Raw genomic sequence first — 48,670 nt, forward strand, 5'->3', positions numbered from 1 at the left:
AGACCGAATCAAGGACGGAACCCAGGCCCTTGGGGGGCTTGCCGGTCCGCTCCATCCATCCAGGGCGCGGGCGCCCCGGGGGATCACTTCTCGACGGTGACCTTCTCGATCACGACGTCCTCGAGGGGACGATCGCGCATGTCGGTCTTGACCGCGGCGATCTCGTCGACGACCTTCTTGGAGTCCTCGTCGGCGACGACGCCGAACACGGTGTGCTTGCCCTGCAGGTGCGGGGTCGGGCCCACGGTGATGAAGAACTGCGAGCCGTTGGTGCCGGCCGGGCGGCCGGTGATCGCGTTCATGCGCTTGCCCGCGTTGGCCATGGCCAGCACGTAGGGCTCGCGGAAGTTCTTCTCCGAGATCTCGTCGTCGAAGGTGTAGCCGGGGCCGCCGGTGCCGGTGCCCAGCGGGTCACCGCCCTGGATCATGAAGCCGGAGATGATGCGGTGGAAGACGACGCCGTCGTAGAAGGGGCGGGTCACCTTCTCGCCGGTCTCGGCGTCGGAGAACTCGCGGGTGCCCTCGGCGAGGCCCACGAAGTTCTCGACGGTCTTGGGAGCGTGATCGGGGAACAGCTCGAGACGAATGTCCCCGTGGTTGGTGTGCAGAGTTGCGAACATGCGGCAATCCTCGCACAGCACCCACCCGGGATCCTCCTGGGAGCATCGTCACCCGTTAGCGTTAGAGTTGGGGCGATCAGGTCCGGGCGTCCTGCAGGGCGCCGGGGCCCGAGGACCATCGTCGGCCCCTAGCCGGCGGACACGACCGAGAGGGGAACCCCATGGCGCACACCAAGCGGGCGGCCAAGAAGGCCGCGAAGCAGGCGACCGCGGCGCAGGACGCCGTCGGCACCACCGCACAGAAGGCGGAGAAGGCCGTCGAGGAGCTGCAGAAGCTGGCCTCGACCATCGGCCCCGTGGTGTCCGAGGGCGCCCGCGAGGCCGCGCACAAGGCCTCCGAGCTGGCCACCGACCTCAAGGGCCAGTACGGCCCCGAGGTCGAGAAGCAGTTGCGCAAGCAGGGCGAGAAGCTGTCCGAGCTGTCCGGCAACCTCGGCCCCCGCGCCGAGAAGTTCCGCCACGACGTGGAGGACGACTACCTGCCCCGCGCCCGCAAGACCGCCACTGCGACCGGTGACGTGCTCAAGGCCGCGGTCGACGCCGCGCGCGGCGAGCTGCTCAAGGGCCAGGGCGACATCAAGGCCGCCCTCGCCCCCGCCCCCGTGGTCAAGAAGAACCGCGCCGGGAAGGTCCTGCTGATCCTGGGCCTCGCCGCGGCCGGAGCCGCCGCCGGATACGTGGTGTGGCAGAAGACCCGCCCCGTCGAGGACCCCTGGGCCCCGCCGGCGGACTTCGCCCGCGCCCACTACCCCGCCTCCGCCGCGAGCGACTCCGACTCCGACACCGTCTCCGACACCGTCGGCTCGGCCGATGCCGGTGACGTGGCGCAGTCCCTCAAGGGTGACTCCCACGGTGCGGACACCACGCCCAAGGAGGTCAAGGTGGAGTCCGACGAGTCCGCCTCGGCGGGCGAGGAGAAGCGCGGCACCCACCGCGGTGACGCCTGACCCTCCGCTGAGCTCCGCTCCCGGAGCCCGCGTGCACGGCGCGGCGGTCCCGTCCTCGGACGGTGATCGCCGCGCCGTGCGTCTGTCCACGCCCCGGCTGCGCCTCGCCCCGGTCGCGGAGGAGGACCTGGAGGAGCTGTTCGCACTCCACACCGACCCCGCCGCCTTCCGGGGCGACACGACCCCGCCGCTCGCGGATCGGGTGCAGATGCGCTGGGTGCTCGGCCAGTGGCGCGCGGTGTGGGCGCGGGAGGGTCGCGGGTATCTGACGGTGCGGGCGGCCGACGGGCGCGGCGGTCTGCCGCCCGGCCTGCTCGGCGTCGTCGGCCTCTCTCCGCTCGAGACCGACAGCGGCCCGGTGCTGAGCGCCTACTGGCGGATCGCCCCCGCGGTGCAGGGCCGGGGCGTGGCCACCGAGGCGATGGGGGCGGTGCTCGCCGATCCCCGCCTGCGTCCGCGCGGGGTCGAGGTGGTCGCGGTGACCGCGCGCGGCAACGACGCCTCCCGCGCCCTCGCCGACCGTCTCGGCTTCCGCCCCGCCGTAGCGACGCGGGACGTCCCCGGCGGCCGGGACGGCGATCTCCTGCTCGTGCTCCCCGCGGAGGACGCTCCGTAGACTGCGGAACCATGACCTCCACCGCCGTCGGAGCAGGCCGCTACGCCCCCTCCCCGAGCGGCGATCTGCACCTGGGGAACCTCCGCACCGCGCTCCTCGCCTGGGCGCTGGCCCGCCGCACCGACCGTGCATTCCACCTCCGCCTCGAGGATCTCGACCGGGTCCAGGAGGGGGCCGCCGCGCGGCAGCTCGAGGACCTCGCCGCCCTGGGCTTGGACTGGGATGGAGAGGTGGTGCACCAGAGCGAACGGGGCGAGGCCCACGAGGCCGCGATCGCGCGCCTGGTCGCGGACGGCCGGACCTTCGAGTGCTACTGCACGCGGCGCGAGATCCTCGAGGCGCCGTCGGCCCCGCACGCCCCGCCCGGTGCCTACCCCGGGACCTGCCGGGATCTCTCCCCCGCCGAGCGCGAGGCCGGAAGGGAGCGGATGCGCCTCCTGCGCCGGGAGCCCGCGCTGCGGCTGCGCGCAGAGGTCGACTCGTGGGAGGTCGAGGACCTGTGGGCGGGGACGGTAACCGGGGCCGTCGACGACCTGGTGCTGCGTCGAGGTGACGGCGTCGTCGCCTACAACCTGGCGGTGGTCGTCGACGACGCCGCGCTCGGGGTGGACCAGGTGACCCGGGGCGATGACCTGCTGAGCTCCGCGCCGCGCCAGGCGCACCTCGCACATCTGCTCGGGCTGCCCAAGCCCGGCTACGCCCACGTGCCGCTCGCGCTCGGTCCCTCGGGGGCGCGCCTCGCCAAGCGGGACGGGGCGGTGACCCTGCGGGATCGGCTCGCGCGCGGCGAGTCGGCGGCGGACGTCCTCGAGCGCCTCGCGGCCTCGATTGGTCTGCCCGCCTGCCGCAGCGCGGCCGAGGTGCTCGCGGCCTGGGACCCGGCCACGCTCCCGCGGCGTCCGTGGGTCGTGGACCTGGCTGCCTGAAACGCGCCCGGGCGGGACGGCGGGCCTCGTGCGCGCCGCTGTCTACCTCCTCACTCCGCGCTGCATACACTCGCGTATTCGATACATTGCTGTATCGTCGCTTTCCGTGATGGATTCTCCCCGTGTCCCGCGCACCCCCTCGTCCGCCACCCCGACCCCGACGCGCTCCGCCCGAGCCCGCGCCGCGGCGCTCCTGCCCGCCGAGTGGAAGAAGCCGATCGCCGCCCTCTTCGTGGCGGGCCTCGCGCTCGTGCCGCTCATTTACTCCGGCGCGATGACCTGGTCCTTCCATGACCCCTCCGGGCGTCTCAGCGGGATCACCGCGGCCGTCGTGAATCTCGACGAGGGTGCGGACTCCACCTCCCCCGACGGCACCACGACGCATCTCGACGTCGGCGCCGAGTTCACGGAGGAGCTCGTCACGCGGGAGGAGTCCGGGACCGTCTACCGCTTCGTCGAGACCACCCCCGCCCAGGCCCGGGCGGGCCTGGCCAACGGGACCTACGGCGCGACGATCGAGGTCCCCGCGGACTTCTCCCGCCAGGTCGCCTCCCTCGGCGGCGACGCGGCCGACGCCGCCCCCGCGATGCTCACCGTCACCACCAACGACTCCGTCAACTACGTGGGCGGCAACTTCACCAAGTCGATCGGCACCGCCCTGACCGCGTCCCTGCGCGACAGCGTGCTCGAGGAGTACCTCGACCAGGTGTACGTGGGGTTCACGAGCGTCCATGACGGCCTCGAGGACGCCGCCTCCGGCTCCGGCGACCTCGCGGACGGCAGCACCGAGCTGCACGAGGGCACCGGGGATCTGGTCACCGGCACCGCGGACCTCGAGGACGGCACCGGCCAGCTCGCGAGCGGCGCCGACGACCTCGCCGCCGGGGCCTCCGACCTGCACGCGGGATCCCTCGACCTGGTCGCCGGACTCGACGAGCTGGCCTCCGGCGCGATCACCCTCCAGGACGGCACCGCGACCCTCGCAGCGGGCGCCCAGCAGCTCGACGGCGGGCTCGCCGAGCTCGACGCCCAGGGCACCCCGCTCCGCGACGGTGCGCAGCAGCTCGCCGACGGGACCGCGCAGATCGACGCGGGCGCCGGCTCCCTCGCCGACGGCAGCCGGCAGGTCGCCGACGGCACCGCCGCCCTCGACGAGACCGTCTCCGCGGCGGAGCAGTCCCTCGCCGACCTCGGCGTCACCGAGGAGTCCGTGCAGGCCACGAGCGACGACCTGGTCGCCGCGATCGATGCGCTCGAGAACCTCGCCGACTCCCTCGCCACCCCGGCCTCCGACGCCGGCACCCTCGCCGAGGACGCGACCGCCCTCGACACCGCCGCGGGCGAGGCCGACACCGCCGCGCAGGATCTCGCCACGTCGGCCGCGGACCGCTCCGCCGACGCCGCCACCGTTCGCGACGGCGCGCGGGACATCGCGGCCGACGCCGGCACCCTCGACACCGCCGTCCAGGACGCGGCGACCTCCGCGACGACCGCCCGCAGCAGCGCCGACACCGCCTCAGAGACCGTCGCCGGCTACGCCGACGGGGTGGACGACCTCGCCGCCCGCTGTGCCGACTCGGGCGCCGACGAGCAGTTCTGCGCGGACCTCACCGCCCTCTCCGAGGACTCCCCCGCGACCCGCGAGGCCGCCGCGACCGCCGCCGCCGATGCGAGCACCGCCGAGACCGACGCGACCGACGCCGCCTCACAGTCCACCGAGCTCTCCGAGACCGCCACCTCGATCGACGCCGCCGCGGACCGCGTCGCGACCGACCTCGAGTCCCGCGCGACCACGACCGAGCAGCTCGCCTCCGACATCGGCACCCTGCGCGAGGACGTCTCCGCGCTCGCCACCGCGGCGGGCACCCTCGACACCTCGCTCGCCGAGGTGCTGGCTGGGGCCCCGTCGGCCGAGGCCCCCACCGCCTCGAGCCTCGCCGACGAGCTGGCCTCGCAGGCGCGCACCGCGGCACAGGCCGCGCCGGAGGCGTACGCGGCGCTGCAGCAGGGCGCGGAGGACGTGCACCGCCTGGACGACGGCGCCCAGCAGGTCGCGAGCGGCGCCGAGCAGCTCCGCGCCGCGACCGGCACCGCCTCCTCTGGCGCGACGGACCTCTCCACGGGCGTCATCCGCTACACCGACGGCGTCGGCACCGCCGCCGACGGCGCGGACGAGCTCGCCGCGGGGTCGACCACCCTCGCGAACGGGTCGGAGCAGCTCGCCGACGGAGCGACCACCGCCGCGGACGGGGCCGACGCCCTCGCCTCCGGCGCGGGGACCCTCGCGGACGGAGCGGGCGACCTCGCGGACGGGGCGGACCAGGTCGACGACGGCGCGACCCGCCTCGCCGAGGGCGCGACCTCCCTCGACGACGGCGCCTCCCAGCTCGAGGACGGCGCGGAGGAGCTGCACGAGGGCCTCGAGGGCTCGGTCGACGACGTCCCGACCTACACCGACGGCGAGCGCGAGCACCTCTCCGCGACCGCCGCGGACCCCGTGCAGATGACCTTCGAGCGCCTCCACGAGCTGACCCGCTTCGGGGAGGGCCTGGCCCCGCTGTTCCTGTGCATCGGCCTGTGGGTCGGCGGCATGGCGATCTTCCTGATGATGTCGCCCTTCTCGGCGGAGGCGGCGGCCGCGGGGGCGTCCCCGCTGCGTCTCCTCGCCGGGGGCCTGCTGCCGGCGCTCGGCCTCGGCGCGCTGCAGGCGCTCATCGCCGTCGGCGTCCTCCACTGGGGCATCGGCGTCGAGGTCGACCACCTGGGCCTGATGGTCGGGATCGCCCTGCTCACCGGGGCGGTGTTCGTGACGCTGAACCACGGCTTCGGGGCGCTGCTGGGGCCGGTCGGCAAGTTCGTCGCCCTGGTGCTCATCGCGCTGCAGGTCTCCGGCGCGGGCGGCACCTATCCCGTCCCGACCCTGCCCCGCTTCTTCCAGGTCCTGCACCCGTACCTGCCGATGAGCCATGCGGTCGACGCGCTGCGCGGCGCGATCGGCGGCGGCTGGATCGATCCGCGCGGAGACCTGCTGTGGCTCTCGGGCTGGCTCCTCCTGGGGCTCGTCCTCGGCCTCGCGGGCGCGGTCCTGCAGGGCCGACGCGCGATGCGCGATGGGCTCTCCCCCGCCACGGCCGCGGCGGGGGCGGTCAGCGGCGGGTGAGGTCTGGGGCTGGCTGGCTCGGTGGCCCAGCCCAGCCCAGCCCAGCCCAGCCCAGCCCAGCCCAGCCCAGCCCAGCCCAGCCCAGCCCAGCCCAGCCCAGCCCAGGGGATGGTCAGTGACCGGCGCGTAGCGTTGCAGTACACATATATCGCCGTACTGCGACGCTACGCGCCAGTAACCAACCTCCCTCTCCCCCACACCGTGCCGAAGCACGCCCAGGGAATGGCACGAGGGAGGGCAGCATTCAGGACTCGAGGCACCTTTCCTCCCCATGAGCGCCCCGTCCACACTGCCCGGCACGACACCCCCACCCCCCGAACCTTGCGTCTGTACTGGCCGCCATGAAGATTCCCGGCATCGTCCACCGATCGGACCTGAGCACGTACGGAATCGATGAGGCCGCTCGCCGACGTCTGCTCCGCCTCGGGCTCATGGTCCGGGTCGGGACCTGGTATGTCCGCGACACCGCCCCGCCCGAGGTCGTCGGACTGCTCGCGCAGGGACTGCGACCCACCTGCGTGACCGCGGCTCCGCACCACGGCCTGTGGACTCCTCTCCACGACGGGGCGCATGTGTACCGCCCTCGCGGCCTGGCTGCGGGCGGTAAGCCAGCCGAGCTCGTGATGCACGGCAGCGACCTGAGGAGTTGGCCCGACCGGGATCCTGTCGCGAGCCTCGAGATGACACTCGATCATGCTGGCCGGTGCCTTCCGGTCCGGGACGCTGCGATCCTGCTCGAGTCCGCCCTGAACCGGCGTCTGCTGTCGGAGCATGCGGCGCAGCAGCTCGTCGCCGCCCTGCCTTCCTCGCGCCGGCAGCAGCTGTCCCGCATCTCTCCGCTCGCCGAGTCCGGGACCGAGACCGCGGTGCGCTGGTGGCTCGAGTCCCTCCACGTCCCGGTCACACCGCAGGTGAGGATCCCGGGGGTGGGGAGGGTGGACCTGCAGCTGGGCGAGCGATGGATCATCGAGTGCGACAGCGTGCGCTATCACGACAATCCCCAGCAGTACCACCTGGACCGGGCCCGCGACCTGCAGCTCCAGGCACTCCGCTACTCCGTGACGCGACTGACCTGGGAGCAGGTGTTCCTCGACTGGGAGCGCACCTCCGCACACCTCTGCTCACGATCCTCCGCCGCCGGGAGCATCGACTCCGCCTCGCCTCGTGAGGGGGTGCCGCGGTCGGCAGGGCATCTCGGCCGAGATCGTCCGTTCAGCGCCGACGAGTACGGGCGTGTGGCGTACCAGTACGGCTATATAGCCGTACTGAGACGCTACGCGCCGGTAACTGACCAGCGCCTCCGGGTGGGGCGGGCGGGACGGGGTGGGCGGGGCGCGGCGGGCCCAGACCAGGTGCGCCCGCCCGCCCAGATCAGGCGTGCGCGGGCAGGCGCGCGGGCTCGAGCTCGGGCTCTGCAGCCGCCGCCCCTCCAGCCCCGGGCCGTGCCGTGCCGCGGCCGAGGGCCCGCACGTCCCAGCCCGCGGCGCGCCAGGCGGGCAGGTCCAGCACGGTGCGGCCGTCGATGATCCGCGGCTCCGCGACCAGCTGCGCGGCCTCGGACGGGTCGAGGTCGCGGTACTCGCGCCACTCGGTCAGGAGCAGCACCAGCTCGGCACCGCGCAGGGCCTGGGCGGTGTCGGGCTCGGCGATCAGGCCCTCGACGCGGCGGGTCGCGTTCGCGAGCGCCTCCGGGTCGGTGATCGTGACCTGCGCCCCGGCGGCGAGGAGGCGGGAGGCGACCTCGAGGGCGGGCGAGTCGCGCACGTCGTCGCTGTCGGGCTTGAAGGCCGCGCCGAGAACGGTGATGCGTCGGCCCGCGAGGGAGCCGAGCATCTCGCGGGCGATCTCCACCATGCGCACCCGTCGGCGCTGGTTCACGGCGTCGACCTCGCGCAGGAAGCCGAGCGCCGGGCCGACGCCGAGGTCCTCGGCGGAGGCGATGAAGGCGCGGATGTCCTTGGGCAGGCAGCCGCCGCCGAAGCCCACCCCGGCGCGCAGGAACTTGGGCCCGATGCGGTCGTCGAGGCCGATCGCCCGCGCCACGTCGGTGACGTCCGCACCGGTCGCCTCGCACAGCTCGGCGATCGCGTTGATGAAGGAGATCTTGGTGGCGAGGAAGGCGTTCGCGGACACCTTCACCAGTTCCGCGGCCTCGTAGCCCATCACCAGGCGCGGCATGCCGGCGGCGAGGATCGGCGCGTAGACGGCGTCGAGCAGCGCCACCTCGGCGGCGGCCGCGTCGGTGCCGGGGTCGGCGACGCCGTAGACCAGTCGGTCCGGGGCGAGGGTGTCCTGCACAGCGAAGCCCTCCCGCAGGAACTCGGGATTCCACAGCAGCGACACCCCGGGGAGCGCGCTCAGGCGGGTGGCGAGGTCTCGCGCGGTGCCGGCGGGGACGGTGGACTTGCCGACCACCAGGGTGGGGGCGCCGTCGCGGGCGGGGAGCACGGCGGCGAGGGCGTCGACGGCGGCGTGCACGGCGGTGAGGTCGGCGCCGAAGCCGTCGGCCCGCTGCGGGGTGCCGAGCCCGAGGAAGTGCACGTCGACCTCGGCGAGCTCCGCGTAGTCGGTGGTGAAGCGGAGGCGGCCGCTGTCGAGGCCGCGGCGCAGCAGCTCGGGGAAGCCGGGCTCGTGGAACGGCGCGTCACCGGCGGCGAGGGCCGCGATGCGGGCGGCGTCGATGTCGAGGCCGATCACCTCGTGCCCGATTTCGGCCATGCTCGCGGCATGCACCGCTCCGAGGTAGCCCACTCCGAGGACGGAGATCTTCACGGCGGGACCCGCTTTCTCGCGCGGCCCCGGGGGTCACCGGTGGTGCCGACGGACCCGCTGGGGCTCTGGGACAGTCCCTCCACTGTGGGCCGTGGAGGTGACGTCCGGGTGTCGGCGCGGTGGAGCGCAGTCGAGGGTCCCCCGTCGATCCGGCGACGTGCTCAGCGCACGTCCTCGTCGCGGGCGCGCAGCCAGGTGGCGACGCGTCCTGACGGGTCCGTCTCGAGGGCGGCGGGAGAGCCGTCCTCGAGCACCTCGCCGTCCTCGAGCCACAGCACCCGGTCCGCGGCGCGCACCGCCTCGGCCTCGCGGCTGATCACGAGGGCGGTGCGGCCCGCCGTGAGGGTGCGGAGGGCGGCGAGGACGCTCTCGCGCTCGGTCGCGGCGAGCTCGGCGTCGGCCCCGTCGAGCACCACCACGGGGGCGTCACGCAGCAGGGCGCGGGCGATCGCGATGCGGCGCCGCTGCCCGTCGGTGACGGGATGTCCGTCGCGCCCCAGCACCGTGTCGACGCCGTACGGGAGGGTCGCGGCGAGCTCGTCGAGCCCCACGCGGGCGGCGGCCTCGGCGACCTCGCGGTCGGTCGCCCCGGGCAGACCGATGCGGATGTTCTCGCGCATCGTGTCGGTGAAGAGGACGGGCTCGCGCTGGACCACCGCGATCTGGCGGCGCAGGTCGACGAGGGAGACGGCACGGGTGTCGTAGCGGTCCAGCAGCACCCGCCCGGTGTCCGGCTCCTCGAAGCGGAGCAGGTAGGCGAGCAGTGCCGCGGACTCCTCCCCCGCCTCGTCGAGCAGGGCGAGGTGCTGCCCGGCGGGGACCACGAGGGAGACCGCGTCGAACAGTCGCGCAGGGTCGTGGCCGGGGGCGGGACGGGCATGGGTGGTGATCGCGGAGTAGACGATCTCGCCGCGCACCTGCTCGAGCCGCTGGATGCGCTCCGGCTCGGCGATCCCGGTGGGGCGGGCGAGCAGGGCGCCGATCCGGGCGGCGGCCGTGCGGGCGGCGCGGAGCGCGGGCAGGGCCCGCGCCGTCGGACCCACCGCGAGGACCAGCACGAGCAGCTCGCCGAGCAGCAGCACCAGCTCCCCGGGGGTGACGGCGCCGCTCGCGAGCTGCGGGGCGAGGACCGCCAGCAGGCCCGAGGCGCCGGCGACCGCGGCGAGCAGCTGCAGGGCGCGGTCCAGGGCGACGCTCCGACGGGCACGGGTGAGGGCCCGGCCGGCCCGCAGTCCCGCCTCGGCGAGGCCCCGCTCCGAGCGGGTCTCGAGGCCGTAGGACTGCACCGTGGTCGCGGCGGTGGCCAGCTCTTCCGCGGTCGCGGCGAGCAGCTCCTGCTCGAGGGCGGCCGCCCGCTCGGCGGCGACCGTGCGGCGCGCGGTGAGCACGGAGAGCAGGGCGGCGAGCACCGCGGTGCCGAGCAGGACGAGCGCGGCGGACGGCGCGAAGATCGCCGTGACTCCGAGGACGGGGACCACCGTGAGCAGCCCGCCGACGAGCCGCGGGCCCGCATGGGTGACCAGGTCGCGCAGCGCGTCGGCGTCGCGGGTGAGGGGGCCGACGTCCTCCGCGGCGGAGCGGGCGTCGCGAGTGCGGCTCGGGGTCAGGGCGTGCAGGTGGCGCAGCAGGCGCGAGCGCAGTGCGGTCGCGGTCCCGGCGCCGGCCCGGCCGAGGGCGGCGGACGCGACGAGACGGGCGGCGACGGCCAGGACCACGAGCCCGCCGAACAAGGCGAGAGGGAGGCCGATGCCGTCCGACCCGGTTCCCCGCGCCGCATCGACCGCCGAGCCGAGCGGCACGGGCAGGGCGACCACGAGGCCCACGCCGAGGACGAGCGAGATCCAGCCGGTCAGCACCGCACGACGGCGGACGGTGAGGTGCGGGGCGAGCAGGTCGAGGGCGGCCCGCAGGGTGCCGGGGGCCGACGGGGCGACGGGCGCCGGGGCCGACGCCGGGGCCGACGGGCCGGGAGTAGCGGTGGCCGACGGGCGGACGGGCGCCGACGGAGCCCGCTCCGGATCGCCCGGCAGAGTCGGGGCAGGTCCGACGGAAGTCTCCGCGGCCTCGACGGGAGCGCGCTCGCGCTCCGCGGCGACCGCGTCGGTGTCCTCCGCCTCGGTGCCGGTGCCTTCCGGGGCCTCGGCGGCGGTCGGCGCGGTCGGCACGAGCTCTGGGGCGTCGGCCGCGACGGTCCGGGCCTCATCACGGGCGAGCGGCTGGGTGACGGCGTCTGCCGCCGCGTCGTCCGACTCCGCGACCACGCTCCAGCGGGCACCGGACTCGGGGTCGTCCGCGGCGAAGGGCCCGGGGACGGGGGCCGGGGCGAGTTCGGCGGCCGGTTCCGGGGCGGGGGCAGGCGCGAGCGCAGAGTCCGGGGCAACGGCAGTCCCGGCGGCGGGCGCGCTCTGCTCGATCAGCTCGGGCTCTTCAGGGGCCGCGTCCTGCAGCCAGTCGGCGGCGGTGGACGACGTCACCGGGGAGGCCTCCGCGAGACGGGCCACGCGCTGCGCCGGCAGACGGAACGGAGCGGGGTTGTGGGCCACCTGCGGGCGGCGCCTCGGCCGCACCCCGCGCAGCACCCGGGCGGTCCGCCCGGCACCGTCAACCGGGCCGCCACCGGCCCGCTCGTCGCCGCCGGGCTGATCGCCGCCATCGGCCGTCGCCTCCGCACCCGAACCGGACGAGGCGCTCCAGAGGTCGGCCTGCGCCTCGGGGCTCCAGGCCGGGGGCATCCGACGGGAGGTGGGCACGGGGAGCGGCGGAGTCATGGCGGTCCTTGGTCGAGAGCGGGGCAGCACGAGTCTGTCACCTCCGGGGCGCACCCCGCCCCGTCGGCCGTCCCAGCATCCGCCGGTCCGGTGAACGGAGGGTGAGGACAGGATGAGGAGTCCCTCAGCACACCCCGCCGCACCGGCCTCCGTACTACACTTTTCAAATACCTGCCGGGGGCCTCCGCTCCCCTGACGCCGCACCCCGACCCCGAGGGAGGCCCCCGTGACCGCAAGCCCCCAGCCCGCCACCGAACCCCTGATCACCGTGGACGTCTGGACCGACGTGGTCTGCCCCTGGTGCTACATCGGCGAGTCCCGCCTGCACGACGCGATCGCCGCCGAGGGCCTCGAGGGCCAGGTGCGGCTGCGCGCCCACTCCTTCGAGCTCGACCCCACCTCCCCCGTCGACTCGGATCGGACCAACATCGAGCACCTCACCGCAGCGAAGGGCATCCCCGCAACCCAGGTGCGCGAGATGGAGGAGAACATCCGCACCATGGCCGAGGAGCTGGGTCGCGAGTACGTCACCGAGCGCCCCATGGCCAACACCCGCGGCGTGCACCGCGTGATGCAGGCGATCTCCGCCGCGCACGGCGCCGACGCCGCGACCTCGTACTTCATGGACCTCCAGCGGGACTACTTCACCGGTGCGGGCGACCCCTTCGACGCCGACGCCGTGGTGCGCCGCGCCGTCACCGCCGGCCTCGCGGAGGACGTCGCCCGCGACGCCCTCGAGGGGCGCAGCCACGACGACGCGGTCGAGGCGGAGGTGCGCGAGGCCGTCTCGATGGGCGCTCGCGGCGTGCCGTTCTTCCTGTTCAACGACAAGTACACGGCGCCGGGCGCGCTGCCGCTGGACGCCTTCCGCCAGGCGCTGCGGCAGATCGCCGAGGAGGCCCGGGGCGAGCGGTCGGCGGATCAGGCATGAGCACCGCTCCCGAGGCGCCGGAGGTCACGTCGGCCGGGACCACCGCGGCGACCCGGCCTGCGAAGCCGGCCCCGTCGGCCGACGGCAGCGCGTCCGGGACCCCGACCGAGCGGACCATCGCGCCGCTCTCCTCCCTCAGCTCCCTGCTGGGCGGGGACATCGCCGGCGGGCAGGCCTGCGCCGCCGACGGCACCTGCGACTGACCCGGGCGAAGACCCCCGGACACGACGAGCGGGGCGGGCCGAGGATCACTCCTCGACCCGCCCCGCTCCCGTCGTGCCCGCGGTGCGCGTGCCTACGGCGCGGCGCCGGCTCAGCGGGTGAGCAGCTCCTCGGTGCTGGTGCCCGGCAGGCTCAGCGTGACCGGCGTGCCCCACGGATCCTGGACCGCGACGGAGCGGCCGGAGTCCGCGTAGGAGATGCCCGCGGCGGAGAGCCGGGCGGTGAGGGCGTCGAGGTCCTCGCGGGCGGGGAGGGTGATCGCGACGTCGGCGAGGCCCAGGGTCGCGGCCCGCGGACCGGCGCCGCGGCTGTTCCAGGTGTTCATGGCGACGTGGTGATGATAGCCGCCGGCCGCCGCGAAGAGGGCGCCCGGATGGGAGCCGACGGTGGTCTCGAACCCCAGGGTGTCGACGTAGAAGCGGTGGGCGGCATCGACATCGCCGACCTGCAGGTGCACGTGGCCGACGATCCCGGGGCGCATGCCGGGGTCGGTCGAGGCGTCCTCGGTGAGGTGCTCGGTGAGGTACGCGTTGGGGTCGATGTAGAGGGTGTCCATCGCGACCTGGCCGTTGCTCCACGTCCAGGTGTCGCGCGGGCGGTCCCAGTACAGCTCGATGCCGTTGCCCTCGGGGTCGGTGAAGTAGAAGGCCTCGGAGACGAGGTGGTCGCCGGTGCCGGCGAAGCGGGAGCGGGGATCCTGCGCGGCGCGCAGCACGGTTCCGGCGAGGGAGGCCTGGTCCTCGAAGAGGAAGGCGGTGTGGAACAGGCCGGCCTGAGCGCGGTCGACACCCGGGAGGCCCGGGGTCGCGACGAGGCGCACGAAGGGCACGTCCCCGCGGCCGAGCACGCGGTGCACCTCACCGCCGACGCGGGCCTGCTCCTCGAGCGGGGTCAGAGCGAGGGCGTTCTCGTAGTACGAGCTCATCAGCTCGAGGTCGCCGACGCGGAGGGTGACGGCGTCCATGGCGAGGTCGGCCGAGAGGTGGCGCTCGTCGACAGGGCGGGAGGCGGTGGAGGGCTGGGCGGGCGACGAGGTCATGGCGTCGATCCTTCCGATCGAGGGGAACGGTGCCATCATGCCCCGATTTGATCCAACATTCAACCACTTGGAGAAGTGCGGTGGCGCGCGGCACAGCGGGGGATGGCGGGACGGGGACGGCGGCCGGGGCGAGGGCGGCCAGGGAGCGGCCGGGGCACTCCGGGCGAGGAGCGGTAGCCGGGGCGCGAGGGGCGCGCGGCCGGGGAACTCCGGGCGAGGTCGACAGTGTCGGCTGGCGAGCCATTTCTGGGGTGGATCTGGCTCGTGAGCCGACACTGTCGACCCGACGTCACTGCGCGGTGGGGTCTGGGCCGGGACGGCTCCCGGAACCCCCACAGACTTGGGGGAATTCGGCGCGGATAAGCCCAAGTGTGCGGGGGTTTCCGGGGGCCGCGCGGGCACAGGGGGCGGCCGGGGCGCGAGGCGGGGGCGCAGGGCCGGTGCGGGACGAACGGGCGCGCAGACCGACGCGGAGAAAAGCGTGCCCGGACAGGACTCAGGGCGGTGAGCTGTGCTCACCGCCCTGTCCGCCGCGGGTCCGCTCTCCCCTGCCGACCCGGGGTCCTGAATCGCTCCGCCCGAGAAGGCCCTCGTCGGTGGAGCGATGAGTTAAGGCTAGGAGCCCCGGACGACCCCTGGCCGGGACCTGGGTCCCGCGTCGCCCAGGCCGCAGCTCGGCGTCACCCCGCCCCCGGCCGCAGCCGGCCCGGCGCCAGTCACCGGCCGCAGCCAGCCTCGCGCCAGTCCCCGGCCGCAGATCGGCGCCGCCCGCCCCGGCAGCACGCGCCGGATCACTCCCCGACCGGAGCCTCGTCGCCCGCACCTACTCCGGCAGGGGCCGCGAGCTCCGCCGCTCGGGCCAGCACCGCCTCGCGCGCCCTGGGATCCGCGGCGACGTCCCGGATCACCCAGGCCATCGCGACCGCGGCATCGTCCATCAGGCGCAAGCCCTCGGCGGAGAGCGCGTGCTCGGCGAACTCGCGGGTGTGCAGCGCCCCGCCCGCCCCGGTGATGCCCACGAAGGGGTGGATGCTCGGCACTCGCTGGGAGACGTTGCCCATGTCCGTCGACGCGCGCATGACGCCGAGCGACCCGGCGAGCGGTCGCCCGAGGCGCTCCATCGCCGCGTTCCAGTGCCGGCCCAGCACCTCGTCCTGCAGCAGCGGCTCGTAGACGGGCTCGGTCTCCTCGATGGTGAGGCCGCAGCCCGTCGCGAGGGCACCCGCCTCGATGCAGGCCACCAGGGAGCGCTGCAGCTGCTCGAACTCGTCCATCGCCAACGCCCGGCACTCGAAGTCCACGATCGCGAGCTCCGGCACCACGTTCGTCACCCCGGACTGCTGGGGCACGAGGGAGAGCCTCTGGCCGTCCCGCAGCCGCTGCCGCAGCAGACCCGCCGCGACCTGGGCGATCACCGCGGCGTCGTTCGCGTTGATGCCGTCCGACGGGTTCGCCGCCGCGTGCGTCGCCCGGCCCGTGTAGGTCGCGCGCCACCGGCCGACGGCCTGGCTGGTCGAGCCGAGCACGTCGTAGGTGTCGGTGTGCGGCACGGCGTGGGTCATCAGCGACAGGTGCACCCCCTCGAAGACCCCGCGGTCGATGAGCAGCTGCTTGCCGCCGCCGTGCTCCTCGGCGGGGGTGCCGATGACCTGCAGGGTCACGTCGAGATCGGCGAGCTGTTCGGCGAGCGCGAGGGCAGCCCCGATCGAGGAGCCGGCGATGATGTTGTGCCCGCAGCCGTGGCCGATCTCCGGGAGGGCGTCGTACTCGACGCACAGGGAGGCCACGAGGGAGCCGGTCCCGCGCGTCGCCCGGAAGGCGGTCGGCAGCTCGGCGACGCCGCGCTCGAGGGTGAAGCCGTGGGTCTCGAGCAGGTCGGCGCAGCGGTCGTGGGCGCGGTGCTCGGCGAAGGCCAGCTCGGGGTCGGCGTGGATCGCGCGGGAGAGGGCGTGGACCTCGTCGCGGGCGGCGGCGTAGGCGGCGGCGATCGCGGTGCGGGCGGCGGCGCCGGCGGGGTCCGCGGACGGGGCGGAGGCAGGGTCGGTCATGTCCCCGATCGTGCCACGCCCCGCGACCCCGTCGGCCTCAGTTCCCGGAGCGGAGCAGCGGCGGGTTGAGCGAGGCGCCGGTGCCCGCGCGGTAGAGCCGGGCGGGGCGGCCGCCGGTCGGCGCCGCGTGCCGGTCGAGCTCGACGAGGAAGCCGTCGGTGCGGGTGGCCTTGCGGTGGAAGTTGCCGGCGTCGAGGGTGGTCCCCCAGACGCTCTCGTACACCCCGCGCAGCTGGGTGATCGTGAACTCCTCGGGCAGGAAGGTGACGGCGAGGGTCGTGTACTCGAGCTTGGAGCGGGCGCGCTCGACGGCGCTGGCGAGCACCTCGGCGTGGTCGAAGGCGAGGGCGATGTCGGCGAGCTCGTCGACAGCCCACCAGCGGGCGTCGGCGACGTCCTCGCCGCGGCGCGGATCGGGCAGGTCGGCGCCGAGGGCCATGAAGGCGATCGAGACGACGCGGCCGCGGGGGTCGCGGCCGGGGGCGCCGAAGGTGCGGACCTGCTCGAGGTGCACGGCGCTGCTGCCCAGCGAGGCCTCGTCGGCGAGGACCCGGTAGGCGGCCTCCTCGAGGTCCTCCTCGAGGTGCACGAACCCGCCGGGCAGGGCCCAGGCGCCGCGGTGCGGCTCGTCCTCGCGCTGGATCAGCAGCACGCTGAGACGGCCGGCTCGGAGGGTCAGGATGATCAGGTCGACAGCGACACGGAGCACGGGAGCGGGAGACGCCATGGGCCCAGGCTATGCCGCTTCTCGTCATCGTGACGCCAGGTGCCGCCGTTTTCCCCGTCGGCGCGCCGCGGGCGGACCCGCCCGACGGGGTGCCCTCGGTCCCGCCTCAGCCGTTCAGCCAGCGGGCCCACTTCTCGGCGCGGTGCTCGGCGCGGACGATGCGGACCGTCCCCGAGGTGGAGCGCATCACGATCGACTCGGTGACGATGCGGTCGGCCCGGTAGCGGACGCCCTGGAGCAGGTCGCCGTCGGTGATGCCGGTCGCCGCGAAGTAGCAGTTGTCGGAGGTGACGAGATCATCCGTGGTCAGGACGCGATCGAGGTCGTGGCCGGCGTCGATCGCGCGCTGCCGCTCGTCGTCGTCGGTCGGGGCGAGGCGACCCTGGATCATACCGCCGGTGGCCTTCACGGCGCAGGCGGCGATGATCCCCTCGGGGGTGCCGCCGGTGCCCAGCAGCATGTCCACGCCCGCGCCGCGGGCGGCGGCGATCGCTCCGGCCACGTCGCCGTCCATGATGAACTTGACGCGCGCCCCGGCCTCCCGGATCTCCCGCACGAGCGCCTCGTGGCGGGGCCGCTCGAGGACGCACACGGTCACCTGGCTGACGGGCTTGCCGAGCGCCTTCGCGACCAGCGCGACGTTCTGCCTGACCGGCAGGCGGAGGTCCACGAACTCCGCGGCCTCCGGGCCCACGACCATCTTCTCCATGTAGAACACGGCCGACGGGTCGTACATGCTCCCCTGCTCGGCGACGGCGAAGACGGCGAGCGCGTTGTTGTAGCCCAGCGCGGTCAGGCGCGTGCCGTCGATCGGGTCGACGGCGACGTCGACGGTCGGTCCGCTGCCGTCGCCGACCCGCTCGCCGTTGAACAGCATCGGCGCCTCGTCCTTCTCCCCCTCGCCGATCACGACGGTGCCGTCCATCCGCACGGTGTCCATGAAGGAGCGCATGGCGTCGACGGCCGCGCCGTCGGCCCGGTTCTTGTCCCCGGCGCCCACCCAGCGCGCCCCGGCGATGGCGGCGGCCTCAGTGACGCGCACCAGCTCGAGGGCGAGGTTGCGGTCGGGCGCGGTGGTCTGGTTCTCGGTCATGGGTCCTCCGTCGTCGTTGTCGAAGTCCTGGCACGGTGCTGGTCAGCGGCGGGAACCGCGAGCAGCCGGGCGGCAGGCGCCCGTGCTAGGGAGCCTACCGTCCCGGCTGCGGGGCGCGGGGCGCTGCGGCGGGGTCCGCGCGGGGTGTTGCGGCGAGGTCCGCGCGGGGCGCGGGGCCCCCGCCCGATCAGCGGCCGACGGGGGCGGGGCCGGAGGGGTCGACGGCGGCGGGGGCGGGCGCGGTGGCCGTCACGGCACCGCCGCGGGCGGCCAGGTGCTCCCGAACCCCAGCACGGAGGGCGACGAACAGCGCCACGAGGCCGACGGTGAGGATCATGTGCCCGAGACCCGCGATGCCGGGGATCGCCGCGCTGGTGGTCGCGGGGTCCTGGCCGTCGAGGGTGAGAATGCCGCGCACGGCCTGCATCGCGACGGTCAGCAGCAGGCCGACGTTGTAGGTCCAGAAGAAGACGGAGAAGGAGCGGCGGCCGCTGAGCGACAGCAGCGCGTCGAGGGCGAGCACCACCAGGAACACGATCATGCCCAGGACCAGCAGGTGGGTGTGGAGGGTGGAGATCTGGGTGTCGACGCCGAGGGAGTCGGTCGCCTTGGTGTATTCGCGGTAGAAGAGGCCCGAGGCGAGCCCGAGGACGAGGTGGACGAGGGCGGTGTTCAGCAGTCGCATCATGTCCTCGACCCTAGGAACGCGCACAGGGGGTCGGATCAACCGAAGGATGGAGCGCGCTGGTGACGCGGGCCACGGCGGGCATAGGCTCGTCCCCGGCATCGACGCCCAACGGGCGCGACCGGGCCGGCTCCGCCGCGGAGCCCGGCCGTCCGGCTCTCTTCCGCGATCCGAGGATCCCCATGAAGCACTTCACCCTGCCCCACACCGACATCAGCGCGCCGAACGTCGTGCTCGGCCTGATGCGCATCGCCGAGAAGTCCGACGACGAGATCCGCACCCTGGTGCGCACGGCCCGCGACGCCGGCATCGACTTCCTCGACCACGCCGACATCTACGGCGGGCAGAAGCACCGCTGCGAGGAGCGCTTCGCGGAGGCGCTCGCGCTCACCCCGTCCGAGCGGGACCAGATGACGATCCAGACCAAGGCCGGGATCGTCACCGACGGCCCGTACTTCGACTACAGCTACGAGCATCTCGTGGAGTCCGTCGAGGGGTCCCTCGCGGCGCTGCGCACCGACCGCATCGACATCCTGCTGCTCCACCGCCCCGACGCCCTCGTCGAGCCGGAGGAGGTGGCCCGCGCCTTCGATCACCTGCACTCGAGCGGCAAGGTCCGCCACTTCGGCGTCTCCAACCACACCCCGCGCCAGATCGACCTGCTGCGCAAGCACGTCGACCAGCCGATCGTCGCCAACCAGCTGCAGCTGTCGATCACTCACTCGACGTTCATCGCGCAGGGCGTCGCCGCGAACATGCAGGGCACCGACCAGGCGATCGTCCGCGACGGCGGCGGGATCCTCGACTACTGCCGTCTGCACGACATCACCGTGCAGGCCTGGTCGCCCTTCCAGGCGGGTTTCTTCGACGGCGTGTTCCTCGGGCACCCCGAGCACGCGGAGCTCAACGCCGTCATCGACCGCCTCGCCGCGAAGTACGACGTGACCCCGGAGGGCATCGCGACCGCGTGGATCACCCGGCATCCGGCGCAGATGCAGGTCGTCCTCGGCACCACCACCCCGCAGCGGGTCGCCGACTCCGCGGCCGGCTCCGAGGTGCCGCTGACCCGCGCCGAGTGGTACGAGCTGTTCCGCGCCGCCGGGTGGATCGTGCCCTGATCCGGCAGGGCGCGCCAGTCGGCCCCTGCACCGTGCCCGCCCCGTCGGCCGGGCATCCCGCGGCAACCCGTGCAGGTCCGCCGCCGGATCGACCAGAATGGGTCGGATCTCATTCCCCGGAGGAGCCGCAGTGGAGCGGCGAGGAGGCACAGCCCATGGCGCAGCGACGGATCGGCCTGGTCGGATACGGCGACGTCTCCGTGGTGCACGTCGGAGCGATCGAGGCGGTTGAGGGGCTGGAGCTCGTCGGCATCGCGGATCTCGACCCCGCCGCCCGTGAGCGCGCCACCGCTGAGACGGGGGTGCCCGCCTTCGCGACCGTCGAGGAGCTGATCGACGCCCTGGGCCCGGACGCGATCCACGTGACCACGCCGCACGATCAGCACGTCGGCCCGTCCCTCGCGGCGCTCGAGCGGGGCGTGCACGTGCTCCAGGAGAAGCCCCTCGCGCACACGCTCGCCGAGGGCGAGCGGCTGGTCGCGGCACTCGGCGAGGCCTCCCGGGTTCCCGCCCCACGGGCCGACGGGGGCACCGGCGTGCCGAAGATCGGCATCTGCTTCCAGAACCGCTACAACCGGGCGAGCCAGGAGCTGCACCGCCTGCTGACCTCCGGCGAGCTGGGCGCGGTCCGCGGCGCCTACGCCTCCGTGGTGTGGACCCGCACCCCCGAGTACTACGCGGCGAAGCCATGGCGCGGCCGCTGGCAGAACGCGGGCGGCGGGCTGCTGATCAACCAGGCGATCCACACCCTCGACCTCGTGCAGTGGCTGCTCGGGCCGGTCGAGCGCACCGACGGCCTGGTCTCGCAGCGCAAGTTCGCGGGGATCACGGAGGTCGAGGACACCGCGGAGCTGCTGCTGCACCACGCCGACGGCGTGACCACGAGCTTCTACGCGACGCTCACCGCGCCGATCGCCCGGCCCGTCGAGCTCGAGGTCGAGACCGATCTCGCCTACGCCGAGGTGCGCTCGGGGACCGGCGGCGGGCTGACCGTCCACTGGAAGGACGGCCGCGTGGACAGCTTCTCGGAGCGCGTCGCGACTGCGGGCGGCCGCTCCTACTGGGGCGTGTCGCATGAAGAGCTGATCCGCGACTTCTACGCCTCGCTCGACGACCCCGCGCCGTTCTGGATCGGGCCTGCGGAGGCGATGGCCTCGCTGCGGATCCTCAAGGACGCCTACCGCATCAGCGGCGTCGGGAACTGACCCGGCGGCCGCCGACAGCACGACGGAGGGCCCACCACTCCAGCTCGGGGTGGCGGGCCCTCCGGCATGGGTGCCGGTCAGATGATCGGGCGGCCCTCCCGGCGCGCCTCGGCGGCATCCTTCGCGAAGCCGCGGGCGATCGCGATGAGGACGCCGAGCACGAGCACGGGCCACATGAGGACGTAGGCGGTCAGCAGGACGGTCATGGTCTCTCCTGGGGTCGGGGCGGGCCGGGCGGTCCGCCGGGGACTGGTCGATCGGGGTGGGGCGGCCGGGGTGGTCAGCGGCCGCCGACGGGGTCGGCGTCGAGGTCGCGGTCCCCGTCGGCCGTCGCACCGGAGGCGGCGCCGCGGCCGTCGGCCCCGTCGGCCTCCGAGCTGGGGGTCTCGTCGTCGAAGTCGCCCGTGACCTTCTGGATCACCGCGAAGTCGAAGTCCTTGCCGGAGCGGACGCTCATCAGCGTGCACACCAGGAACGAGACCGAGTACGCGACGAGCGAGCCGGAGAGCGTCTCGTAGTCGCGCAGGAAGTCCAGGCCGAACGGCAACGTCACCAGGGTCGCGAGCACGCCGATCACGATCGCGGCGCGCAGCCCGAAGAAGCCGAAGGCCATGATCGCGAGGACCACGCCCACGCCGAGGATCGCGAGGAGCTCGACCGCGAGCGCCCACGCCCCCTCGAGCGGGATCCACTGGAAGCGGACCGGCAGGAACACGGCGAGCGCCGCGACGACGGACACGGTGAACGCCGCGTTGGTGATCTTCGTCCAGTAGAAGGAGGCGATGACCGGGAACACCAGGCAGCCCCACAGGGCGCCGACGAACACCAGCAGGTCCAGGATGTTGAAGCGCGCGGTCGCGAAGTAGAGGGCGGCCGCGGTCGCGACCACCATCGTGAGGCGGCCGATCAGCAGCATCGTGCGCGGGTTCGCCTTCTTCCGGCCGACGGACTGGCCGTAGATGTCGGTCATCACGATCGAGCTGAGGGCGGCGAGGTCGGAGTCCGCGGTCGAGGACAGCGAGCCGATGATCATGATGAACGCGAGGGCGACCAGGCCCACCGGCAGGTAGGTGCCGATCATCTGCGGCATGAGGTTGTTGACGTCGCCGTCCGTCGGCTGGATGCCCAGGTAGAGGGCCATCACACCGAGCATGCCGATGCCGATCACCGTCGCGCCGTAGCCGATGGTCGCGGTGATGAAGGTGGGCTTGATGAGGTCCTCGCGCACCGCGAAGAGGCGCTGGGCGATGGTCTGGTTGCCGATCGCGTAGGCGAGCACCGCGGCGATGTACGGGGCGCCCTGGTTCATGAAGGCGTCGGAGGAGAAGAAGCTCTCCTGCTGCGGGGTGACGTTCCCGGCCGCGACACCTTCGGCGAAGATCTGCGGCCCGCCGACCACGAAGAAGACGGCCGGGATGATCACGACCGCGGCGCCGAGCATCGCCATGACCTGCGCGAAGTCGGTGAGCACGGAGGCGCGGAAGCCCGACCACAGGGTGTACAGCAGCACGCCGCCCGCGATGATCACGATGCCTTGCCCGAAGCTGAGCGGGGAGAGCATCGCGATCAGGGCGCCGCCGGCGATGAAGTTCGAGGTCAGCGAGATGACGGAGCCGAGCACGTTGGAGCCGGCGAGCATGAGCTGCGAAGAGCGGCCGTGCCGGGCGTACATGACCTCGGCGAGGGTGTGAGCCTTGGGGGCGACCTTCCGGATCCGCTTCCCGAAGGGATAGATGAACAGGATCATCAGCGCGCCCCACAAGCCGTAGTGGATCGGGCCGGAGACGCCGTAGGTGTAGCCCGCGGTGACCGAGGCGTACATCGAGGACGCCCAGATCCAGGTGGCGGTCATCGACGCGGCGGAGACGCCGAAGCCGATCCGGTTGCCGGCGGTCATGTAGTCGTCGGCGTTCTCGGAGCGGCGGGAGATGGCGATGGACATCCACATCGTGCCGCCGTAGAAGAGGATCAGCAGGAGGACGACTCCGATGATCCCGAGCTGGGAGATCTCCCCCGGGGGTGTGGGCGGCACAGCATTTCCTTCCGTCGCGTACGGGCCGTCGAGGGCCTCCTCGGTCCACCGGTCCGTCGCGGGCAGGGCCTCGCGGTGATGCATCGACCGGCGCAGCCCTCGGGGACGGGAGCAGCGCGGGCAGGCGCGTCTCGAGAGGGATCCGCGGGGGCGGACCCGCAGGGGCGGGAGGGCCTGGCCTGCTCACCGTCAACTCCTGCAGGGCCGCATAGATTCTCGCACGCGGATTCTCTGATGGCCAGCTGGAAGGTCACCGAGAGGTTACGAACCGCAGGTCAGAGCGATGAAGTCTGTTTGTCGGACATGCTGATCGGGAGGTCGTCACGATCCTGACGCATGGACATGCAGTCGAGTGAGGGAGTCGAGGTGGCGGGGGTGCCTTCCGGGCGGGCGGGCCGGCGGACCGACGGCGGAGGGGGCCGACGTGCGGGCGAGACCCGTGGACGGAGGTGCGTGTCGCCCGATTAGGGTCGCGCCCATGCCTCGCATCGCCATCGTCACCACGCACCCCGAGTTCTTCACCGCGGCAGATCCGGACCGCGACTGCGCGCCGCTGGTCGCCGCCCTGCGCGCGCGAGGCGTCGAAGCCGAATCGGTGGCCTGGCGGGACGAGTCGGCGGACTGGACCGCCTTCGATCTCGCGGTGATCCGCAGCCCCTGGGACTACGTCCTGCACGCGGACGAGTTCGCGGCCTGGCTCTTCCGCACTGGCGCCCGGACCCGGATCCTCAACGAGCCCGAACTGGTGCGCTGGAACATGGACAAGCGGTATCTGCAGGAGCTCGAGGCCGCCGGGGTGGCGGTCGTGCCGACCACCTGGCACACGGACGAGGCGTCACTGCGCGCGGCGCTCGCGGAGCACGCCGACGGGGCGCACGTGGTCGTCAAGCCCGCCGTCGGCGCCGGCTCCCAGGACACCGGGCTGTTCGCCCACGACGACGCCGGGGCGATCGAGCTCGGCCGACGGATCCTCGACGGCGGCGGCACGGTGATGCTGCAGCCCGAGATCCCCGAGCTCTCCGCCGGGCGGGAGAAGGCGCTGTACACGATCGACGGCCGCCTCACCCACGCGGTCGCCAAGGGCGCCCTGCTCGCCCGCGGCGGAGGACTGCGCGGCGGCGTGTACCAGGAGGATCCGCAGGTCGTGGGGGTGAGCGCGGCAGACGCGGCGTTCGCCGAGCAGGTGCTCGCGGCGGTCGCCGAGGTGACCGGGATCGGCACGCCGCTCTACGGCCGGATCGACGTCGTCGACTCCGCCGAGCACGGCCTGGTGCTGCTCGAGGCGGAGCTCTTCGAGCCGACGTACAACCTGCACCTCGTGCCCGATGTCGTCGAGGTCTTCGCGGAGGCGATCCTCGCGCGGGTGTGACGGGTCGGCCCCCGTGCCGCGGTCACCACTCCGCCGTGCGGTCCTTCAGCGCACGGTAGGCCTCGAGCACCTCGGGCGTCGCGCCGGCCGAAACCGTCCGCGAGCCGCTGATCTCCCAGACCGGCGGCTCGTCGGTCCCGGCGAGCACCCAGGCGGCCTGGCGGGCGGCGCCGAGCGCGACGTACTCCCCGTCGGGCGCGATGGTGACCTCGCGGCCGAAGACCGCGGGCGCCAGCTCCTGCACGGCGCGCGACCGGGCGCCGCCGCCGATCAGGGTGATGCGCTGCGGGGCGGTGCCGGTGCGCTCCTCGAGGGCGGCGATGCCGTCGGCGAGCGAGCAGAGCAGACCCTCGACATAGGCGCGGGCCATGTCCTCGCGGGTGGTGGAGGTGCTCATGCCGGTGAGGGTCGCGCGGGCGCCCGGCCGGTTGGGGGTGCGCTCCCCGTCGAAATAGGGCAGCAGAGTCACGCCGTGCGCACCGGGCACCGAGGCGAGGGCGAGCTCCGACAGCTCCTCGTGGCTCACGCCGAGCAGGGCGCGGCCGGCCTCGAGGATGCGGGAGGCGTTGATCGTGGTGGTCATCGGCAGGAAGCGGCCGGTCGCGTCGGCGAAGCCGGTCACGGTGCCGCTCGCGTCGCCGGGTCGCGTGTCGCTGACCATCGCGCACACCCCGGAGGTGCCGATCGACACGGACACGTCGCCGGGGCCGAGGGAGAGGCCCAGCGCAGCGCCCATGTTGTCGCCGGTGCCGGCCGCGATCGCGGCGCCGCCCGCGGTGCGCGCCATGATCTCCTGCGGGACCGACGGGAGGCGCGGCAGCTCGACCGCCCGACCCAGCGCCGCCTCGGCGAGCGCCGGCGCCCACGCCTCCTCGCGGGTGGAGTAGTAGCCGGTGCCGGAGGCGTCGCCGCGGTCGGTGAAGGGCTCCGTGCTGGCCTCGGCGAGGTGGAGGGAGACGTAGTCGTGCGGGAGCATCACGGACGCGGCACGGGCGGCGTTCTCGGGCTCCGCGTCGCGGACCCAGCGCAGCTTGCTCGCGGTGAAGGAGGCGACCATCAGGCTGCCGATCTCCTCGACGCTCGCCTCCGCCCCGCCCATCTCTTCGATCAGCGCGGTCGCGGCGCCGGCGGAGCGGGTGTCGTTCCACAGCAGCGCGTCGCGCACCACCTCACCGGCGTCGTCGAGCAGCACCATGCCGTGCTGCTGGCCGCCGACGGCCACGGCCTCGGCCCGCTCGAGCAGGGGGCCTGCCGCCTCGTCGACCGCGGCGAGCCAGGAGCGAGGGTCGACCTCGGTGCCATCGGGGTGGGAAGCGCGACGCTCCTCGAGGACCCGGCCGGTCTCGGCGTCGACGAGCAGCGCCTTGGTGGACTGGGTGGAGGAGTCGATGCCGAGGACGAGCGGAGCCATCGTGGGTCCTTTCGGGGGGCGGGGTTTTCGGGGGGCGGGAGTTTCGGAAGGCGGGGGTGGAGTGGCGGATGGTGCACGGGGTGCTGTCCACGAAAGGGACGTCAGCGGCACGAGACCTGCATATAACAGGCCACGTGCCGCTGAGAGCCCGTTGGTGGACAGCGGCCGACGGGACGATCCGTGCCGTGACCGAGATGGGGCGGGCGACCCGCCCACCCCGGGTGGGGCGGGCGACGGGCCGGCCGCAGCCAGACCCGGGACCGCCCGCCCCGGTCCGGGACGGGCGACCCGCCCCGGACCTCAGGCGCGGAAGCCCAGCAGGTGCTGCATGGCCAGCTGCTGCAGGCGCACGAAGCCGTAGTTGCGCTCCCCGGCCTTGTCCGCGTCGAACTCCTCGAAGGTGGAGCGGTCCGCGAGCAGGTCGGCGAGGGTCTCGCCCTCGGCGAGGGTGGGCTGGGCGAGCTCGTCGATGCCGGAGTACGCGAGCGCCTCCTGCACCTCGGAGTCCTGGCGGAACGCGACCGCGCGCTCCTTGAGCATCAGGTACATCTCCATGTTCGCGGCCGCGGAGTCGTACTGACCCTGCTCGTGCTCGGTGCGGGAGGGCTTGAAGTCGAAGTGGCGGGCGCCCTCGTAAGCGCCGGGCTTCGACGGGAAGCCGTTCTCGAGCAGGTCAACGGTGAAGAACGCACTGATCAAGTCGCCGTGGCCGAACACGAGGTCCTGGTCGTACATCGGGCCGTGCTGGCCGTTGAGGTCGATGTGGAACAGCTTGTCGCTCCACAGCGCCTGGGCGAGGCCGTGGGTGTAGTTCAGGGTCGCCATCTGCTCGTGGCCGGTCTCGGGGTTGATGCCGACGATGTCGCCGTGCTCGAGCTGCTCGATGAAGGCCAGGGCGTGACCGACGGTGGGCAGGAAGATGTTGCCGCGGGGCTCGTTGGGCTTGGGCTCGAGGCCGATCCGCAGGTCGTAGCCCTTGTCCTTGATGTAGCCGGCGACGGTGTCGAGGCCCTCGCGGTAGCGCTCGAGCGCGGCATGGAGGTCCTTGGAGCCGTCGTACTCGGAGCCCTCGCGGCCGCCCCACATGACGAAGGTGGTGGCGCCGAGCTCGGCGGCGAGGTCCACGTTGGCGAGCACCTTGCGCAGGCCGAAGCGGCGCACAGAGCGGTCGTTCGAGGTGAAGGCGCCGTCCTTGAAGACGGGGTGGGCGAAGGTGTCGGTGGTGACCATCTCGATGACCAGGCCGGTCTCGTCGGTGACGGCCTTGAGCTGGTCGATGATCCGCTGGCGCTCCTCGGGGGTGGCGTCGAAGGGGATCACGTCGTTGTCGTGGAAGGTGAAGCCCCAGGCGCCGAGCTCGGCGAGCTTGCGGATGTGGGCGGACAGCTCGAGCGGCGGGCGGGTGGCGAGCCCGAACTGGTCGCGGGCCTCCCAGCCGGTGGTCCACAGACCGAAGGAGAACTTGTCGTCGCGGGTGGGCACGGGGGCGGTCATGGCAGCTCCTGAAGGATGGCCGACGGCGGCGTCGGCGGGTGGCAGGGATGTCGTCGCGAGAACGCCTTCCCTTAGTAAGTTTCCGTAACTAATCTACTCATGGGAAGCTGATCCGCACAAGCGGGAGATCGGTCGGATCCGCCGTCCGGCCCACCCGGCACCGTCGCCGACGAGAGGAAGGCGCCCATGCAGTCCGCCCATCTGCGCGAGCACAACCTCTCGGCCGTGCTCGGCGCCCTGCAGTCCGCCCCCTCCCCCACCTCGCGCGCGGGCCTCGCCGCCCTCACCCGCCTGACCAAGCCCACCGTCTCCAAGCTCGTCGAGGAGCTGGTCGGCGCGGGACTCGTCGAGGAGGGAGCCCCCGTCTCCGCGGGCGCGGGCCGGCCGATGGTGCCGCTGCGCCCCGCCGCCGGGACCCTGCTCGCGATCGGCCTCGAGATCGCCGCCGATCACCTCTCCTGCCTCGGGATCGACCTCACCGGCGAGGAGCTGGCCCGCCGCACCGTCTACCGCCGCATCGCCGACGGCACCGCCGAGGACACCCTCGCCCTCGCCGCCCGACTGGTCCGCGAGGTGCGCGCGGAGGTGCCGGAGCTGCCCGTCGTCGGCGTCGTCGCCGCGGTGCCCGGCCGGATCGCGCCGGACGACGGGCGGATCCTCTCCGCCCCGGGCCTGGACTGGGCGGACGTCCCCGTCGGCGCCCGCCTGCACGAGCTGCTCGCGCCCGCGGACTGGCCCGTCGGCGCCCAGAACGACAACCGCCTCTCGGTCCTCACCGAGATCGACCGCCGCCCCGGCGAGTCCTTCCTCTACGTGCGCGGCTCGACCGGCGTGGGCGGCGCGGTGGTGCTCGAGGGGAGCGTGCTCGAGGGCGTCCACGGCTGGGCCGGCGAGTTCGGGCACACGGTCGTCGTGCCCGACGGGCTCGAGTGCCGCTGCGGCCGCCGCGGTTGCCTCGAGGCCTACATCTCCTACCTCTCGCTCGCGCGGCAGGCGGGGCTGAGCGAGGACGTCCGCCTCGAGGACCTCGTCGAGGAGCTCGCCCGCAGCTCGAGCCGCGCCGAGGTGATCGGCGTGATCGGCCGCTCCCTCGGCCTCGCGATCGCCAACGCCCTGAACGTGCTGGACCTGTCCACCGTGGTGCTCTCGGGCTATCTCGCGCCGATCGCGGAGGAGATCACCCCGATCGTGCGCGAGACCGTCGAGCGCCACGCCCTCGCCGCCGAGGCGGGGCCGCTCGCGATCGAGCGCTCCGACCATCTCGCGGACCCGGCCCTCCACGGCGCGGCCCGTGCCGCCCTGCAGCCCGTGTTCGACCACCCCGTCACCTGGATCGAGAGGACCCGATGATGACCGTCCTTGCCCGCGAGACCCCTGCCGCCGACTGGCTCGACGCCCTGCCGCTCGGCAACGGTCGCCTCGGCGCCATGGCCTGGGGTGATCCGGCCCGCGCCCGCTTCGGGCTGAACGAGTCGACCCTGTGGTCGGGCATGCCGGGAGTCGACGTCCCGCATCGCACGGACGCGCAGACCGCCCAGGCCGCCCGCAGCGAGGCCCTGACCCTGTTCCGCGCGGGCCGCGAGAAGGAGGCCGAGCGGGCGCTCGGGGCGCTCGGCGCGAGCTGGAGCCAGGCGTTCCAGCCCGTCGGCGACCTGGTCGTCGAGGTGCCGGGCGCGCAGGCGGGGCCGCGCGAGCTGGACCTCGCCGCCGCGCTGCACCGGGTGCGCACGCCCGCCGGCGAGCATGTCTCGGTCGTCTCCGCGGCCGACGAGGTGCTCGTCCACGCCGTGCCGCTCGCCGCGGACGCGGCCCTGCGCATCGTGGTCGAGACCCCGCAGGTGGAGGAGCATCACGCCGAGCGGCCCGACGGGCTGGATCTGCTCCTGCGCGTCCCGTCGGACTCCCCGCCCGGCCACGCCCCCGGGAAGCCGCCCGTGCGCTGGGACGACGAGGCCTCGCGGGTCGCCGTCGTCGTGCGCTGGCGGCACGAGACCGGCGCGGACGGCACCGAGCGCGCCCTGCTCGTCGCCGCCGTCGTCACGAGCTGGACGGGCCTCGGTCAGCGCCCCGATCGCCCGGCCGCCGAGATCCTCGCCGAGGCGACGGAGCAGGCCGAGTCGGCCCTCGCGCGCGGCGAGGCGGAACTGCTCGCCCGTCACGCCGGAGCTCCCCTGCCCGGCACCGCGGACATGGCGATCGACCTGCCGCGGACCGGGCAGGCGGCCCTGCTCGCGGACGTCCTCGCCTACGGCCGCTACCTGCTCGCCGCATCGTCCCGGCCCGGGCTGCCGCCCGCGAACCTGCAGGGCCTGTGGAACGACCTGCCGCGACCGCCCTGGTCCTCGAACTTCACGACCAACATCAACGTGGAGATGAACCACTGGCCCGCGGCGACCGCGCACGTCCCGGACGCGACGGCGGCGCTCGAGGCGTGGGTCGACCTGCTGCGGGAGACCGGGCGGGAGACGGCGCGGCGGCTCTACGACTCAGACGGCTGGGTGCTGCACCACAACTCCGACGCGTGGGGCTACACCGACCCCGTCGACGGCGACGCGTCGTGGGCGATCTGGCCGATGGGCGGGCTGTGGCTCGAGCTGCAGCTCGAGGACCTCTCCCGCTTCACCGGCGAGGAGCCCGTCGCCCGCGCCGCCCGCCGCTTGCCCGCCCTGCGGGAGACCGCGGCCTTCGCCCTCGACCTGCTGCGCGAGGACCAGGCGGGCGAGCACCTGGTCACCTTCCCCTCCACCTCGCCCGAGAACCGCTGGCGCACCACGGACGGCCAGGTCCTCGCGCTCACCGAGGGCTCCGGCATGGACCGCTGGCTCGTGCGCGGCGTGCTCTCGGCGCTGCTCGAGGCGGCGGAGCTGACCGGCGCCGCGGAGGATCCGCTGCTCGAGCGGGCGCGGGCGGCGCTGCCCCGCGTGCAGGGTTCGCGGGTGGGTGCCGACGGGCGCCTCCTCGAGTGGCACGACGAGCTGGACGAGGCCGAGCCGGCCCACCGTCACGTCTCCCACCTCGCGACCGTCTTCCCCGGCACCGAGCGGCTCACCGAGGAGATCGAGGCGGCCGCGATCGCCTCCCTCGAGGCGCGCGGCGACGAGGCGACCGGCTGGTCGCTCGCCTGGAAGACGGCGCTGTGGGCGCGGCTGCACCGCCCCGAGAAGGTCCAGGACCTGCTCGAGCTGTTCCTGCGGGACGCCCGCACCGAGGACGGCGAGCGCAGCGGCCTCTATCCGAACCTGTTCTCCGCGCACCCGCCGTTCCAGATGGATGCGAACTTCGGGATCGTCGCCGCGGTCGCGGAGTGCCTCGTGCAGTCCCACCGCGGGGAGATCGAGCTGCTGCCGGCGCTCGCGCCGCTGCTCGCCACCGGCTCGGTGCGGGGTCTGCGCGCCCGGCCCGGGGTGGTCGTGGATCTCGCGTGGGAGGAGGGGCGGCCGACGTCGGTCCGCCTCGCGGCGCTCGGTCCCGGCGCGGCCGGGGAGCGCACGGTCCGGCTCGGCGCGGCGCAGGTCGTGGTCGATCTTCCGGCCGACGGCACGGCGGTCGAGCTGGGCGAGGACGAGCTGCGGGCGCTGGCCGGAGCACACTAGTCCCATGGCCACGATGACCGACATCGCCCGGGAGGCGGGCGTCTCGCTGAGCACCGTCAGCTACGCGCTCAGCGGCAAGCGCCCCATCTCCGAGGCGACCCGCACCCGGATCCAGTCCGCGATCGACCGCCTCGACTACCACCCGGCGGCGGCGGCCCGGGCGCTCGCGACGCAGCGCACGTCCCTGATCGGGATCGCGGTGCCGCGGCACGAGCGGGTCGACGACCACGTGATCATGGAGTTCGTCGGCTCGATCCTCGAGGCGGCGCACGCCCACGACCACGACATCCTGCTGGTCGCGGCGGAAGATCACGCGCGCACGATGAAGGTCGTCGAGGAGGGCAAGGTCGATGCGCTGATCGCCATGGACCTCGTGGAGGAGGATCCGCGCCTGCCCGCACTCGCGCGCCTGCCGCGGCCCGTGGTGCTGATCGGCTACCCGCAGGACTCCGGGGGCCTCGCGTGCGTGGACTTCGACTTCCTCTCCGGCACGATGCTCGCGGTGCGGGAGCTCGCGCGGCGCGGCGCACGGCGGGTCGCGCTCATGGTGCCGCCGCTGCGGCCCGACGGCCCCGTGCCCACCTATGCGCGGCGTGCGCGGCTCGGCTACGAGATGGGCTGCCGCGAGCTCGGCCTCGAACCGCTGCTCATCGAGACCGGCCATGATCCGGAGGAGGTCGAGGCGGCCGTCCGGGCGCACCTCGCCGGGCGCGGCGGGTCAGTCGCGGCCGACGGCAGCATCCCCGCCGACGGCCTGATCGTGCATCACGAGCGGGCTCTGCCGCCCCTGGCCCGCGCGCTCGCCGCGCAGCAGGTCTCCGTCCCGGAGGACCTGCAGCTCGTGGCGATCGCCCCGCGGGACGTGGCGCAGTCGGGACCGGCGGAGATGTCCTCGGTGGACCTCCCGATCCCGGCGATCGGCCGCACCGCGGTGACCATGGTGCTCGAGCTGCTCGGCGCCTCCGAGGTCGCCCCGCACTCGCGCCTGCTCAGCCCGAGCTTCACCGCACGCGCCACCACCCGCGCCCTCTGAGGAGGACGCGGGTGGCGGGGTGACGTCGGCCTGGCGGCCGGACCGTCGGACCGTCGGCCGGAGGATCAGCCGAACTGGGCGGCGACCTCGTCGCGCAGGGTGGCCTGCGCCTCGGCGTTGGCCATGTCCACGTCGAGCACGGTCTGGTAGCCGAGGCCCTCGGCGGTCGAGCGCATGGTCTCCAGGAGCGAGTCGAACTCGGCCTGGTCGCTCGCGAACGCCATCTTCCAGGAGTTCTCAACGATCACGGCCTTGACCTGGTTGCGGATGGTCTCCACCTCGGAGGAGTCCTCGGGCGCGACGTAGCTCGCGCCGGTGCCGACCGCGACCATGTCGTTCGCGGTGAGGTACTCCATGGTGGTGGCGAAGCCGCCCATGTGCCCGGACCAGTCCTCGACCAGCGGGTTGGAGACGGACTCCTGGTAGGTCTCCCACATCTTGTAGTTGTAGGGAGCACCGGTGTCGGGGTCGATGTCGTTGCCCAGCACGGTGGTGACGTTCAGCCAGGAGGAGCCGTCGATGTAGTCGCCGCCGCCCCACTCCGCGGGGACCTCCGCGCCGGCACCCAGCAGCGCCTGCCGGCCGAAGTCGGTCAGCTCGGGCTTGCCGTCGGCGTTGAGCTCCCAGGTGAGGCCCTGCGGACCCGCCGCACCCATGGTCTGGCTCGAGTTGGCGTACACGCCGGCGGGCGAGTACAGCCAGTCGATGAAGGCGGCGGCACGCTGCGGGTCCTCGGCGTCGGCGCCCACGGCGAACACCTGCTTGGCGCCGTAGACGGAGGCGCCGTAGGAGAAGATCTTCTGGTCCGCGAGGGGGGCGATCATGAAGCCCTTGCCCGCGGCCATGTTGTCCTCGGTGTTGTACGCGGCCTGTCCCTGCCAGGGCCAGAAGGAGAACAGCACCTGGCCGGCCTGGATCTTCGAGAACAGGGTGTCGTAGTTCTGGGTGGTGGACTCGGGGTCCATGATCCCCAGCTGGTTCGCGTCGAAGAAGAACTTCAGCACCCGGACGTACAGCGAGTCGGGATCGAGGATCGACTGGAAATCGGTGCCGTCGGCCTTGGCGAGCACGAAGCCCACCTCGTCGTAGCCGTAGTAGCAGCAGGGCTGCTTGGCGTTGTTCATGTAGTTGCCGTCCCAGTCGGCGAACAGCGACAGGGCGTAGGTCTTCTTGCCGTTGTCCGCGGTGGGCAGCGCGTCCTGCATGGACTTGAGCACCGGCAGCAGGTCCTCGAGGGTGCCGATCTCGGGGTAGCCGACCTCCTTGTAGAGGTCCCAGCGCACGAACGGCCCGAAGGTGGGGTCGATGCCCTCACTGGGCTCGGTCGGCTTGATCGAGGAGACCTGGGTGGGGATCGCGTAGATCCCGTCCGTGCCCTCGCTGGCCTTCTGCACCGCGGCGTCGAAGCGGGAGACGCTGGCCATGTTCTCGTAGTACGGGGTGAGGTCGGCGACGAGCCCGCCGTCGATCAGCTCGTTGAGCTTCTGGCCCACGTCGGTGACGATGACGTCGCCGAGGTCGCCGGCCGCGACGCGGGTGTTGTAGAGGGTGTCGCCGCCGCCGGCCACGTTGGGCGCGATGACGTTGAGGGTGAGTGCGAACTCCTCCTTGACGAGGTGCCCGAACCAGCCGGGCTGGTTGCCCATCTGGTTGGCGAGCCCGTCGAAGACGTCGAAGCTGAGCTCCTCGTCCCAGGACTCGGGGAACGGGCCCTCGGCGACGACGGCGTCGCCGCCGCTCGAGCAGGCCGCGAGGCCGAGGCCCGCGAGGGTGAGGCTGAGCCCGCCGCCGAGAACGGTGCGGCGGGAGGGACGGCGCCGGAGGGTGGGGGAACTGGTCATCGTTCTTCCTTTCAGGGGGCCATGCAGGGTGGGTGGGCGAGCACCGCCCGGCGAGGTCAGCCCTTGACCGCGCCGAGCATGATGCCCTTGACGAAGTAGCGCTGGAACAGCGGGTAGATGAAGAGGATCGGCAGCACCACCACGACGGCGACGGTGGTGCGGATCGACGTCGCGGTCTGCTGCGTGGCGGCACCCGCGATGGCGGAGAGGTTGCCCCCGGACTGCTGCGCGGCCTGCGCCAGGCTGTCGGCCTGGTTGATGTACATGTAGAGCAGGAACTGCAGGGTGTAGAGGCTCTGATCCGTGATGTAGATGAGCGTGTCCTGGAAGCTGTTCCACTGCGTGACCGCGGAGAAGATCGCGACGGTCGCGAGGATGGGGGTCATGTTCGGCAGGTAGATCCGGAAGAAGACCTGCAGGATCCCGGCGCCGTCCATCTCCGCGGCCTCCTGCAGCTCCTGCGGCATGGACTCCACGAAGGTCTTCACCAGGATGATGTTGAAGGGCTGCACGATGAGCGGCAGCACATACACCCAGAAGCTGTTGGTCAGGCCCAGCGACTTCATGATGATGAAGACGGGGATCAGGCCCGCGTTGAAGTACATGGTGATGACGACGGCGCGGTACCAGAAGGCGCGCTTCCACAGCCGGGGCTGGGTGAACATGAACCCGAGGTAGGCGGAGGCGAGCACGGTCGCGGCGGTGCCGATGACGGTACGGGCGAAGGAGACAAGCGCCGCCTGCGGGAGGCCGTCGAGTTGGAAGACCTGCCGGTAGTTGTCCAGGTGCATGCCCTGGGGCAGGAAGCGGATGTCGCCGAGGGCGGAGACGTCGTTGGCGCTGACCGAGTTGATGATCAGGTAGTAGAAGGGGTAGCCGCACACGAAGGCGAGCAGCGCGAAAACCGCGCAGTTCACGATCGTGAAGGGCAGGTGGCCGCGGTGACGGTCCAGGGATCCGCGCCGACGGGCGGGCGCAGGGCGGGCCGCGCCGGACGGGGTCGGGGCGCCGGGGCTGGTGAGCTCGGTGGTGGTCATCTCGGTCCCCTCAGATCAGCGAGGTGCCGCGCACGCGCTTGGACAGCGCGTTGACGGACAGCAGCAGGGCGACGGAGATGAGGCTCTTGAGCATCCCGATCGCGGTGGCCAGCGACAGGTTGTTGCCCGTCATCCCGATGTTGTAGACGTACAGGTCCAGCACCTGGATCTGTTCGCGGTTGAAGGCGTTCTGGAACACGTAGTACTGCTCCATGCCGTTGTTGAGGATGTTCGCGATGGAGAGCATCAGCAGCACGAAGAAGGTGGGCATCAGCTGCGGCACGGTGATGTGCCACATGGTCTGGAAGCGGCCTGCGCCGTCGACCCGCGCGGACTCGTAGAGCGACTGGTCGATGCCGGCGATCGCGGCGAGGTAGAGGATCGCGCCCCAGCCCACGGTCTTCCAGATGCCCCAGGCGGCCATCTTCAGCCACACGTGCTCGTCGCTGTCGAGGAACTTGATCGGCTCGGTGATCAGGCCGATGTTCTCGAGCAGGCCGTTGACCATGCCGGTGGTGGAGAACATCGAGAAGGCGATCATGTACACCAGCACCCAGGAGATGAAGTTGGGCAGCGTGGTGATGGTCTGGACGAGGTTCTTGAACCAGGTCGCCCGGATCTCGTTGAGGAACACGGCGAAGGCCAGCGGCAGCACCGAGGCGGCGATCCCGAGGAAGCTCATGGCCAGCGTGTTCAGCATGACCTGCACGATCTGCTGCACCTGGGTGGGCGAGCCGACGAGCATCTCGAACCACTGCAGCCCCACGAACTCGCTGCCCGCCAGGCCGCGCGCGGGGCGGTAGTCGAAGAGCGAGTAGATCCAGCCGTACAGCGGCAGGTAGCTGAACAGGAAGACCAGCACCAGCAGCGGCAGGATGCTCAGGAACAGGCCGAACGACTGCCGACGGTGGCTGGGCAGCGGCTTGGTGCCGGCGCTCCGGCCGCGCAGGCCGCGGCGGCTCGCGCGCGGCGACTCCTCGTGGGCGGCCTCGGTCGCGGCGACCGTGCCGATGCCGACGGGCGCCGCCATCAGCGCCGCGCTCCGGTCTCGATGCCATTGGCGCTGCGGGCGCTCTGCGGCGAGCGCGCTCTCGTGCTGTCCACTCCGCACTCCCTCGTGGGTCGGCCGCGGGCGTCATCGCTCCCGCGGGGGTTTGTTAACTCGGAACACTAAGTGCGAGCCCCTTCCCCGTCAAGACTTTCTCCGAAGCGCTTCGATAACGAATCGGACGCGATTCGGGGGCGATGAGCGGACCGGCGGTCCGCGGGGCGGGGCGCACGGGCAGCGGCTCGGGCGCCGACGCGGGAGGTCTCGCGGCGGCGGCCGGCGATCAGTCGGTGCTCGGGTGGCGGCGGTGGATGCCGCGCAGGATCAGGGCCGCGAGATAGCCCGCGACGCTCGCCCCGATCGTCGCCACCACCCACCCCGCGCCCGGCACCACGAGGGCCAGGGCCACGAGCGTGACGGGCAGCAGCACGAGCCCCGCGGTGCGCAGCGGCTCGGCCCCGGGCAGCAGCAGGGCGTTGCGGAGGGTCTGCCGCAGCGGCGCCCGGAAGGCGGCCACGAGGCCCATCGCCTGGATCCAGGCGCCCGCGAGATAGAGCGCCGCGAGCAGCGCGATCACGGCTCCGAGCAGGGACAACGGTCCGCCGAGGGTGATCCAGAAGCGCGCGATGAAGAGCAGCGCGAGCAGCGGCAGGCCGAGCACGAGGTGGACCGCCGTGGCCCGGGGGAAGTCGCGCACCAGGGCGCGGAGGAAGTCCCGCAGGAGGTGGCCGCGCTCCTCGTCGGCGTAGCGCAGGGTGACCTCGAGCAGCGCGCTGGTCGCGGCGCCGGCGGTGATCAGCGGGAGGCAGCACAGCAGGTACAGGAGGTTCAGCACCACGAAGGCCACGAAGGCGTTCAGGCCCTGGAGGTTTCGGTTCTCGAGGTCGATCGCCATGCTTCGGCTCCTTGGTCGCGCGCCGCGCGCCCGTTCGGCGACGACGTCCCGATGGTACGCGGCGACCCGCCCTTCCCGACAGGGACTTGACGTCTCGATGTCGAAGCGATTCGATGGGGTCTGTCGTCCCGCGGCCCGAGGAAGGGTGGCGGGGACGTCCCCACCTGCCGAAGGATCCTCCGCCATGACCCCTCGCTCCCGCACGCGCCGCACCGCCACCCCCGCTCGCTCCGCCTCGGGCTCCGCCCACGGCGCCCTGGCGCGCGGCACCACGGGCACGGCCGGGCGCGGCGCCGCAGCGGCCGCCGCTCCTGCTTCGCGCGAGATCGACCCAGTCGACGGCCGCCGCCTCGAGCGCGCCCGCGAGCTCGCCGCCGCGATGACCCCGGCGGAGCGGATCTCCCTGCTCCACCAGTACTCCGCCGGTGTGGAGCGCCTCGGCATCGGGCCCTTCGTGACCGGCACCGAGGGCGTGCACGGGCTCGCCTGGCGCGGTGCCGCGACCCAGTTCCCGCAGCCCGTCGGCCTCGCCGCGACCTGGGACCGGGAGCTGCTGGCTGCGGCGGCGGGCGTCGTCGCCGAGGAGGTCCGCGAGCTGCGCGCGACCGACCCGTCGGTCTCCCTCACCGTCTGGGCGCCCGTGGTGAACCTGCTGCGGCACCCGCTGTGGGGCCGCACCGAGGAGGCCTACTCGGAGGATCCGCTGCTGACCGCCGAGCTGGGGACGGCCTACTCGCGCGGCCTGCGCGGGCCCGGCGCGACCTGGCGCACCGTCCCCACCCTCAAGCACTTCCTCGCCTACTCGAACGAGACCGATCGCTGCGCGACCAGCTCCGACCTCTCCGGCCGCGTGCTGCACGAGTACGAGCTGCCGGTCTACACCGGTCCCGCCGCCGAGGGTGTCGCGGGCTCCGTGATGCTCGCCTACAACCTGGTCAACGGGCGACCCGCGCATCTCACCGAGCTGCTCGAGACCCAGCTGCGCGCGGTGCTGCCCGACCCCGATCTGCTGTTCGCGGTGACCGACGCGGGCGCCCCCTCGAACCTCTTCCGCAGCCAGCGGGTGGTGGGCACGGCCGCCGAGGCGTACGCGGCGATGCTGCGCGCGGGTGTGGACTCCTTCACCGACCACGACCGCGATTCCACCGAGACCGTCGCGGCGCTCACCGAGGCGCTCGAGCGGGGGCTGATCGAGGAGTCCCACCTCGAGCGGGCCGTGGTGCGCCAGCTCGTGGCCCGGGCCCGCACCGGGGAGCTCGCCGAGCTGATGGGCGAGGACCCGTCGGCGGCCGACGCCCCCGCCCCCGGGGTCCCCGCGACCCGCGCCGCGCGCCGGGAGCTGTCCCGCGAGATCGCGACCCGTGCCGCGGTGCTGCTCTCACGCCACGACGAGGGCGCCCTGCCGCTGCCGGCGGGACCGATCGCCCTGCTCGGCGCGCAGGCGGAGGAGGTCCACCACGACTGGTACAGCGGCGACTTCCACGAGGTCACCTCCCTTGCGGAGGCGCTCGAGGAGCGGCTCGGCGCGGAGTCCGTGCGCCGCGCGACCGGCCGCGACACCGTGACCCTCGCGGTGCTCGACCCCGCGGCGCCGGCGATCCCCGGCGCGGATCCCTCGGGCGGAGCCGCTCCCGAGCCGCTGCACCGGGCGGCCGACGGCGCGCTGCGCGCGGACCGCGCCGCCGCGCACCCGGACGCCCCCGTCCCCGCCCCGGAGCCCCTGGTCGTGGTCGATCTCGGCGAGGACGTGATCGCCCTGCGCGCCGCGGCCGACGACCGCTATCTCGCGCCCGATGATCGCGGCCGCCTGGGCCTGCGCTCGAGCGCGATCGGCGGCTGGGTCGTGCAGGAGACCTTCCACCGCACCGTGGACGAGCGCGGGGACTGGACCCTGCGCCACCTGGGCAGCGGGCGGATGGTCGGCGTCGAGTCCTTCACCGGCGACCTCGTGCTCACCACCTCCCTGCCCGGCTCCGCCGCCCCGCTGCGGCCGACGGTCCTCGAGGACGGCCGCGCCGCCGTCCGGGACGCCGTCGACGGGGCCCGGGCCGCGGTGCTCGTGGTCGGCAACGACCCGCACGTCCACGGCCGGGAGACCGAGGACCGCCCCCACGTGCGGCTCGCGGCCCCCGATCTCGCCGCGGCCGAGGCCCTCGCCGATCTCGCGGGCGAGGTGGCGACCGTCCTGGTGATCACCTCCTCCTATCCCTACGACCTGGGCGGGCTCGAGGAGCGGATCGGCGCCGTGGTGTGGTCCTCCCATGCCGGGGAGGCGGAGGGCGAGGCCCTCGCGGACCTCCTCACCGGGGCCCGCGACTTCAGCGGCCGCCTCGCCCAGACCTGGCCGGACTCCTCCCCGCTGCCCTCGGTCCTGGACTACGACGTGATCTCGACCTGCTCGACCTACCTCTACGGCCAGGGCGCGCGCTTCGCCTTCGGGCACGGACTCGCCGTGGACCCCACGAGCTGGCCCGAGGCCTCGCTCGCCACCGGTCCCGCGGGGATCACCGCCCGGGTGCGGGTCGCCGCCCCGTCCGAGAGGCGCACCGCCGGACCGCTCCACGAGGTGGTGCAGGTGTACGCGGACGTCCCCGCCGAGTCCTTCTCGCGGCGGCGCTACGCCGTGCCGACCACCCGGCTGATCGGCTTCGCGAGCGTGGCCGTCCCCGAGGTGGGATCGGCGGAGGCCGTCGTCGAGATCCCCTGGCAGCGGCTCGCCCTGTTCGCCCCCGACCTCGAGGTCTGGGAGCTGCCCGACGGGCCGGTCACCGTGCGCCTGGCCCGGTCGTCGGCCCGCACCGAGACCGCCGAGGTGCTGCACGTGCCCGCCGCGGTCCGCGCGGAGCCGGTGCCCGCGGCGGGGTCGCCGACGGACGGTCCGACCGCGGAGGCCTCGACGCTGATCCCGGCCGCCCGCGCCGAGGAGACCGTGGGCCTGCTGCGCAGCGCCGCGATCCTGCTCGAGGGCACCGTGCTGCGCCCTGTCGTCCCGGCCCTCGGCGGCACCGCCGAGTTCGTGCTCCCCGCGGGCACGACCGTGCTCGCCGGTGCGCTCGAGGGCGACGGCGAGGGCAACGTCGAGCTCGTCGACCCGACCACCCCGTCTGCTGCGTCGGCCGTGCCGGACCTCTCACCCCTGCCCGTCCCCCACGTCGTCCCCGCGGACGGCGACCGCCCCACCGGCCGCGTGCGCCTGCGCCTCACCGGCCGGGCCGCGCTCGTCGGTCTGCGCGTCACGCACCCCTGAACCCCTTCCCCACCGAGGAGACCCGCCCCATGAAGTTCACCGACGGCTACTGGCTGCTGCGCGAGGGCGTGACCATGCTGCGTCCCGCCGAGGTCCACGACCACGAGGTGCTCGGCGCCGAGCTGCGCGTCCACGCCCCCGTGAAGCGCATCGTCACCCGCGGCGACACCCTGAACACCCCCGTGATCGAGGTGTCCTTCACCGCGCCGCGGGAGGACGTCATCGCGGTGCGCATCCGGCACTTCGCCGGCACTCCCGCGCCGCTGCCCCGCTTCGCGCTCGAGACGGCGAGCACTGTCGTCGACCCGGAGATCACGCACGACGAGGAGGCGGGCACCGTCACCTACCGCTCCGGGCGGCTCGCCGCGCGCGTGGCCCTCACCGGCCCCTGGCACGTGGAGTACCTGTGGGACGGCGAGCTCCTGACCAGCTCGACCGCGCGCTCGATCGGCTTCGCGCAGGTCGAGGGTGCGGGCCCGCACGTGCTCGAGCAGCTGTCCCTCGACGTGGGCGAGCAGATCTACGGCCTCGGCGAGCGCTTCGGCGCCTTCGTGAAGAACGGCCAGAGCGTGGACATCTGGAACGCCGACGGCGGCACCAACTCCGAGCAGGCGTACAAGAACGTCCCCTTCTTCCTCTCCTCCCGCGGCTACGGCGTGCTCGTGGACGACGCCGGTCCGGTCTCTTTCGAGGTCGGCTCCGAGAACGTCGCGGCGACGCAGTTCTCGGTGCCCGGCGAGGAGCTGCGCTACGAGGTCTACGGCGGCGGCAACCCGCTCGCGGTGATCGACCGGTACACGGCCCGCAGCGGACGCCCGCCGCAGCTGCCGGAATGGAGCTTCGGCCTGTGGCTGTCGACCTCCTTCACCACGCAGTACGACGAGGAGACGGTGCTCTCCTTCGTGGACGGCATGGCCGAGCGGGGCATCCCGCTGAGCGTCTTCCACTTCGACTGCTTCTGGATGCGCGGCTTCCACTGGTCGGACTTCACCTGGGATCCGACCACCTTCCCCGACCCCCGCGGGCTGATCGCCAAGCTGCACGAGCGGGGCCTGAAGGTGTGCGTGTGGATCAACCCGTACATCGCCCAGCGCTCGCATCTCTTCGCGGAGGGCGCCGAGCTCGGCCACCTGGTGCGCCGCACCGACGGCGCCGTCTGGCAGACCGATCTGTGGCAGGCCGGAATGGGCCTGGTGGACTTCAGCAGCCCCGCCGCGCGGGAGTGGTTCGCGGAGAAGCTCGACGCGCTGATCGACGACGGCGTGGACTCCTTCAAGACCGACTTCGGGGAGCGGATCCCGACGGAGGGCGTGGTGTGGGCCGACGGCTCCGATCCCCTGCGCATGCACAACCACTACGCGCAGCAGTACAACCAGGTGGTCTTCGACCTGCTGCGGGAGCGGCGCGGGGAGGGCGAGGCCGTGGTCTTCGCCCGCTCCGCCACCGCGGGCGGGCAGCGGTTCCCGATCCATTGGGGCGGCGACTGCGAGTCGACCTACGTCGCGATGGCGCAGTCGCTGCGCGGCGGGCTGTCGCTGGTCTCTTCGGGCTTCGGCTACTGGTCCCACGACATCGGCGGTTTCGAGGGCACCCCCGATCCGACGCTGTTCATGCGCTGGGTCGCCTTCGGCCTGCTCAGCTCGCACTCACGGCTGCACGGCTCGAGCTCCTACCGGGTGCCGTGGCAGTTCGGCGAGGAGGCGGTCACCGTGATGCGCGAGTTCGTGGAGCTGAAGAGCCGCCTCATGCCGTACCTGCTGGACGCGGCGGCGGTCACCACCGCCACCGGCGCCCCGGTGATGCGGCCGATGGTCATGCAGTTCCCGGAGGATCCGGCCTGCCGCACCCTCGACACCCAGTACATGCTCGGCGAGGACCTGCTGGTCGCGCCGGTGTTCACCGCCTCCGGCGAGGTGGATGTGTACCTGCCGGCGGGCCGCTGGGTGCATCTGCTGGACGGCGAGGTCGTCGAGGTCGGCCAGGGCGAGGAGTCCGACGGGGGCCGCTTCCTGCGCCGCCGCTACGACGTGCACTCGCTGGGGCTGTTCGCCCGCGAGGGCTCCGCCCCGCTCGCGCTGCTCGCGGGCGACGGAGCGTCGGCCGCGGCCGATGCCGACGCGGGGTCCGGGCGATGACCCGCGGCGACTACGCGCCCGCGCAGGTCCTCTTCGGCGGCGACTGGAGCCCCGAGCAGTGGGACCCGGCGACCTGGGACGAGGACCTGGCGCTGATGCGCCGGGCGAAGGTGAACACGGTGACGCTCGGGGTGTTCTCCTGGTCGGCGCTCGAGCCGACCGAGGGCGCCTTCGTCACCGACTGGCTCGATGAGATCCTCGAGCGGATCACCGCCGCGGGGATCGGTTTCTTCCTCGCCACCCCCACCGCCTCGCCGCCGCCGTGGTTCACCCGCGTCCATCCCGACGCCCTGCCGGTGCGGCCCGACGGCACCCGTCTCACCCACGGCTCGCGGGACACCTATGCGATCAGCGCCCCCGCCTACCGGGAGGCCTCGCGGCGGATCGCCCGCCGCCTCGCCGAGCGCTACGGGGACCACCCGGGTCTGCGCGGCTGGCACCTGCACAACGAGTACGGCACCCTCGACCACGGCCCGCACGCCGAGCGCGCCTTCCAGGCCTGGCTCGCGCGCCGCTACGGCACGATCGACGCCCTGAACCGGGCCTGGACCACGGCCTTCTGGTCCCAGGGCTATGCCGACTTCGCGGAGATCACCCCGCCGCGCGCGACCCAGTACCTGCCCAATCCCGCCCAGGCGATCGACTTCCGCCGCTTCAGCTCCGACGAGATGCTCGCGGCGATGGTCGAGCAGCGCGAGGAGATCCGTGCCGTCGGCTCGACCGCCCCGGTGACCACCAACTTCATGCTCCCCACCTGGAACCATCTCGAGCAGTGGTCCTGGGCGGACGAGCAGGACGTGGTCTCCCTGGACCACTACCTCGACACCGTCGGCCCCGATGCGGAGGCGCACGTCGCCTACGGCTCGGACCTCGCCCGCTCCTGGTCGGGCGGGCCGTGGGTGCTCATGGAGCAGAACGCGCGGGGGATCCGCGTGGACGGCCGCACCGTCGCCAAGGGCGCGGACCGCATGATCCGCCACTGCCTCGGCTACATCGCCCGCGGCTCCCAGTCCTCGCTGTTCTTCCAGTGGCGGCAGAGCGCGGGCGGCTCCGAGCAGTGGCACGGGGCGCTCGTCCCCCACGCCGGCGGCGACACGCGGGGCTTCGCCGCGGTCGAGCGGCTCGGCGGGATCCTCGAGCGGCTCGCCGCGGTGACCGCGCTCCCGGCCGACGGCCCGCTGGTGCGCTCCGAGGTGGGCATCCTCTGGCACGCCGATGCCTGGTGGGCGCTCGAGACCCCGGACCTGCCCTCCTCCCACCTCTCCTACTCGGCGGAGGTCCGGGCGACCCACCGCTCCTTCTGGCGCGCCGGGATCCCCGTGGATTTCGTGCGCCCCCTCACGGACCTCTCCGCGCACCGCCTGCTGGTCCTCGCCGCCCAGTACCCGCTGAGCGACGCCCAGGTGACCTGGCTCGAGGAGTTCGTGGAGGGCGGCGGCGAGCTCGTCGTCACCTACCTCAGCGGTCTCGCCGACGAGCACCTGCGTATCGCGACCGGCGGCTATCCCGGCCGGCTGCGGGAACTGCTGGGCGTGCGCGGCGAGGAGCTGCTGCCGCTGCCCGCCGGGGAGCGGATCACCCTCTCCGACGGCTCCGAGGCCGAGGGCTGGACCGAGCTGCTCGAGACGACCGACGCCGAGGTGCTCGCCGCCTACACCCACGGGGAGCTCGCCTCCCTGCCCGCGATCACCCGCGCACGGCGCGGTGCGGGACGGGTCACCTATGTCTCCGCCGGCTGGACCCAGGAGGCGCGGGACCAGCGCCTGTCCGCCCTCGCCGCGGAGCTCGGCATCACCCCCACCCTGCCGGGCGCGGCGGAGCGGGGGCTCGAGGTGGTGCGCCGTCGGTCCGCCGGCGCGGACCACTTGTTCCTGCTCCACCACGGCGCGGCGCCGGTCACCGTGCGCGCCGACGGGCAGGATCTGCTCAGCGGCGACTCCGCGACCGGCGGCCTGCGCCTCGAGCCCGGCGAGAGCGCCGTGCTGAGCCTCGCCCCGGACGCCCCGATCACCCTGCTGGAGGACTGACATGGCCCTGTTCGACCTGCCGCTCGAGGAGCTGCGCCGCTATCGCCCGGAGCTGTCCGAGCCCGCGGACTTCGATGCCTTCTGGGCGGGCACCCTGGATCGCGCCCGCGAGTACGAGGTGCTCGAGGACGTGGTCGACGTGGAGACCGGCCTCGACCTGGTGGAGACCTTCGACGTCACCTTCCGCGGGCACGACGGCGCCCCGATCCGCGCCTGGTACCTGCGGCCCGCGGGCGCCGCGGCGAAGCTGCCCGTGGTGGTCGAGTACATCGGCTACGGCGGCGGCCGCGGCCTGCCGCTCGAGCACCTGCTGTGGCCCGCCGCCGGCTACGCGCACCTGGTGATGGACACTCGCGGCCAGGCCGGGGCCTGGGGCAACGGCGGCGACACCGTCGATCCGGGCGGCTCGGGCCCCGCGGCGCCCGGCTCGATGACCCGCGGCCTCGAGGACCCCTCCACCTCGTACCTGACCCGGCTGATGACCGACGCCGTCCGCGCCGTGGACGCCGCGCGGACGCTGCCGGGAGCCGACGGGCGCGTCGCCGTGACCGGCAACAGCCAGGGCGGCGGCCTCGCCCTCGCCGCGGGCGGACTGGTCCCGGACGTCGACGCGGTGATGGCGAACGTGCCCTTCCTGTGCCAGATCCGCCGCGCGATCGACATCACCGACAACGACCCGTACCGGGAGATCGTGCGCTACCTGGCCAGCAACCGCCATCAGCAGGCCGCGGTCGAGCGGACCCTCGGCTACGTCGACGCGGTGCACCTGGGCCGCCGCTCCCGCGCGCGGGCCCTGTTCTCGGCGGCGCTGCGGGACATGACCTGCCCGCCCTCGACCGTGTTCGCGGCCTTCAACCACTGGGGCGGGGCGAGCGGCACCGACCCCGAACGGGACATCGAGGTCTACCCGTGGAACGACCACGAGGGCGGCGCCGCGGTGCAGAATGCCCTGCAGCTGCGCTGGCTCACGGAGCGGATGCCGGTACGGGTGGGCTGACGCCTCGGGAGCCGCAGCCCTCTGCGTCGGTCGATCAGTACCCGGAGTAGAGCATCGCGAACCGGGCTGTGTACAGGTCGTCGCCGACGATGAGGAGCATGCTCGCGTCCTCGCTGACGAGCTGGTACCCCTCGGGAAGAGGCTCTCCGGGGGTCAGGGCCGTGATCCCGTCCTCCGGCACCTCGACGCCGGGCCCGCCCGAGACCACGTAGGTGCCGGTGCCCAACTCGTCGTTGCAGACGTACTTGGGATCCTCGCTCGCCCACGATGCGACGACCTCTCGGGTCGCCGGGGGAGCCGCAGCTCCGGAGTTGCACAGGTCGACGAGGTGATCGACACCGGTCAGTGCGTCCGGGTTGTGGCCGGCACCCCCGCCGGCGTCGGACGGCTCAACCTCGGCTGCCGATGCGGCAGACGGTGCCTCCGTCGACTCGCCCCCGTCGCCGGGCGGCGCCGGGGACGCGCACGCCGCACCCACGAGCAGAAGAGCAGCTGCACCACCGACTGTCCACGCACTGCGCATGCCATCCCCCGATCGTGCGCTTCCCAGGGTGATCCGCACAGCGACCGCCCCCCTTGATGCGCCGAGAGTATGACCGCTCGACGGAGATGTCGAGGCAGGCCTCGTGCTCGGAGATCATCGCTCAGCCGCGCCGTGCGAGGGCCAGCGCCGCGGCGCCGACCGCGCAGGGGTGGGGCTGCACCGTCGAGACCCGCAGTCGGGTGCCCGCGGGGAGGTGCGCGGTCATCGCCTCGAGGTAGAGCCGCGGCGCCATGGCCACGCTCGTTCCGGAGAGCACCACCTGGGCGACGCCGAGCGGCTCGATCAGCGCGCCGACGGCGTGAGCGATCCGCTCGGCGCCCGCGACCACCACGGCGCTCGCCTCGGCGTCGCCGTGGGCGGCGGCCTCGGTGAGCCGGGCGTGGGCGGTGATCACCCGTTCCTCGACGGCGTCGAGGTCGATGTGCTCCCCGAGCCCCGCGGCGAGCGCCCGCTCGACGTCGGCCGTGCAGCCCGCCTCCGGCACGGGCAGGATCCCGGGCGATTCACCCCAGGGCAGCAGGGGGCGGCCGTCGAGCAGCAGGGCTACGCCGACGGTGGGTCCGAGGTGGACGGTCAGGCACGGCTCGCCGCCGTCCTGCTCGCCCACCCAGTCGCTGCCGAGCCCCGCGCAGACCGCGGCCGTGCCCCGCACCACGGGATGGTCGGTGAGCTCCTCGACGTGCGCGGCCAGCTCCTCGATCCCCTCGGAGCGGGGGCGCAGGTCGGTCAGGCCCACGCCCTGGAAGGCGGCGCGCTCGGAGCGGTCGAAGGCCCCGAGCGCCGCGAGCGCGTCCTCGAGCCGCTCCCCGGTGCGCGCGGGGGACTCGCCGGCGACCAGGGGCATCATCACCCTCCCCCGCAGCGCCCCGCCGATCCCCATGGCGACCAGGGCGATCCGGTCGCTCTCGACCGTGCAGCCGATCGCCCAGCGGGAGGTGGTGGAGACCCGCAGCAGGGAGGCGGGCTTCCCGCCCGTGGAGCGCGCCCGGCCGCTCTCGACCACGAGCCCGTCGGCGAGCAGGCGCTTGACGGAGTTGGTGACGGTCGCCGGGGTCACCCCGAGCTCCCGGGCGATCGCGATGCGGGTGGTGTCGGGGACCCGACGGATCGCGTCGAGGATCGCGGCGTCGGTCGCGGCGCCGCTGCGAGCGGTGAGAGCGGGCACGGGGAGCCCCTGTCTGTCGCGGGTCGGTGGTGCGCTCTGATCGTGACGTCTTCGTGACGGGAGCGGAGGGGGTTTCGGTGTTGACGCGACGTGAAGATGGTCGCATACTCCAATCACTTCATTAACTTACTGAAGTTAGTCGCACCGCCGCGTCACCAGGAGAGCAACGATGCACCTCACCCGTCGGACCTTCGCCGCCGCCTCCCTCGCCACCATGCCGCTCACGCTCGCCGCGTGCTCCGGGCAGTCCAACCTCGACACCGGCACCGGGGAGGGCTCGGACCTCCCGATCGTGAACTGCTACAACGGCGCGGGCGCCGGGTTCACCAAGAACTTCAACCCCCACTCCCCGACCGTGCTGAGCATGGTCCAGGGCCTCATCTACGAGCCGCTCTTCTACTACAACCCGCTCGCCGCGATCGACGTGGACCCCGTCCCGCAGCTCGGCGAGAGCTTCGAGTGGAACGAGGACGGCACCGTCCTGACCGTGACCGTCCGCTCCGGGGCGACCTGGACCGACGGCACCGCCTTCACCGCGAACGACGTCGCCTTCACCTTCAACGCCATCAGGGACAACGCGACCCTGAACCCCGCGGGCGCGGCCCCGGGCGCCGAGGCGACCGACGACACCACCGTCGTGCTCACCTACCCGGCCCCCGCCTTCGTCGAGGGCCCCAACGCCCTCGGCCGCACCTGGATCATCCCCGAGCACCTGTGGACCGACGTCGAGGACCTCGCGACCTACACCAACGAGGAGCCGATCGGCACCGGCCCCTTCTCCCTCGGCGACTTCACCCCCGAGTCGTACCTGCTCAGCGCCAACACCTCCTACTGGGAGGAGGGCAAGCCCGCCATCGGCGGCGTGCGCGTGCAGTCCCTCTCCGGCAACCAGTCCGCGACCGACAAGTGGCTCGCCGGCGAGATCGACTACACCTCGACCTCCATGCCGAACCTCGACGAGCACGTCGCGAGCAATCCCGACCTCAGCTACACCAACTCCCCCACCTCGCAGTGCGCCCTGTTCGCCGCGAGCAACCCGGAGCTGGGCTGCGAGGGCCCGCAGACCGACCCCGCCGTGCGCCGCGCCCTCTACCTCGGCATGGACCGCGAGCAGCTCTCCGCGCTCGCCTTCTACGGCCTCGGCACCGACATCTCCCCCGCCTTCGGGCTGCCCGAGCGGGACGTGGACTTCATCGACCCCTCGATCGACGTCGCCCCCTGGAACGCGGACGTCGAGGGCGCCCGCGCCGCGCTCGAGGACGCCGGCTACGCGGAGGGCTCCGACGGCGTCTACGCGAAGGACGGGGTGCGGGTCTCGATGACCATCAGCTGCCCCACCGGCTGGTCCGACTTCGTGACCGCCCTCGACACCCTCGCAGAGCAGTACAAGGCCGTGGGCATCGAGCTGATCCCCCAGCAGGTCTCGGTCAACGAGTGGAACGACGCGAAGTCCACCGGGAAGTTCCAGCTGGTCATCGACTCGCTCGGCCAGGGCCCCGCCCCGGATCCGTACTACCTGTACCACACCTTCTTCTCCACCGAGACGACGGTGCCCGTGGGCGAGAACGGCAACCCGTACCAGAACTCGGCCCGCTTCTCCGACCCGGAGGTGGACGCCGCCCTCGCCGCCGCCGCCGGCACCGACGACCCCGAGGTGAAGAAGCAGCAGTACGCGATCATCCAGCAGATCATCGTCGAGAACATGCCCTACATCCCGGTGCTGATCGGCTCGAGCCTCACCGAGTACAACAACTCCCGCGTGACCGGCTGGCCCACGCAGGAGGACCTCTACTGCTACCCGATGTCCTGGTCCGCCCCGGACAACGCCCAGGTCCTCAAGACCGTCGTCCCCGTCTGACGGCCCCGGGGGGGAACGTGCGCCCCGCAGAAGAGCCACCCTACCCCCCCCCCCCTCGAAAAAAAAC

Annotated in this window: 35 protein-coding genes; 17 read left to right on the forward strand and 18 right to left on the reverse strand. The window is 73.2% G+C overall.

Annotation, left to right across the window (positions count from 1 at the left end; all coding sequences use genetic code 11):
* Positions 1 to 83 precede the first annotated feature (83 nt).
* Complete coding sequence (locus V1260_RS05055) at positions 84 to 620, reverse strand: peptidylprolyl isomerase (protein ID WP_329745713.1); 537 nt, start codon at positions 618 to 620, stop codon at positions 84 to 86.
* A 161-nt stretch (positions 621 to 781) separates the two neighbouring features.
* On the opposite strand from V1260_RS05055, the gene V1260_RS05060 reads away from it, so the two are divergent.
* From V1260_RS05060 to V1260_RS05075, 4 genes are all read left to right on the forward strand, one after another.
* Positions 782 to 1,567 carry a hypothetical protein gene (locus tag V1260_RS05060; protein WP_329745714.1) on the forward strand — a complete coding sequence of 262 codons (786 nt, stop codon included), beginning with the start codon at positions 782 to 784 and terminating at the stop codon, positions 1,565 to 1,567.
* A 76-nt stretch (positions 1,568 to 1,643) separates the two neighbouring features.
* Positions 1,644 to 2,183 (forward strand): GNAT family N-acetyltransferase, encoded by a 540-nt coding sequence (locus V1260_RS05065; protein WP_329745715.1) that lies wholly within the window; start codon positions 1,644 to 1,646, stop codon positions 2,181 to 2,183.
* Positions 2,184 to 2,194: 11 nt separating this feature from the next.
* Positions 2,195 to 3,109, forward strand: coding sequence for a tRNA glutamyl-Q(34) synthetase GluQRS (gene gluQRS / locus V1260_RS05070; RefSeq protein WP_329745716.1), 915 nt, complete (start codon positions 2,195 to 2,197; stop codon positions 3,107 to 3,109).
* Between the two features lie 109 nt (positions 3,110 to 3,218).
* Entirely contained in the window at positions 3,219 to 6,269 is a 3,051-nt protein-coding gene (locus V1260_RS05075; RefSeq protein ID WP_329745717.1) for a YhgE/Pip domain-containing protein, read from the forward strand.
* A gap of 1,371 nt (positions 6,270 to 7,640) precedes the next feature.
* Here V1260_RS05075 and V1260_RS05080 read toward each other — a convergent pair.
* Positions 7,641 to 9,041: a UDP-glucose dehydrogenase family protein gene (locus tag V1260_RS05080; RefSeq protein WP_329745718.1), complete on the reverse strand. Its 1,401-nt coding sequence runs from the start codon at positions 9,039 to 9,041 to the stop codon at positions 7,641 to 7,643.
* A gap of 161 nt (positions 9,042 to 9,202) precedes the next feature.
* Positions 9,203 to 11,809 (reverse strand): ABC transporter transmembrane domain-containing protein, encoded by a 2,607-nt coding sequence (locus tag V1260_RS05085; protein ID WP_329745719.1) that lies wholly within the window; start codon positions 11,807 to 11,809, stop codon positions 9,203 to 9,205.
* A gap of 226 nt (positions 11,810 to 12,035) precedes the next feature.
* On the opposite strand from V1260_RS05085, the gene V1260_RS05090 reads away from it, so the two are divergent.
* Positions 12,036 to 12,740, forward strand: a complete 705-nt coding sequence (locus V1260_RS05090) for a DsbA family oxidoreductase (protein ID WP_329745720.1) — start codon at positions 12,036 to 12,038, stop codon at positions 12,738 to 12,740.
* Entirely contained in the window at positions 12,737 to 12,943 is a 207-nt protein-coding gene (locus V1260_RS05095) for a hypothetical protein (protein ID WP_329745721.1), read from the forward strand. Before V1260_RS05090 ends, V1260_RS05095 begins: the two co-directional genes overlap by 4 nt.
* 110 nt (positions 12,944 to 13,053) lie before the next feature.
* On the opposite strand, the gene V1260_RS05100 is transcribed toward V1260_RS05095, so the two are convergent.
* The 5 genes from V1260_RS05100 to V1260_RS05120 form a co-directional block, all read right to left on the reverse strand.
* Positions 13,054 to 14,001: a VOC family protein gene (locus tag V1260_RS05100; RefSeq protein ID WP_329745722.1), complete on the reverse strand. Its 948-nt coding sequence runs from the start codon at positions 13,999 to 14,001 to the stop codon at positions 13,054 to 13,056.
* A 791-nt stretch (positions 14,002 to 14,792) separates the two neighbouring features.
* The gene (locus tag V1260_RS05105; protein WP_329745723.1) at positions 14,793 to 16,049 is read right to left on the reverse strand and encodes a M20 family metallopeptidase; all 1,257 of its coding nucleotides are present in this window, start codon (positions 16,047 to 16,049) and stop codon (positions 14,793 to 14,795) included.
* A 37-nt stretch (positions 16,050 to 16,086) separates the two neighbouring features.
* Positions 16,087 to 16,776 carry an NUDIX hydrolase gene (locus tag V1260_RS05110; RefSeq protein WP_329745724.1) on the reverse strand — a complete coding sequence of 230 codons (690 nt, stop codon included), beginning with the start codon at positions 16,774 to 16,776 and terminating at the stop codon, positions 16,087 to 16,089.
* Between the two features lie 106 nt (positions 16,777 to 16,882).
* On the reverse strand, positions 16,883 to 17,869 hold the full coding sequence (gene glpX / locus V1260_RS05115; protein ID WP_329745725.1) for a class II fructose-bisphosphatase: 987 nt from the start codon (positions 17,867 to 17,869) through the stop codon (positions 16,883 to 16,885).
* A 187-nt stretch (positions 17,870 to 18,056) separates the two neighbouring features.
* A complete protein-coding gene (locus V1260_RS05120) occupies positions 18,057 to 18,557 on the reverse strand; it encodes a DUF2871 domain-containing protein (RefSeq protein WP_329745726.1) in 501 nt (166 codons plus the stop codon).
* 179 nt (positions 18,558 to 18,736) lie between these two features.
* On the opposite strand from V1260_RS05120, the gene V1260_RS05125 reads away from it, so the two are divergent.
* A complete protein-coding gene (locus V1260_RS05125; RefSeq protein WP_329745727.1) occupies positions 18,737 to 19,672 on the forward strand; it encodes an aldo/keto reductase in 936 nt (311 codons plus the stop codon).
* A gap of 155 nt (positions 19,673 to 19,827) precedes the next feature.
* Positions 19,828 to 20,877, forward strand: coding sequence for a Gfo/Idh/MocA family protein (locus tag V1260_RS05130; protein WP_329745728.1), 1,050 nt, complete (start codon positions 19,828 to 19,830; stop codon positions 20,875 to 20,877).
* Positions 20,878 to 20,954: 77 nt separating this feature from the next.
* Here V1260_RS05130 and V1260_RS05135 read toward each other — a convergent pair whose 3' ends face one another.
* Both V1260_RS05135 and V1260_RS05140 read right to left on the reverse strand, forming a co-directional pair.
* Positions 20,955 to 21,083 carry a putative transporter small subunit gene (locus tag V1260_RS05135; protein WP_329745729.1) on the reverse strand — a complete coding sequence of 43 codons (129 nt, stop codon included), beginning with the start codon at positions 21,081 to 21,083 and terminating at the stop codon, positions 20,955 to 20,957.
* 74 nt (positions 21,084 to 21,157) lie between these two features.
* Entirely contained in the window at positions 21,158 to 22,825 is a 1,668-nt protein-coding gene (locus V1260_RS05140; RefSeq protein ID WP_442878120.1) for a sodium:solute symporter family protein, read from the reverse strand.
* A 562-nt stretch (positions 22,826 to 23,387) separates the two neighbouring features.
* Here V1260_RS05140 and V1260_RS05145 point away from each other — a divergent pair.
* Positions 23,388 to 24,278 (forward strand): ATP-grasp domain-containing protein, encoded by an 891-nt coding sequence (locus tag V1260_RS05145; protein WP_329745731.1) that lies wholly within the window; start codon positions 23,388 to 23,390, stop codon positions 24,276 to 24,278.
* 22 nt (positions 24,279 to 24,300) lie between these two features.
* On the opposite strand, the gene xylB is transcribed toward V1260_RS05145, so the two are convergent.
* Positions 24,301 to 25,689: a xylulokinase gene (gene xylB, locus V1260_RS05150; protein ID WP_329745732.1), complete on the reverse strand. Its 1,389-nt coding sequence runs from the start codon at positions 25,687 to 25,689 to the stop codon at positions 24,301 to 24,303.
* Positions 25,690 to 25,989: 300 nt separating this feature from the next.
* On the reverse strand, positions 25,990 to 27,183 hold the full coding sequence (xylA, locus tag V1260_RS05155) for a xylose isomerase (RefSeq protein WP_329745733.1): 1,194 nt from the start codon (positions 27,181 to 27,183) through the stop codon (positions 25,990 to 25,992).
* A gap of 186 nt (positions 27,184 to 27,369) precedes the next feature.
* On the opposite strand from xylA, the gene V1260_RS05160 reads away from it, so the two are divergent.
* The 3 genes from V1260_RS05160 to V1260_RS05170 are packed head-to-tail and all read left to right on the forward strand — an operon-like array spanning position 27,370 to position 31,809.
* Positions 27,370 to 28,533 (forward strand): ROK family transcriptional regulator, encoded by a 1,164-nt coding sequence (locus V1260_RS05160; RefSeq protein WP_329745734.1) that lies wholly within the window; start codon positions 27,370 to 27,372, stop codon positions 28,531 to 28,533.
* Positions 28,533 to 30,776 (forward strand): glycosyl hydrolase family 95 catalytic domain-containing protein, encoded by a 2,244-nt coding sequence (locus V1260_RS05165; RefSeq protein ID WP_329745735.1) that lies wholly within the window; start codon positions 28,533 to 28,535, stop codon positions 30,774 to 30,776. The genes V1260_RS05160 and V1260_RS05165 overlap by 1 nt, the downstream gene beginning before the upstream one ends.
* Positions 30,777 to 30,780: 4 nt before the next feature.
* Complete coding sequence (locus V1260_RS05170; protein WP_329745736.1) at positions 30,781 to 31,809, forward strand: LacI family DNA-binding transcriptional regulator; 1,029 nt, start codon at positions 30,781 to 30,783, stop codon at positions 31,807 to 31,809.
* Positions 31,810 to 31,874: 65 nt separating this feature from the next.
* On the opposite strand, the gene V1260_RS05175 is transcribed toward V1260_RS05170, so the two are convergent.
* The 4 genes from V1260_RS05175 to V1260_RS05190 all read right to left on the reverse strand — a co-directional run bounded on the left by V1260_RS05175 (position 31,875) and on the right by V1260_RS05190 (position 36,630).
* Complete coding sequence (locus V1260_RS05175; RefSeq protein ID WP_329745737.1) at positions 31,875 to 33,650, reverse strand: ABC transporter substrate-binding protein; 1,776 nt, start codon at positions 33,648 to 33,650, stop codon at positions 31,875 to 31,877.
* 56 nt (positions 33,651 to 33,706) lie between these two features.
* Positions 33,707 to 34,687 (reverse strand): carbohydrate ABC transporter permease, encoded by a 981-nt coding sequence (locus tag V1260_RS05180; protein WP_329745738.1) that lies wholly within the window; start codon positions 34,685 to 34,687, stop codon positions 33,707 to 33,709.
* Between the two features lie 10 nt (positions 34,688 to 34,697).
* Positions 34,698 to 35,717, reverse strand: coding sequence for an ABC transporter permease (locus tag V1260_RS05185; protein WP_329745739.1), 1,020 nt, complete (start codon positions 35,715 to 35,717; stop codon positions 34,698 to 34,700).
* A 301-nt stretch (positions 35,718 to 36,018) separates the two neighbouring features.
* Positions 36,019 to 36,630, reverse strand: coding sequence for a DUF624 domain-containing protein (locus V1260_RS05190; protein WP_329745740.1), 612 nt, complete (start codon positions 36,628 to 36,630; stop codon positions 36,019 to 36,021).
* 184 nt (positions 36,631 to 36,814) lie between these two features.
* Between V1260_RS05190 and V1260_RS05195 the strand changes: the two genes are divergently transcribed.
* Genes V1260_RS05195 through V1260_RS05210 form a run of 4 tightly spaced genes read left to right on the forward strand, consistent with a single transcriptional unit; the run spans position 36,815 to position 45,036 of the window.
* Entirely contained in the window at positions 36,815 to 39,877 is a 3,063-nt protein-coding gene (locus tag V1260_RS05195; protein WP_329745741.1) for a glycoside hydrolase family 3 N-terminal domain-containing protein, read from the forward strand.
* A 29-nt stretch (positions 39,878 to 39,906) separates the two neighbouring features.
* Positions 39,907 to 42,012, forward strand: a complete 2,106-nt coding sequence (gene yicI, locus V1260_RS05200; protein ID WP_329745742.1) for an alpha-xylosidase — start codon at positions 39,907 to 39,909, stop codon at positions 42,010 to 42,012.
* Entirely contained in the window at positions 42,009 to 44,039 is a 2,031-nt protein-coding gene (locus V1260_RS05205) for a beta-galactosidase (RefSeq protein WP_329745743.1), read from the forward strand. Before yicI ends, V1260_RS05205 begins: the two co-directional genes overlap by 4 nt.
* A 1-nt stretch (position 44,040) precedes the next feature.
* Positions 44,041 to 45,036 carry an acetylxylan esterase gene (locus V1260_RS05210; RefSeq protein ID WP_329745744.1) on the forward strand — a complete coding sequence of 332 codons (996 nt, stop codon included), beginning with the start codon at positions 44,041 to 44,043 and terminating at the stop codon, positions 45,034 to 45,036.
* Positions 45,037 to 45,070: 34 nt separating this feature from the next.
* Here V1260_RS05210 and V1260_RS05215 read toward each other — a convergent pair whose 3' ends face one another.
* Positions 45,071 to 45,598: a hypothetical protein gene (locus V1260_RS05215; protein WP_329745745.1), complete on the reverse strand. Its 528-nt coding sequence runs from the start codon at positions 45,596 to 45,598 to the stop codon at positions 45,071 to 45,073.
* Positions 45,599 to 45,680: 82 nt separating this feature from the next.
* Positions 45,681 to 46,745: an ROK family transcriptional regulator gene (locus tag V1260_RS05220; protein WP_329745746.1), complete on the reverse strand. Its 1,065-nt coding sequence runs from the start codon at positions 46,743 to 46,745 to the stop codon at positions 45,681 to 45,683.
* Between the two features lie 169 nt (positions 46,746 to 46,914).
* Between V1260_RS05220 and V1260_RS05225 the strand changes: the two genes are divergently transcribed.
* Positions 46,915 to 48,603, forward strand: coding sequence for an ABC transporter substrate-binding protein (locus V1260_RS05225; protein ID WP_329745747.1), 1,689 nt, complete (start codon positions 46,915 to 46,917; stop codon positions 48,601 to 48,603).
* The last annotated feature ends 67 nt before the right edge of the window (positions 48,604 to 48,670 follow it).

This window comes from Brachybacterium sp. J144, from assembly GCF_036321705.1.
Taxonomy (GTDB): domain Bacteria; phylum Actinomycetota; class Actinomycetes; order Actinomycetales; family Dermabacteraceae; genus Brachybacterium.

What these genes read in the sequence shown, in the direction of transcription:
- V1260_RS05075 (WP_329745717.1), top strand. Translation starts at nt 3,219, where the DNA reads ATGGATTCTCCCCGTGTCCCGCGCACCCCCTCGTCCGCCACCCCGACC.
- V1260_RS05160 (WP_329745734.1), top strand. Translation starts at nt 27,370, where the DNA reads ATGCAGTCCGCCCATCTGCGCGAGCACAACCTCTCGGCCGTGCTCGGC.
- V1260_RS05135 (WP_329745729.1), bottom strand. Translation starts at nt 21,083, where the DNA reads ATGACCGTCCTGCTGACCGCCTACGTCCTCATGTGGCCCGTGCTCGTG.
- xylA (WP_329745733.1), bottom strand. Translation starts at nt 27,183, where the DNA reads ATGACCGCCCCCGTGCCCACCCGCGACGACAAGTTCTCCTTCGGTCTG.
- V1260_RS05085 (WP_329745719.1), bottom strand. Translation starts at nt 11,809, where the DNA reads ATGACTCCGCCGCTCCCCGTGCCCACCTCCCGTCGGATGCCCCCGGCC.
- V1260_RS05170 (WP_329745736.1), top strand. Translation starts at nt 30,781, where the DNA reads ATGGCCACGATGACCGACATCGCCCGGGAGGCGGGCGTCTCGCTGAGC.
- xylB (WP_329745732.1), bottom strand. Translation starts at nt 25,689, where the DNA reads ATGGCTCCGCTCGTCCTCGGCATCGACTCCTCCACCCAGTCCACCAAG.
- V1260_RS05120 (WP_329745726.1), bottom strand. Translation starts at nt 18,557, where the DNA reads ATGATGCGACTGCTGAACACCGCCCTCGTCCACCTCGTCCTCGGGCTC.
- gluQRS (WP_329745716.1), top strand. Translation starts at nt 2,195, where the DNA reads ATGACCTCCACCGCCGTCGGAGCAGGCCGCTACGCCCCCTCCCCGAGC.
- V1260_RS05125 (WP_329745727.1), top strand. Translation starts at nt 18,737, where the DNA reads ATGAAGCACTTCACCCTGCCCCACACCGACATCAGCGCGCCGAACGTC.
- V1260_RS05210 (WP_329745744.1), top strand. Translation starts at nt 44,041, where the DNA reads ATGGCCCTGTTCGACCTGCCGCTCGAGGAGCTGCGCCGCTATCGCCCG.
- V1260_RS05110 (WP_329745724.1), bottom strand. Translation starts at nt 16,776, where the DNA reads ATGGCGTCTCCCGCTCCCGTGCTCCGTGTCGCTGTCGACCTGATCATC.
- yicI (WP_329745742.1), top strand. Translation starts at nt 39,907, where the DNA reads ATGAAGTTCACCGACGGCTACTGGCTGCTGCGCGAGGGCGTGACCATG.
- V1260_RS05145 (WP_329745731.1), top strand. Translation starts at nt 23,388, where the DNA reads ATGCCTCGCATCGCCATCGTCACCACGCACCCCGAGTTCTTCACCGCG.
- V1260_RS05225 (WP_329745747.1), top strand. Translation starts at nt 46,915, where the DNA reads ATGCACCTCACCCGTCGGACCTTCGCCGCCGCCTCCCTCGCCACCATG.
- glpX (WP_329745725.1), bottom strand. Translation starts at nt 17,869, where the DNA reads ATGACCGAGAACCAGACCACCGCGCCCGACCGCAACCTCGCCCTCGAG.
- V1260_RS05140 (WP_442878120.1), bottom strand. Translation starts at nt 22,825, where the DNA reads ATGTGGATGTCCATCGCCATCTCCCGCCGCTCCGAGAACGCCGACGAC.
- V1260_RS05105 (WP_329745723.1), bottom strand. Translation starts at nt 16,049, where the DNA reads ATGACCGACCCTGCCTCCGCCCCGTCCGCGGACCCCGCCGGCGCCGCC.
- V1260_RS05060 (WP_329745714.1), top strand. Translation starts at nt 782, where the DNA reads ATGGCGCACACCAAGCGGGCGGCCAAGAAGGCCGCGAAGCAGGCGACC.
- V1260_RS05195 (WP_329745741.1), top strand. Translation starts at nt 36,815, where the DNA reads ATGACCCCTCGCTCCCGCACGCGCCGCACCGCCACCCCCGCTCGCTCC.
- V1260_RS05185 (WP_329745739.1), bottom strand. Translation starts at nt 35,717, where the DNA reads ATGGCGGCGCCCGTCGGCATCGGCACGGTCGCCGCGACCGAGGCCGCC.
- V1260_RS05165 (WP_329745735.1), top strand. Translation starts at nt 28,533, where the DNA reads ATGACCGTCCTTGCCCGCGAGACCCCTGCCGCCGACTGGCTCGACGCC.
- V1260_RS05175 (WP_329745737.1), bottom strand. Translation starts at nt 33,650, where the DNA reads ATGACCAGTTCCCCCACCCTCCGGCGCCGTCCCTCCCGCCGCACCGTT.
- V1260_RS05055 (WP_329745713.1), bottom strand. Translation starts at nt 620, where the DNA reads ATGTTCGCAACTCTGCACACCAACCACGGGGACATTCGTCTCGAGCTG.
- V1260_RS05100 (WP_329745722.1), bottom strand. Translation starts at nt 14,001, where the DNA reads ATGACCTCGTCGCCCGCCCAGCCCTCCACCGCCTCCCGCCCTGTCGAC.
- V1260_RS05130 (WP_329745728.1), top strand. Translation starts at nt 19,828, where the DNA reads ATGGCGCAGCGACGGATCGGCCTGGTCGGATACGGCGACGTCTCCGTG.
- V1260_RS05095 (WP_329745721.1), top strand. Translation starts at nt 12,737, where the DNA reads ATGAGCACCGCTCCCGAGGCGCCGGAGGTCACGTCGGCCGGGACCACC.
- V1260_RS05190 (WP_329745740.1), bottom strand. Translation starts at nt 36,630, where the DNA reads ATGGCGATCGACCTCGAGAACCGAAACCTCCAGGGCCTGAACGCCTTC.
- V1260_RS05205 (WP_329745743.1), top strand. Translation starts at nt 42,009, where the DNA reads ATGACCCGCGGCGACTACGCGCCCGCGCAGGTCCTCTTCGGCGGCGAC.
- V1260_RS05180 (WP_329745738.1), bottom strand. Translation starts at nt 34,687, where the DNA reads ATGACCACCACCGAGCTCACCAGCCCCGGCGCCCCGACCCCGTCCGGC.